We start from the raw sequence: 57,671 nt of genomic DNA, 5'->3' as shown, positions 1-57,671 counted from the left end.
CTTGGCCATATAGATGGCGAAAGTAGGTGGTGTATTGTAAAGAGAGCCATTATCCGCCTGAATGCGGTAATCCAACATGCTAGATAGAACTGGTTCGTCATCCAGCAAGTCTTCTCGGATGATGACAACTGTCACGCCGGCAGGTCCGATATTCTTCTGAGCCCCAGCATAAATCAAACCGAAATCCTCTACTCGGTACTGAGCAGCCAGGATATTAGAAGACATGTCCGCTACAATCGGTACGCCATTGGTCGCTGGCAGATCATAAATAGCCGTTCCTTCAATAGTATTATTGGTTGTCAGATGCACATAAGCCGCCTGCGGATCAATCTCCTTCTCATCAAAAGAAGGAATTTCCGTGTAATTTAAATCCTCTGATGAAGCCAAAAGAATAGGCTCAAATGGAATGAACTTAGACAGCTTGACTGCTTCAGTGTAAGCTTTCTTTCCCCAAGATCCAGCTACTAGGTAGTAGGCCTTGCCGCCTTGGGCTAGATTAAGCGGAATCATACTAAACTGAGTAGAAGCTCCCCCCTGCAGAAAGAGCACGCGGTAATTGTCCGGAATATCCATGAGCTGACGTAGCAAGCTCTCAGCTTCTTTGATAATATCGTCAAATTCCTTGGATCGGTGGGACAGCTCCATCACACTCATGCCACTTTGGGCATAGTCTAAAAACTCAGCCTGAGCTTTTTTCAAGACTTCCTTGGGCAATACTGCCGGTCCAGCAGAAAAATTGTAAATCGTCATATCCTACCTCCAAAATTTATTTTGTATATCATATCACAAAGTTTAGAAAATATCTATTTTATTTCAGAAATCAAGCACTTTTTTAGTCAATTCCCGAACATTGTTGACTTATGGACAAGCAAAACCAACTGTCTAATCTAGATAACAAAAAAATCCTGAGTTTAAGTCAGGATTACTAAGTCTGAAGACGTAGAAAAATTACAGATTTAATTTCTATAGAAAGTATTTAATCAATTTTCATAACTTCCTATATCTTCCTCTTCCAATAAATTCTATCATCCCTTTATCTCTTAGCAATTGTAATTGTTGGCGAATCTTGTCCTTAATATGATGGTTGTTAGGGAAAATAAGTTTTAAACTCTCCTCAAAAGAATACATATCTTCAAGTGTAAACTCTTTCTCCTTGATTTTATCCAAGCATTTGAGAATTTCCAGCAACCATCCCCTAGTAGCAAAAGATTGCTTTCTAAGAAATAAGGTCTCTCTAAATTCTTTATGCACTAGTTCAGGCTCTCTAATCTGACCATTTTTAACTAGAAATATTCTTCCCTTTGACGGCACTTGTGACAAATCGATATTGCAGCCTACCCATCCCGCTCGTCTTGCCGTCGGACCAAGTGGCTTCCTCTTAATTATAGTGTCAACTGTTATAAATTGCTTGGGAAGGACTATAAAATTTTGAACTTCATAAGTTTCCGAATAGGTCAAAAAGAAAAAGTTTGGATTATTATCTGCTTGTACTCTCTCAACCATAGTTGCATAAGCACCGTCATTGATAATAGAAGAAAAATTTCCCTTTTTACTTTTTAGTTCAAATTCTTCTGAACACCTCTGGCAAAAGAAGTCTGCAACAGGGCGATTATTTTCATAGTGTTTCAAAGGACTTTTACCACAATTTGGGCAATAGCTATGACGAGCAACCCAATCTTCTGTCAAAACACGAGCCTTTTGACTGTTGCTTTTATAATTTTTAATTAAAGCTAAGTTAAACTGTAATTGCATAAGAACCTCGAAGTAAGATAAACATCAACAACCTACTATAAAAATTTGACAGCAGGAACCATGATTACACGCATTTTTAAAGTCTTCAACTTTCTCTTAGTTCATGATAAACCGCATAGAGCTCGCTCTTGTTCTTGCCGTATTTCTTGGCTACTTCCTTGATGGCCTGATTTTTTTTGCTGCCGGCTTCAACTAAAAGATCAATTTCAGCTAGGATCTGCTCTTGAGATATGTCTTGAAGAGCATCTTCTTCCGCTCCAGCTACAATCAAGAGACACTCTCCTTTAGGCGGATGTTCAGCCGTATAAGCCAACAAGTCTGAAATCAGCCCTCGCTGATACTCCTCGTGAATCTTAGTCAGCTCGCGCACCAAGACGACTTGGCGGTCACCATAAACCGCCAGCATATTTTCCAGCGTCGCCCGAACCCGATGAGGGGATTCGTAGAAAATCTGAGTCTCAGGATAGGATTTTTTGCTAGTGAAAAATTCCTTCTGCTGGCCAGCCTTTCTAGGCAGAAAGCCATAGAAAATATGCGGTTGGGGAGCCAAGCCGCTGGCAATCAAGGCTGTTATTCCAGCACTAGGACCAGGAATCGGTACTACAGTAATGCCAGCTTCTAGCGCTGCCTGAACCAAATCATGTCCAGGATCAGAAATACTGGGCAGACCAGCATCTGAAACCTGGGCTATATCATTTCCGCTTTGAAGCATGTCCAAGAGAACGGGGATTTTCTCCTTGGCATTGTGCTCGTGAAAACTGATTTGCTTGGTCTCAATCCCAAAATGCTTGAGCAGAAGGCCCGTATTTCTCGTATCTTCAGCCGCAATCCTGTCAACCTCTTTCAGGGTATTGACCATACGGATACTCATATCATCCAGATTACCGATAGGAGTCGCGACCAGATAAAGATTGCCGTAGGCAGTTTCGCCCTTAAAACTTTTTTGAACCTGCATCGCTACTCCCTAAATAACAATTCATCGCAGAACATACACTCCGCGTCATTCTCCCTGCGCTGACCATAGAAATCCGTACAAACATGAAAGCCGTCATAATAAAGCTTACGCAGATTATCCCGGTTTTTCTTGGTCTTGGTTGGAGCTTCTTTCTCCACCTCTCCCAAGCGCTCCCTCAGCTTGTCATTTTCCAGATGCAGAGCAATATTTTCCTCTACCACACTCTTGAGATTTTTCTTGACAGCCTCCACCTCAGCAAGGGTCACTAAAAGCGTCTGTGAAAAATCATCCAAGGCGTCAAATAAGTCTTTTTTATCCATTTTATACTCCTGTGCTGCCTCTTGTTACTTTCCCTTCAAAGTCATATATTCTAAGGCGTTTTGAAAAGATACATTGGCCCGCCACATCTTCCGAGCCAGCAAAAGCTGCTCCAAGGCCTGTCGACCGCTTTCTGTTGCTATCTCTTTATAAAATAACACTTCCAAGAGCTTGAAGATCTGTTCCTGCTTCTCCTTATCATCAGCCAGCTTTGCCAGACATGAAACCTGCAGAAATGCCTGACTGGAGCGAGTCTGAAAATCCTTGACAAAGCGCTCGCATTCGCTGACTAATTCATAAAAGGCATTATTATGAGCCAAGCTAGCCGCTTCTGACTGAGTCTGACTATAAGCAGCTAGTAGCTCCGCTCGACTTTTAATCAAGCCATCCTGTTCCAAACTGTGCTGCAGAGCAGCTGTATTTTTCAAAAAATGATAAACCTGAGTCCGACTTCGAATCGTCGGCAGAATCAGCTGTTCATCAGCAGTCAGAAGAAAGATATAAATCTCACTCTGCGGTTCCTCAATGACTTTGAGCAAGGAATTGGCTGCATTGACGTGCATCCGATCCGCCTCGCAGATAATGAAAACCTGCCGACTGCCTTCTAAACCACTTTGAGAGAAGTTTCGGACCAGCTCCCGAACCCGGTCTGTTTTGATAATGTTATTAACTGGTCGCACCACCGTTACATCAGAAAAATCTTCTTCTGCAATCAAACGGCAAGAACGACAGGACTGACAAGGCCAGACGCCTTGCTTATTCTCACAAAAGAGACTCTGGGACAGGATTTGGGCCATTTCAAAACTGCCAAAAGCTCCGGTAAACAAGTAGGCATGACTAAGCCGCCCCTGTTCCAAAATATGCTGAAACTGCTCAAACAAGCTGGGCTGGCTTTGCTGTAAATCTTTTATCTTCATGACGGATTCCCAAATCGTTCCTGAATGATGGCCAAACTATCAGCCACTACCTTATCTAGTGGTTGACTGGCATCCACCTTGACAAAGCGCTCAGGCTCCTTGTCAAGAATCGCCAAATAGCCCTGGCGAACCCGCTGGTGCAAGTCTAAACCCTCCAGATCAAGCCGATTCACCTCTCGACTCTCGCTCCTAGCAATCCGCGCCAGCCCTTCTTCCACATCAATATCAAAATAGAGGGTCAAATCAGGCTTGAGTCCATCTGTCGCAAACCGATTGAGCCATTCAATGTCTGCTACATCCAGACCCCGTCCGTAGCCCTGATAGGCAACTGAACTATCGATAAAACGGTCCATCAAGACAAGCTTTCCTTGCGTTAAAGCTGGCAAAACCCGCTCAGCCAAGTGCTGACGGCGGCTGGCAATGTACAGCAAGAGCTCAGTTTTAGCATCCATAGCCGTATGACTAGGTTCCAAAATCACTTCGCGAATGGCCTCCGCAATCTGGACGCCGCCCGGCTCCCGCGTCGTAATAAGACCAGTGCCATAATTTTTCAAAAAAGGAAGCAAGGCTTCCAACACACTCGACTTTCCAGCCCCTTCCGGACCTTCCAGCGAAATCAAAATACCATTTTTCATCTTTACTTTTAATCTCTAACTTCTATTTTTTGTTCTTTATAAGAAAATACACATAAGACTTGCCCTAAAGCTTGATATAATCTACTTTTCAGAGTCCGTCCACATTACTGAGCAGCCTAATAAGAGCCGAATTCGTCAGCTCATTATTTTCATCCTACTCTTTTTTATCTATTGTTTATTTTACCAAAAAAAAAGCTAAAAGCCCATCATAAGAAAAGACTTTAAAAATTTTTTCAAAGTGTTTCACAAAGGCTAAATTTTTGGTAAAATATATTCAGAATAAATTTCTGGAAATAGATTTAGGAGGATGTTATGTTTAAATTAAAAAACGTACTGGCCATCATTTTTGGGGCTGGAATTTTTTCTTTTGGGATTCATTATTTGGTCATTCCTTTTCATTTATATGAAGGTGGTGCGACGGGTCTGACCTTGATTGCCTACTATCTGTTCAAAATCCCTGTCTCGACGACCAACCTGATTATTAACATTCCTCTCTTTATTATTGCTTGGAAGCTACTGGGCTCGCGAACCCTCTACCTCAGCATTCTGGGAACCTTCTCCGTGTCTGCTTGGCTCAAGATTTTTGAAATCCTACCTGCCTCCAAACACTTGCAAAACTATTTTCTCTCAGCTCTGGACGGGGATGTTTTACTGGCCTGTCTTGGAACAGGGATTGTTCTGGGGATTGGACTGGGCATCATCTTCAATGCTGGCGGAACGACGGGCGGTACTGACATTGTAGCCCGCATCTTTAATAAATACACTAGCATTTCCATGGGCAAACTCATGCTGACTGTTGATTTTGTAGTCATTACCTTGGTTCTCCTTGTTTTCAAAGACCTACGCATGGTGTCTTATACCCTGATGTTTGTCTTTATCACCTCGCGCGTCATTGACCTGATCGCAGAAGGAGGTTTTGCCGGCAAGGGATTCCTTATCGTTACCAGCAAACCGGCAGAACTGGCTGAAGCTATCAATAACAAGCTGGATCGTGGAGTGACCTTCCTCAAGGGGCAAGGCTTCTATAGCAAGCAGGATCTCCAGATTGTCTACTGTGTTGTTTCCCGTAACGAAATGCAACAAATGAAGAAACTTATTAACCAAGTCGATCCATTTGCCTTTACTACTATTACCGAAGCCCATGAGATTTTGGGTGAAGGCTTCACTTTAGATGCCAACAAACAACCTATTGTACGTTAAAAACCTCATCTAATGATGAGGCTTTTTTATCGCTTATAAAGCTTTTGCAGCAGTATGTGTAATCTCAGCCAGCTCAATCGCATGCTCTTCAAATTTTTTCTTGAGAAGAGCTGTATCTATATTACCAGCTAACTGTACTTCAATGACGACTTTGCCATCCTTGCGTGGGATATTGACGGTATTGGAGATGTTGAGATTTTCTTCCACCAGAAGACGGATTATCTGCTCAAGAACCCCCACCTTATTCTCAGTGACAAAGCGCAGACGGACTCCCTCTTCACCATAGCCAGATACTTCTAAGAAAGCCTTGAAAATATCACGGTCAGTGATAACCCCGTAAAGTTGCTCATTGTCTACGACAGGCAAGATACCAATCTTATTTTTCAGCATCAGATAGGTCGCATCTTCCAGACTGGCAAACTGAGAGATTGTGACCACATCACGAATCATAACATCACCAACTTTTGTTTTGTTGAGAAGATAGTTCATCTCATAAATGGATAGACTCGTTGCCTTAGATGGACTAGCTTCTGCAATCGTTCCTTCTGTCACCAGTCCCACTAATTGGTCATTCTCAATCACTGGCAGACGGTGGAGTTTTTGCTCACGCATCATATCTGCCGCATGAGCAATCGTAGTATTTGGGCTGATATAAACCACCTTACGCGTCATAAAATCTTTAACTGCCATAAAAGTTCCCTCTACTTCCTATCCATAATTCTTATACTTATTATACTTTATTTTGCAGCGGATTTCAAACGCTTCCAAGGTCTTTGCCTAAGTTTTCAAAATTTAGAAAAATCCCGCGATTGGAAAAATTGAAGATAGGAAATGGTCAACTATACTAGCTTAACATCCAAGAGAAGAAAAAAGGTACTGCAGACCTTTTCAAAATGTATCCCAGATATTTTGAAGAAAACTCGCTCTCGCGAATTCCCATCTGCAACCTGAAACAATCCTCTGGACATCTTGACGAAAACCTTGTTTTCTTTATCTGCAACTTAAAAAGGTCCATTGGACCTTTTCTAAATGTTAAGTTACAACTGTAACTTTCTATCAACAACCTAAAAATGTCTCCCAGACATTTTGAAGAAAACTCGCTCTCGCGAATTCTCATCTGCAACCTGAAACAGTCCACCGGGCATCTTGACGAAAACCTTGTTTTCTTTATCTGCAACTTAAAAAGGTCCATTGGACCTTTTCTAAATGTTAAGTTACTATCGTAACTTTCTATCAACAACCTAAAAATGTCTCCCAGACATTTTGAAGAAAATTCGCTCTCGCGAATTCTCATCAGCAACCTGAAACAGTCCACCGGATTGTTTCAGCCACCTAGATATGCTTTGCGGACTTCGTCAGAAGCGAGGAGCTCTTGGCCAGTTCCGGACAAAACGATTTTGCCTGTTTCAAGGACATAACCGCGGTCAGCGATAGAGAGAGCCTTATTTGCATTTTGCTCAATCAAAAGAACTGTTGTCCCTTGCCGCTGGATATCTTGGATAATATCGAAGATTTCCTGGATAAAGATTGGCGCCAAGCCCATAGAAGGCTCATCTAAGAGCAAAAGCTTAGGCGTAGACATCAGAGCCCGTCCCATAGCCAGCATCTGCTGCTCACCACCTGAAAGGGTTGCAGCATCTTGGTTTTTACGCTCTTCCAAGCGTGGGAAACGAGAGAAGACCTTTTTGAGATTGGCTTGATTTTCTTCTCGATTTGTTTTGAGAAAGGCGCCCATTTCCAAATTTTCCAAAACGGTCAAACCTGGAAAGACATGACGGCCTTCTGGTACTTGCGAAAGTCCAGCTGCTACGATTTTTTGAGCAGGAACTTTTTGAATTTCATTGCCTACAAATTCAATTTTACCAGCACTTGGACGAACCAAGCCTGAAATCGTGCGGAGAATGGTCGTTTTTCCAGCGCCATTGGCACCAATCAGGGAAACGACTTCTCCTTCATTTACTTCAAAGCTGACATCACGGACAGCCTGAATCATGCCATAATGGACAGAGAGATTCTCAACTTTAAGCATGGACATTAGGCTTCACCTCCTAGATATGCTTCAATAACGCGTTTGTCATTCTTGATTTCATCAGGTGTTCCGTGCGCAATCAAGCGGCCGTATTCCAGCACATAGATGCGCTCAGTAACTTCCATTACCAGACTCATGTCATGCTCAATCAGCATGATAGTAATGTTAAATTCATTTTTAATCCGTCGAATCAATGCAGTCAGCTCAGCTGTCTCCTGAGGGTTCATTCCCGCAGCCGGTTCATCCAAGAAAAGAATCTTAGGCTCCGTTGCCAAGGCCCGAACAATTTCCAAGCGGCGCTGCTGACCATAAGCTAAGTTCTTAGCCAAGGTTTCTGCTTCCTTGTCCAAGTCAAAAATTTTCAGCAACTCCAAAGCCTTAGCTTTGAGTTCTTCTTCGTTTTTGTAGTAAGCTGGCAGGCGGAGGAAAGAAGCTAACACATGAGCCTTATGATGATTACCAAAGGCAATCAAAACATTATCCAAAACACTAAGGTCCTTAAAGAGCCGGATGTTCTGGAAAGTCCGCCCTAGACCTAAAGAAGCAATCTTGTAAGGTACCTTACCATTGAGCAAATGACCATCTAGTGTCACTGTTCCTTCACTAGGCTCATAAACACCAGTCAAGAGGTTAAAAAGGGTCGTTTTTCCTGCACCATTAGGGCCAATCAGACCAACCAGCTCGCCCTCGTTGAGTTCCAAGGTCACATCGCTGACAGCAGTCAAACCACCAAAGTTTTTAGTTAGATTTTTCACATCAAGAAGTGCCATTATTCTTTGACCTCCTTATTCTTTTTGAAGAGCTTAGACAAGCTGAGCTCCCAAGTTCCTAAAAGTCCGCCAGGACGGAAAATCATGACCAAGATCAAGGCCAAAGAATAGACAATCATCCGAATGCTGGATACATCCTGTAGCAACATATTGAGAACTCCCAATACTACTGCAGCCACAATGGTTCCAGTCATCGATCCTAGACCACCAAAAACGACAATAATCAAGATATTGATAGTGTTGGTAAAGGAATAGTCCTTAGGAACAACTGATCCAACAAAGCCAGCTTGAAGAGAACCAGCAATAGAAGCCGTGATAGCTCCCAAGACAAAGGCTGTCACTTTGATTCTAGTAGTATTAACACCAACAGACTCGGCAGCAATCTCATCCTCTCGGACAGACAGAGTACTGCGACCGATAGGACTGCGCAGGAAATTCAAGGTCAAAATAGTTGTGATAACAACAAAGACATAGACCATCTGCCAAGAAGTAAAGGGCGGAATGGATAGGATACCAGCTGCGCCATTAGTCAAAGTACCGCCATTAATAATCAGAATACGGATAATCTCTGAGACACCAAGAGTTGCAATCGCGAGATAGTCCCCTTTAAGTCGCAGGGTCGGCAAACCAACTACTAAAGCCACAATACCAGCAATGATAGCTCCAGCCAGCATAGCAATGAAGAAAGCTCCATATGTTGGCGATTTAGAGCCAATAATCGCTACAGCGTAGGCACCGATAGCCATAAAGCCAGCATGGCCAAGAGAGAATTGGCCTGAGAATCCGACGATGAGATTAAGCCCCACAGCCAGAATAATATTAATCCCAATCTGCTCTAAGATTTGAATGTAAAACGCATTGAGAACACCGGCACTAACCAATACTGTCATCAGCAAGTAGCCAATTAAGACAAGGCCAAGCCAGAAAATATTTATCTTTAAATTCTTTTTCATACCTTACACCTTCTCTTTCACATTTTTACCGAGGATACCAGCTGGACGGATCAGAAGAATGACAATCAAAATCGCATAGACAATGGCATCACGGAAATCAGATAGTCCAAGCGCTGTCGCAAAAGTTTCCAAAAGACCGATAACAAAGCCACCAAGCGCAGCACCAGGAATAATTCCAATACCACCTAGAACGGCCGCTACAAAGGACTTGATCCCTGGAGTCATCCCCATCAAAGGCTCCAATGAATTATAGTAAAGGGCAATTAGAACACCAGCAGCTCCTGCAAGAGCTGACCCCAAAGCAAAGGTGAAGCTGATTGTTCGATTGACATTGATTCCCATCAGCTGAGCAGCATCACTGTCTACGGACACAGCACGCATAGCCTTACCCATCTTTGTCTTCTGCACGATGAACTGCAGAGCCACCATGAGGAAAATCGAAATTCCCAAAATCAGCAACTGAATATTTGAGATAGAAATCGGTCCTAAGTTAAAGCGTACTGTTTTAATAACCTGCGGGAAGGAACGGGTATTGGCACCGACAAAGAAAATCATGCCATACTCAAGAAGAAAAGAGACCCCAATGGCTGTAATCAAAGCCGCAATCCGAGTCGAATTTCGCAGAGGACGATAGGCTAAAAACTCAATAACCACACCAAGAATCGCTGTCCCAATCATCGCTAAAATAAGAGAAAGGAAGAAATTAAACTTCAGGATATTAATCAAGTAATAACCCATAAAGGCACCAATCATATAGATATCGCCATGGGCAAAGTTAATCAGCTTAATAATCCCATAAACCATGGTATAACCCAAAGCCAGAAGCGCATAAACACTACCCAGGATTAGACCGTTGACTAATTGTTGGAGCATTAGACACCACTCTTTCTATAATAAAATAAGGAATGGGAGAAAAATCAGCAGACTAGGTCGTGATTTTATCATCCCACTCCCAAAATACGAATAATAGTTGATTGAGAAACGAAGAAGAATAGATTATAAAACAATACTCTCTCAAATCCGTAGATTTATAAAGAAATCATCTACTAACTTGCTCAAGCAACTAGAAATAGAAAACAAGTCAAAGACTGGGATAGCCCCAGCCTCGTAACTATTATTCAGCTTTAACTGTTTCTACAGTATCTACTTGACCGTCTTTCAAGCCAATCATCAGAGCTGTTTTCACTGGATTGTGGTCTTTATCAATAGTGATTGAACCAGTCACTCCATCGAAATCTTTAAGCTTAGCCAAGTTGTCTTTGATATCTACAGAAGTTTTAGCACCCTTAGCTGCTTCTGCTGCCATATAAACAGAATCATATGCCAGAGCTGCAAACATAGAAGGCTCTTCTTTGTACTTAGCTTTGTATGCTTCAATAAACTTCTTAGCTTTTTCTGACATTTCACCAGAAGTTGTAAAGCCAGATACATAGTAAACATTTGTAGCTGCAGCTGGAGTTGCTTGCTCAACAAACTTAGCATCACCAAAGCCATCAGGACCAACGATTGTTTGGTCGATACCCAAACCACGCGCTTGATTGACAATTTTACCAGCTTCTGTATAGTAACCTGGAACAACCAGAGCGTCAAATTCTTTGCCCTTAATCTTTGTCAAAGCAGCTTGGAAGTCTGTATCCTTGGATTGGAAAGTTTCTGTTGCTACAATCTCACCCTTGAACTCCTTCTTGAAGGCATCCGCCATTCCTTTAGCGTAGTCACTAGATTGGTCGTAGTAAAGAACGACTTTCTTAGCTTTCAAGTTGTCAGTAACATACTTAGAAATGATTTTACCTTGGTAGCTATCAATAAAGGTTGCACGGTAAAGATAATCTTGCTTGTTGGTCAGGTCATCCTGTGTCGCACTTGGTGTAATGATTGGCACACCTGCTTTAGCAGCATTTGCAGTAGCTGAAGCTGTCGCTCCAGAAGTCGCAGGGCCAATGATTGCATTTACCTTACTTTGGGTAACCAAGCTAGTAGTGATGGTAGATGCTTCAGCAGTTTCTGATTTGTTATCCTTATCAGTAACTTCAATCTTCTTGCCATCTACGCCACCAGCAGCGTTGATTTCATCAACGGCCAACTGAGCACCATGTTGTTCAGCTGTACCGTAGGCTGCTACTTCACCTGATTCTTCAAAGTTAAAACCAAATTTAATCGTATCGCCAATTTCTGTACCAGTTGCTGTTGAGTTGTTATTGGATACTTCTCCACAAGCTGCGAGAAGAGCCGCACTAGCAAAAGCTACTAAGGATAGTGCAAATTTTTTCTTCATTCCGAAATCTCCTTAAGTGATTTGATTGATGATATAGTAAGAATATATCGAATTATCTGACAATTGTCAACCCCTTATAGAAATTTTATCAAATGATAACGTTTTCTTGTTCTCTATACAGGCTTCCAACAAAGTTTTGATCTAGTTCTTTTATGTGAGATATCCGAACTTGCTTAACATAGCGTTCCTTGGGCAGATTCTCCTGTAAGTTCTGGGCGTCCTCTTGATCGACATAGAGATGCAGATAGCGATGCTTCTTAGAATGATAAATAATATCACCGAAGTTAGCCAGCTTTTTGGCATCTCGATTATAGTAAAGATAGACAATCAAGCCCACTCTTTCTTCTCTCTCTATCATAAAACTCCTTTCCGGTCCATGTAGTTCTTAGATGATTATAGCAAAGATAGGGCAAAAAAACTAGCCCTGAAAAGCTTTATGATTAGCTTAAAACACTTAGTGTTGACAGACTAACAAATTTAAAACAGCAAAAAAGGAGCCGCTTTTGGCTCCTCCTCTGTTAGCTCAGATTGCTATTTTCCATGATTTCGTCAATAAAGCCGTATTCCAAGGTTTCCTGAGCACTCATCCAGTAATCGCGTTCCGCATCCTTATGGATTTGCTCAACGGACTTGCCAGAGTTTTCAGCTAAGATTTTTTCCAAGGTATTACGAGTTCTAAGCAAGTGTTCAGCTACAATGGCCATATCCGTTTGCTGAGTGCCGCTTCCAGCTCCGCCCATCGGCTGGTGAATCAGATATTCTGCATTTGGAAGCATGAAGCGTTTGCCCTTAGCACCACTGGAAGCAATGATTGTTCCCATGCTGGCAGCTACACCCATAACAATGGTCTGAACATCAGACTTGATGAAGTTCATAGTATCCACAATAGCCAGACCTGCTGAAACGGAGCCCCCCGGCGTATTTACATAGAGATAAATATCTTTAGTATTGTCCTGTGCATCCAAGAAAAGGAGCTGGGCAATGACTGAATTAGCCATATTGTCCTCTACTGGGCCAGTCAGCATGATAATGCGGTCTTTTAATAGCCGGGAGTAAATATCATAGGAGCGTTCTCCTCGGCTGGTTTGTTCAATAACTACAGGAATCATAGTTTTCTCTCTTTCTCTTTTTAAATTTTTCTATCAAACTATTTTTAAATTTTTCTATCAAACTAGGGGAATAGAATTTCAAATTACGAGACTATTATATCCTTTTGGTCAAAAAAGGTCAAATAGAAACTTTTACTTGGTCCCGAAAAGACGATCTCCTGCATCTCCTAGTCCTGGTACGATATAACCATGATCATTGAGATGATCATCCAGAGCAGCTGTGAAAATATCAACATCTGGATGAGCTTCCTGCAAGGCTTTTACTCCTTCAGGCGCTGAAACCAAGCAGACAAATGTAATATGGCTAGCACCATGTTTCTTCAGAGAATCCACAGCTAAGATAGCAGAACCACCCGTAGCTAGCATTGGATCTACAACAAAAATCTGACGTTGGTCAATATCTTCTGGCAACTTGACCAGATACTCAACCGGCTTCAAAGTTTCTTCATCACGGTACATTCCGATATGCCCAACTTTAGCTGCTGGAACCAAGCTCAGAAGTCCATCCACCATGCCAATACCAGCCCGCAGGATGGGTACAATAGCTAATTTTTTTCCTGCAATCTGCTTTTGGACTGTTTTCGTAATTGGTGTTTCAATTTCTACATCTTCAAGTGGTAAATCGCGCAAAACTTCATATCCCATGAGCATTGCGATTTCATCAACTAATTCACGAAAAGCCTTGGTAGAGGTATCTGTACGACGCAAGATAGACAATTTATGCTGAATTAGTGGATGAGCGATAACTTCAAGTTTTCCCATGATTGGATTTCCTTCTTTCAATTTATTCTTCTTATTATATCAAAAAAAGTGTGAAAAGGCTTGCTATAAGCAAGCCTTTTCAAAGATTTTCTTCATCTTACAGCCATTCTCTATAGCGCTTGATATAAAGGTGTTTAACAAGAGTTACACTAACCATATAAAGCGCAATAATCAAGAAGAGGAAAAGGAAATAAGTGCCATTCAGCGGAGCTGTCTTCAGAAGTGGCGCAAAGAGGCTGTATGGCAAGGAAGTAACAAAGAGAGCTGCTGCCATGGTCGTCACAATAACGGATAAAGCAGGACGGCTTTGCACAAATGGCAGCTTAGGTGAGCGCAGCATGTAGATGACCATGGTCTGGGTCCACATAGACTCAATGAACCAGCCTGTTTGAAAAAGAGTGATAAAGGTTGCCGCTTGCTCAGTACCAGCTTGATAACTACTTCCTGTTATCATAGGAACAATGATAAAGTAAAGGGCCAAGTAAGTCAAAACATCAAAAATGGATGAGATAGGCCCAATCCAAGACATAAAGCGGGTAATAGAGTTAGCAGACCAAATCCGTGGTCTCTTGAGAAATTCACTGTCTACGTTATCAAAGGGCAGAGCGATACAAGACAAGTCATAAACTAGATTGAGGACAATCAGATGAACTGGTGCCATAGGCAGAAAAGGCAGAAAGATACTGGCAAAGAGGAGAGAAAAGATATTCCCAAAATTGGAACTGACTGTCATCTTGATATACTTGGTCATATTGGCATAGACCTTGCGTCCTTCTACCAGACCTTTCTCCAGAACCATAAGGTCCTTGTCCAGCAGAATGACATCTGCTGTTTCCTTGGCAATATCGACAGCTGTATCAACAGAAATACCCACATCTGCTACCTTCATAGAAGGTGCATCATTGATACCATCACCCATGTAGCCAACCTTGTGGCCATTAGCCTTGAGTTGGAGAATGATCCGAGCTTTTTGGTCAGGTGAGAGCTTGGCAAAAACCGTTGTATGCTCCACTGCCTGACTCAATTCTTCATCAGATAAGGCATCCACCTCTACACCTAGTAAGATATTATCTACATCTAACCCAACCTTTTCACAAACTGCCTGGGTCACCTTATCATTATCACCGGTCAAAATCTTAGTAGCAACGCCGTACTCAGCCAAGATTTCAATAGCTGGAGCCGCAGATGACTTAGGTGGATCTAGAAAGGCCAGATAGCCCGTCAAAATCATGTTAGATTCATCCTTGACTTCATAGTCGTAATCTTCTTCTAAGTTTGACTTGTAGCTAACACCAAGCACACGCAGCCCTTGCTCATTGAGTTGAGCCACTTCCGCAAGGATTTCCTGACGAATCTCCTCAGTCAATTCCGTAATGCGTTTCTTGTATTCTACATGGCTAGAGATAGCCAGCATTTCCTCCAAGGCCCCCTTGGTCACCATGCTAATAACATCTTCATCATCCTTGACAATGACACTCATGCGACGGCGTTCAAAGTCAAAGGGCAGTTCATCAATTTTCTTAAAGGTTTGGTCTAGATTACGGACAATCTCATGCTTTTCTGCTTCTTTCTCCGTCCGGTTGATAATGGCCCGATCCATGAGGTTTTTGAGACCTGTTTGATAGTAGGAATTGAGAAAAGCACGACGGAGCACTGCTAAGTCCAAATCTCCATGAATATCCAGCGGGTATTCTAACACAATCTCATCTTGGGTCAGTGTGCCCGTCTTATCCGTACAAAGGATATCAATAGCTCCTAGGTCTTGGATGGCATTCAGCTTCTTAATCACGACCTTTTCCTGAGCCATGATAATAGAACCTTTAGCCAGGCTCGCTGTGATAATCATAGGCAGCATTTCTGGAGTCAGGCCGACTCCAACACTGAGAGCAAAGACACCTGCTTCCAGCCAGTCACCGTCAGTCAGACCGTTTATGAAGAACACGACCGGAACCATGACGAGCATCAGACGAATCAAAAGCCAGGAGATACTATTCATCTCGCGCTCAAAAGAGGTCGGCTCATCATAGGTGTTAAGCGTCTGCTCAATGGCTCCCATCATGGTCTCATCGCCAACCACCAGCACCAGAGCTGTAGCTCTTCCGGAAATAACGTTGGTTCCCATAAAAGCCAGCGACTCTGTTTCTAAAAGGCTATCTAGATTTTGCCCATCCGACTTGGCCAGACAGACCTTTTCTACTGCATCGCTTTCGCCTGTCAGGCCGGACTGCTGAACAAAGAAATCACGCGAATCCAGCAGCAGTACATCTGCAGGAATCATGTCTCCAGCACTAAGTTTGATGATGTCTCCTACAACAAGCTCATCAATCGGCAGTTCCTGCTCTGCTCCTTCACGGATAACCGTAGCCGTGTTGACAATCAACTGAGACAGATTGCTAGCAGCGCGGTCGCTCCGCAATTCCTGAACAAAACGAATGCCTCCAGAAATCAGCACTAGAACAACAATGATGATGGAAGTCGTCGGATCTTCCTCACCAGGCTTAGCCAGCCAAACATTGGTCACTAAGGACACGAGGGCAATCACCAATAAGATGACTGTAAAGGGGTTAATGATAGACTCGTAAATTTTCTTTAGAATAGAGTCTTCCTGACCCTTTGTGATGATATTTTCACCATAAAGGTCACGATTTTCTTCGACCTGCTCTTCTGTCAGGCCACGAAAGGAACTCTTGTAAAATGCCAGAGTTTCTGTTACAGGAAGCTGCAGCGCAGCAACTAATCTTTCTTTTACTGTTTTCATTGGTTTCTCCTTGATGTATGATTGATAAATTTCATACACAGGAACCAATCACTTTATGAGGACAGAACGACACAAATCAGCGATTGGCTGTGTATGTGCGGTTCCGGATAATCGTCAATTTGCATCGCGTGTCTCCTTTCTTAATTTATAAAAACAATTAAAAGTCCCAAGATGCCTGCAAGACGTCAAAAGTGGCATTCATCTTCTGTGTCCAATCTTGCAATTCTGGAAAATTTTCTTTTAAAGAAAATCCAATAACTTCTTCACGTAAATTCCACCAATCTACAAGAGCAACTACTTGGATTGTTGCAATATTTAAAGAGAGCCCTTGCTCAGTAGCCAGTTTCTCTAACAAAGACAAACTCCGTATATTTCTCTCTTCAATTTGCTGATGTCTGTCTTTCCACCAATGTTCTTTTTCATGGAAAAATTTTTCCGCAACAATCGGCATTGTATTTTCCAAAATTCCTTCAGCAATGGACAGTATATTTAAAACATGCCATTTATCCATTCCATTGGGGAAAAGTGAGACTTCCTGACCTAGTTCGTCTAAATATTGAGAAATTAAATCACTACCATATAACCATTCTCCACTGGAAGCTTGAAAAGCAGGAATTCTACCTAAAGGATTATCTTGATTGTGCGGTGAATTTCTATCAAAAGCCACCTGAACTTTCTGAATATCCACTTGCTCCTCTAAATGATGATGTAAAATTGTAACATATACTTTACGCGCAAAAGGACTGGTACTAGAATACCAAAACTTCATCACTATTCCTCCTTCTTTTTTCTTAAGAGGCAGGCCAATCAACTATTTACTCTCTTGAAATATTTTCAACAAAAAAGAATACCCTGCCAATTTCTCAGCAGGGTTGTTTGCATGTCAGGTTATTTGCTTCATTGTTTTAAGCACAGATAAAGCAAGCATTCACCGTTCAAGCTTTAACTCCATAAGGCGATGAAATGAGCTTAGTCTTGACCTTGGCGATCAGGACTGTTAACCAACGAGTAGTGTCTCCACTGCTTTGCGGTAGTCATCCGTATCCTTATGGTAGCCTCACCTACCGATTTTCCACTATTACTATACTCCTCTTTCAAAGGATTGTCAATCATCTTTTCTCGCTTGAGATAAATTTCAAAAATATTTTGATTTATTTTGGCAATACCTCTGCAATACGGGAGCAGATTTCTTCAACCATGGTCTCTGGAGCAGCAACATTTAAGCGGGCATGACCTTTGCCTTCTTGACCAAAATCACTTCCTCTATTCAGGACGACCTTTGCCTCTTCTCGTAGCAGCTGAAAAAGCTGGTCATCTGTCAGGCCATAATCTGAAAAGTCCAGCCAAATCAGATAAGTCCCTTGAGGCTTCATGACCCGCAGACGCGGCGCTTCCTTGGCAAAATAATCAACCACAAAATTCACATTCTTCTCAAGAACTTCCTTGAGCTCCATCAACCAAGACCAACCGTATCGATAGGCTGCTTCTGTCGCTAAAAATCCAAGACCAGGAATTTCATGCTGGTTGTTGGCTAACTGGCGCTTTTTAAACTGATGCCGCAAGCTTGAATTCTCAATCACTGCATAGGAATTTTTGGTCCCAGCAATATTAAAGGTCTTAGTTGCACTGGCTAAAATCAGACTAAAGTCCTTAAAGTCAGGTGAGACAGTATTGAAAGACTGATGTTCATGGCCAAACAGCGTCAAATCTTGATGGATTTCGTCTGAGACCAGGAGGACGCCGTACTTTTGGCAGAGGCGGCCAATTTTCTCTAACACCTCCCGTTCCCAAACTCGACCTCCGGGATTATGAGGATTACACAAAACATAAATCTTGACTTCATTGTCTGCAATGTCCCGCTCTAGCTGCTCAAAGTCAATCTGAAAGAGACCATCCTGCTCTATCAAAGAATTGGTAATAAGCTGACGATTATTGAGCTTGACACTGCGTGCAAAAGGTGGGTAAACAGGAGTGTTGATTAGGACAGCATCCCCTTCCTTGGTAAAGGCTTGGATAGCTGTTGAAATAGCAGGAACAACTCCTTCTATAAATACCAAGGCTTCCCGATCAAAGGTATAGTCGTGCTCATCTCGCTCCCAATCTAGAACAGCATTGATTAGCTCTTCACTAGCATAGGTATAGCCATAGACTAACTGATTAGCATAGTCATGAACAGCTTGCTGGATTTCAGGCAGGACTTCAAAATCCATATCTGCAATCCAAGCTGGCAGGACTTCCTTGTCCTTCTCCGCTTCTTTCCATTTATAAGTATGATGCCCTACACGACAGGGGGCTTTTTCAAAATTATATCTTCCCATATTATTCATTCTCCAAGGCTGCACGTAAATCGTCTACCAAATCTCGACTATCCTCAATTCCAATTGACAGGCGCAGCAAATCATCAGTCAAACCATAAGAATGACGCACTTCCACCGGAATGTCTGCGTGAGTCTGGGTCGTCGGATAGGTAATCAAGCTCTCTACTCCACCCAAACTTTCCGCAAAGGTAAAGACTTTCAGGCTATTTAAGAGATGAGGAATCTTCCCTTCGTCCATAACTTTAAAGGAAATCATACCACCCTTGCCTGGATAGAGAACCTCTTTTACCGCAGGAGATTGCTTCAGAAAAGCGACTACTTCTTGTGCATTCTGAGTAGAACGCTCCATGCGTAAAGCCAATGTCTTGAGACCGCGCAAAAGCAGATAGCTGTCAAAAGGAGACAGGACTGGCCCAGTTGTATTGAGGTTATAGTATAGCTTGTCATAAATAGCAGCATCATTAGTCATGATGGCTCCAGCCAAGACATCATTGTGCCCGCCCAGATACTTGGTTGCAGAGTGCAGAACAATATCAGCTCCATCCTCCAGCGGTCTCTGATAAATAGGACTGTAGAAGGTATTGTCCACAATGACAGCTGCTCCTCGCTCATGAGCTGCTTGGGAAATGCGAGCAATGTCAAACTCTACCATAAGAGGATTGGTCGGTGTCTCGATATAAACAATATCTATATCCTCTGTCAGATTGTTCAGTAGTTCTTCTTCTGTATTAGCATAGGTAAAGGCAAAGCGCCCTTCTGCTTCAGCCTGAGCAAACCAGCGAAAAGAGCCACCATAGAGATCCCGAACAGCCAAAACCTTGCTGCCAACTGGAAAGGCACTAAAGGCCAGCACAATAGCCGACATACCAGAGCTAGTCGCTAGAGCATAATTTGCACTTTCGATAGCAGCCAGAGTCTCTTCCAAGCTAACCCGCGTTGGATTCTTGGTTCGAGTATAGTCATAACCTGTTGACTGACCAAATTCAGGGTGCTGGTAGGTCGTTGAAAAATGCAGGGGTGTTGTCAAAGCACCGGTTGTTTCATCTTTTTTAACCCCAGCCTGAGCCAGTAGTGTATTTAATTTTATGTCCTTACTCATATTAACCTTCCAATCCTTCGCTAATATTTCACCCTCTATTGTAACATCTTTTGAAAACATTTATCTTTTTTCTTTCCAAGAGCTAGCTATAGTTTGAAACTATAATGTTGATGTTTTAGAAAAGCAAAGCTAAAAATTAAAAAGCCTAGTGGCTTTTTAATAGATATGAAAGCGTCGACGCAAACTAGCTGCTTTTGAACCGATAAAGCGATCCATAAGGCGAACTTTGAGCGCCAGACCGCCATAGACAGCAAGACCGATACCGCCAATCAGAGCGATATAGGCAAAGCTGGAAATCCGTCCGCTTGGATGAAGGAAGAGACCGATAAGAAGCTCTGCCACCAAGACAAAGATGGTCATCAGAACCGTCAGAATCACTGACAGGAGGCTCCGCTTAAAGAGGTTCTTAGGATTCAGACCTGTTACCTTGCGAATTTCCTGATACATGAGCAGGATTGGGATAATCAGACCAATCGTCGTCGCAAGAAGAGGTCCATAAGCTTTGAAAATATAAATCAAGGGCACTTGCAGCACCAACTTGACTCCTACTCCATACAGGAAGTAAATAATCGCCTTTCTATTCTGGAAGAGGGCCTGAATCATCGGAGCCAACACCGTATATAGACTGAGGATAATGGTCTGCAGCATAGCAAAGATGAAAAGTCCCAGTGCTAAGCCGTCTGGCTTACCATAGAAAACGGTATACAGAGGTTCCGCTACCAAAACAGCACCAATGGTTGCTGGCAAGATAAAGAAAATCAGCATGCTGAGATTGTCCTGCACCAAGCGGGCAGCCGATCGGAAATCACCTTTGACATAGTTCTCGGTCAAAAGCGGAATCCCGACACCGCCGATAGAGGTAGCCACGGCAATTAAAATCATGGTAATTTTATTAGGATTGGCTGAGAAATAGGCAAACTGAACCAGCAACTCGGATTTGCTGTACTTGCTAATCCAACCCATGACATGGATAAAGGTATTTTGGTCAATAATCTGAAAAAGCTGAATGGCAGATCCTGTGATAATGAAAGGAATGGCTTCTCGGATGGTATCCCAGAGGAGGGCACGGCTATTGATCTCCCCTGCATTGGCAGACTTATGAAGGATAGAAGTCAGCATACCTGTCTTCCAGAGATAGAAGGCTAAGACAGCCATGCTAGCCAACATGCCGATAAAGGCGGCGAAGGTAGACTGGGTAACCGCTTCTACATAGTTGCCAGAACCGATTTTCATGATGAAAAAGGCTGTCAGCAACATCCAGATAACCCGAATGACCTGCTCCGCAATCTGACTGATGGCATAAGGCTTGAGATTGTTAAACCCTTGGAAAAAACCTCGGATAACGCTCATTGATGGGAATATCAAAACAGCCAAAGACAGACTCTGCATGACTGGCACCAAGTCTGAACCACCGCCAGACATAGAAGCGAAAACTGGTGAGAGCAGGTACATAATCACTGAAAAGACAGCTCCCAAAAGCAGCATAAATTTGAGAAACTCTCGGATGAGAGTGAAACTGTGCTCTTCCTTGTCAATGGTATTGTACTTAGCCACCTGCTTGGCTACTGCCACTGGCACGCCGGCTGTCGAAATCAGTAAAAACCAGGCATAGATATTGTAGCCCATAGTAAAAAGGCCGTTGGCCTCGGCGCCGTGCTTGCCCATCCAGATATACCAAGGAATGATATAGATGGCACCCAGAAGACGACTGATAAAATTGCTGGCAGTTAGCCAGGCAGTTCCCCGCAGCATCTGCTGCTGCTGGCTTGTTGTTTCTTGGCTCATAGAAAACCTCTTCTATTTATTCTTCTTTTATTATAAACTTTTCCTTGCCTCTTGTAAAACCCAGCCATAAGGTTTACAATAGATTTATGATTAAAATTGAAACCGTATTAGCTATTTTAAAAGAAGACCATAATTTTCGTGATATTGTCAAAGGCGGAGAATACTTCTTCTCCTACAGCGGCTTGACTTTCGATAGTATCAGCTATGACAGCAGGGAAGCGGATGCCTCTACCCTCTTTTTTGTCAAGGGTGAGGCTTTTAAGAAAGAATTTCTAGAAAAAGCCGTCTCAGCTGGCCTGCGCTTTTATATCAGCGAGACAGACTTTCAAGTGGGCATTCCAGTCCTCTTGGTCAACGATGTCAAACAGGCCATGAGTCTCTTAGCCATGGAATTTTACGGCCATCCTGAGAAAAAGCTCAAACTGCTTGCCTTTACTGGCACCAAAGGCAAGACAACTACAGCTTATTTTGCCTATCAGATCCTTTCTCAAAGCCATCGGCCTGCCCTGCTCTCGACTATGAACACTACTTTGGATGGCGAGACCTTCTTCAAGTCAACTCTGACTACACCAGAGAGTCTGGATCTCATTAAAATGATGGCCCAAGCCTTAGCCAATGGTCGGACTCATCTCATCATGGAAGTTTCCAGTCAGGCTTATCTCAAGAAACGGGTCTATGGCCTAACCTTTAATGTCGGTGTCTTTCTCAATATCAGCCCCGACCATATCGGTCCGATTGAGCATCCGACCTTTGAAGATTACTTCTACAATAAGCGGCTCTTGATGGACCATAGCCGAGCAGTTATCGTGAATAGCGACATGGACCATTTCCAAATCGTGAAAGAGCAAGTCGCTTCTATGGAACACGATTTCTATGGAGCAGGCTCAAGCAATACCATCATAGATTCTCAGGCTTTCAGCTTTGAAGCTGCTGGTAAATTAGCTGGCCACTATGATATCCAGCTCATTGGCCACTTCAATCAAGAAAATGCAGTAGCGGCTGGTCTTGCCTGTCTGCGTCTAGGTGCTAGCCTCGAAGACATCAAAAAAGGGATTGCCGCAACCCGAGTCCCAGGCCGCATGGAAGTTCTGACTCAGAAAAACGGCGCCAAGGTCTTCGTTGACTACGCTCACAATGGTGTTAGCCTAAGCAACCTGCTGTCTGTGGTAGAGGAACACCAAAAGGGTAAGATTATCCTCCTCTTGGGTGCTACCGGCAACAAGGGTGAAAGCCGCCGCAAAGACTTCGGTCTCCTGCTTAATCAGCATCCTGAGCTAACTGTCATCTTAACCGCGGATGACCCCAACTATGAAGATCCTCTAGCCATTGCGGAGGAAATCGCATCCTACATCTCCTATCCAGTGGACAAAATAGCCAACCGAGAAGAAGCAATCAAAAAAGCTCTCAGTCTGACAGACCGAGAGGGAGATGCCGTCATTCTGGCCGGTAAAGGAGCAGATGCTTACCAAATCGTAGAAGGAGAAAAAGTAACTTATCCAGGAGACTATGCTCTTGCTGAAAAGTATTTATAAGAAAAAAGGCGTGGATATCGCCTTTTTATTGTCGTTTTGTAAAAATTACCGCCATTTAATCAGAACGTACATCAAGCTGGAGCCAAACATATCCGCCAAGGCGTGCATGAGAAAGAAAGGCAGGAGGTTCTTGACCTTGTACTTGTAAAGGAAATAGTAAAAGAGACCGTACACCACTCCGATAACCAAGGCCCACAGCATGCCCTGATAGGTGTGGAAAGAAATCCGAATGATAGTAGAGTAGGCCAGCGCCCACCACTTATACTTATCCTTAACAGAGGTCATAAGACCCAGAAAGAAGAATTCTTCATAGAAGCCATTGAGAAGTCCATAGAGGATGGCCATAGGTGTCAGTTCAGCAAATTTCCGGAAGATTTCTAGCACATCTACATAAGACCAGAGGGTTGGATCAAAGTAATTATACTCGCCGCTCAGTGTCGTCACAATGTCACCAAAGAACCCTACTGCTACAAAAATAAGAGGGGTCCAGAGGAGAACCGACCAGCTCAGACGAATAGGAAGCTGCTTAAAGTCAAAGCGCCGAAACAATAGGTAAAGAATGGTCAAGACCAGCATCAGCAGCTGAAAATTGAAATTACTAGAAAAAGCCGCTCCTTCAGTGGCTGTATTGGTCACCGTTTCAGTCGCTCCTGTGCTGGAAGCTGGTGCAAAGCTAGCTAAATAAAGCTCCGTTGAGCGATAAATAAACTGCCCAAACATGAGCAGGGTAATCACTGCAATATCAAACCACCTCAGCTCTTTCAAAGGCTTAGAGGGGCGTAGGTTTGTCAATAATTTCATCATATTTCCTTTCACCACCTGTAAATTTATGTCATCATTTCAGGTTCTTTTTTATATTTCTATCTTAGCATGAAAAGCTTAAATTTTTATTATTTACAAATTTATAAAACTTTTTTATTTTATTTTTATTAAATTGTCAGAAAACTATTTTTTTAGAAAAATTTTTATGGTATAATAAAAGGCGTAATTCTGATAGAAGAATCAGCCAGAAAGGAAGTCTATGTCCACTATCTCTGCAGCAAGTATCCAGGTCGCCTACGATCAAAAGGTTATTATTGACGGACTGGACTGCCAACTCGCCGAGGGAAAGATTACAACTATTATCGGTAGCAATGGCTGCGGTAAATCCACGCTTCTCAAGGCTTTTACCCGTATTTTGCCGACAAAAGCTGGCAGCATAACTCTGGATGGACAGTCCATCGCCCTACTGCCGACCAAGGAGGTGGCGCAAAAGATTGCCTTGCTGCCCCAAACCATGGAGGCGACCGATGGCATCACCGTCTATGATCTGGTCTCTTATGGCCGCTTTCCGCATCAAACTGGCTTGGGGCGGCTCAGTACAGAAGACCGGGAAAAAATCTGCTGGGCTATGGAAGCAACTCAGGTCAGCGAATTTTCGGACTGGCAGGTGGATGATTTGTCTGGAGGTCAGCGTCAGCGCGTCTGGATTGCTATGGCTCTAGCTCAAGATACAGAGACTATTTTTCTGGACGAGCCAACCACCTATCTGGATATGAATCATCAGCTGGAAATCTTGGAGTTGCTGAATGACCTCAACCGACTCAGCGGAAAAACCATTATCATGGTTCTGCATGACATCAACCTAGCTGCCCGCTTTTCCCATCAGCTGATTGCCATGAAAAATGGGTGTATTCAGTACCAAGGAAGTGTTGAGCAGGTCATGACCTCGGATATTCTGAGAGACATTTTTCAGATTGAAGCCCAGATTATTCGGGATCCTATTCAGGATAAGCCGCTCTGCCTCAGCTATCAGCTCGTTAAATAAGTCATGTATTCATAGATAAGTTTCCCATATCTTCTTCATGGATACATCTTCTAAACTTTTTATAGAATTGGAGGAAAAAATGAAAAAGTTTTTATCATTTGCCATCCTTACTGTCACCATCTTCCTTTTAGTTGCCTGCGGCAGCTCATCTAAATCCGAAAACTCTGCCTCTGCAGACAAGGTCGAGCTATCCAGCAAGCCCAAAATTGATGGATTTCACTACTACGGCGATATTCCTAAAAATCCAAAACGCATCGCCAGCCTCTCCTCTACCTACACAGGCTATTTGCTGCAACTAGGTTTCGACCCTGTCACTGTAACATCCTATGATGCTAAAAATCCTGTCCTCAAAGAAAAAGTCAAAAATGCCAAGGTCCTGATGCCAGAAGATTTGGAGTCTATCGCCAAGCAAAAGCCAGACCTTATCGTGGTAGATGCCAGTGACAAAAATATCGATGAACTAAAGAAAATCGCTCCAACTATTGCCATTGATTATGGAAAAAATGACTATTTAGAAATCCTGAATCGCTTTGGCCAAATCTTTGGTAAGGAAAAAGAAGCTGACCAATGGATTGCTGATTGGAAGAGCAAAACAGCTGATATTGGCAAGCAGTTAAAAGAAAAGCTGGGACAAAATGTCACTTTCACCGTTGTCGGACTATATGAAAAGGAAATCTACCTCTTCGGTAACAACTGGGGACGAGGCGGAGAAGTCATCTACAAATCTCTGGGATTTGATGCCCCACAAAAGGTGAAGGATGAAGTATTCCCAAGTGGCTACTTGCAAGTCAGCCAAGAAACGGTGAGTGAGTATATTGGCGATTATGTCTTGGTTGCAGCTGAAGATGATAAAACAGGCAGCGCTCTTTACGAAAGCGATGTTTGGAAATCTATTCCCGCTGTTCAACAGAATCATATCTTAAAAGTGGATGCCAACGCCTTTTATTTCAACGATCCATTGACACTTGAATACGAACTCAAAACTATTCAAGATGGCCTTGAAAAAATGAACTAGGCCATTCCTTGCAGAAACTTAGACTAGTTAAAAACATTGCTAGTAAGCGATATATCTCATGATAGCTATTTGATTTTCGACTATATAAAGGATTCCAGATGATGCTTCATTCACTCTTCACTCAAAAAAATAGGCCAAACATCTTTTGGCTTGTTTTTTTCGCCCTTATTCTCCTGCTGATTAGCGGACTCTATCTCTACCTGCGCTTTGGCATTCCCAGCTACTCCCATCGGCAACTGATAGAAACTCTGAGCCATCCTTTCAAGGAAAGTCCAGCCCAGAACATCATCATAGATCTGCGCTTACCTAGAGGAATTGCAGCTCTGCTAGTCGGAGCTAGCTTGGCCGTTTCAGGAGCCATCATGCAGGGGATAACCCGCAATGCCATTGCTGATCCGGGACTTTTGGGGATCAACTCTGGAGCTGGCCTAGCGCTCATCTGCGGTTATGCCTTTTCTAAGAGTATACACTACAGTAGCATCCTCCTGCTCTCACTTGCAGGAGCCTGTCTAGCCAGTATTCTGGTTTTTAGCCTCTCCTACCATCCTAGAAAAGGTTTTGAGCAACTACGACTCGTCTTATCCGGTGCCATGGTAACAACACTCCTGACTGCCATCGGACAAGGCTTGACCATTTACCTCAACCTGACCAATGCTGTCATCGGTTGGCAGGCTGGAGGGCTTCTAGGAACCAATTGGAAAATGCTGCAAATCATTGCTCCCTTTATCTTATTAGGCCTCTTACTGGCTCAGCTATTTTCTCACCAACTAACCATTCTCAGCCTCAATGAAACAGTAGCCAAGAGCTTAGGCCAGCGAACGACTCAGATAACCCTGTTCTTTCTGAGTATTGTTCTACTGTTATCAGCGGCAGCCGTTGCCCTAGTAGGAAGCCTTGCCCTCGTCGGACTGATTATTCCACACTTTGTCAAAACCATCAGCGGAAAGAATTACCAAAAAATCCTGCCACTGACGATGCTAGCAGGAGCGCTCTTTCTATTGATCTGTGATTTTGCTGCGAGTCATATGGTCGGTCTGCCTCTTAGCTCTATTATCAGTCTCGTTACGCTGCCAGTCTTCCTATGGCTGATGAGAAAGGGGGCCTTCTATGAGAGATAAAAAACGAATTCTTTTGGTTCTAGTAAGCCTCAGCCTCCTGACTTTCCTAATTTTCCTACTGTCTCTATCATCAGGCGATCAGGAATTTAATATCGGTGAAGCTTTTCGATATCTGCTGGGGCAAGGAGATGATGGCAGCACCTTTATCATGGAGCAGATCCGCCTGCCTCGAATTCTGGTCTGCCTTCTAGCAGGAGCTTCGCTAGGGATGAGCGGTGTACTGCTGCAGACCTTTACTCGAAACCCACTTGCCGATTCAGGAACCTTGGGAATCAATGCCGGAGCTGGTGTTATCATTACTCTTGCTATCAGCAAGCTAGAAGTGACTGATCCTTTCTATATCCGCTATCTTCCCTTTATCGCAACCTTTGGCGGTATGCTGACTGTAGCCCTTATTTACCTGATCTCACATCAAAAAGGTCAAGCTATCAGCCCCGTCAAGCTCATTATCGCTGGTGTAACCTTGTCAACCATTCTGTCTTCCAGTATGATTGCCATCACCGGCCGTGTCAATCAGAACAAACTGACCTATGTAGTTAGCTGGCTAGCTGGTAAGATTACGGGTAATAACTGGGAAAGTCTAGCTATTGCTGGCCCCTTCTTGCTTTTATTCTGGTTGCTAACCTATCTGCGCTCCCACAAGCTCAATATCCTCAGCCTAAATGATGAAACAGCTCTTGGTCTGGGGCTTCATCTAAAAAGAGAGCAGCAGATAACCTTGTTATTAGCCAGTGCTCTCGTCGCCTTTAGCCTATCTCTAGCTGGAAATATAGTCTTTATAGGTATGTTGGCTAGCCATATCAGCAAACGCTCCCTACCTAGCGATCATCGCTTACTCTTTCCGGCCGCTATGCTGCTAGGGGCCTTTATCATGACAGGGGCAGATACGATCACAAGAACCTTCCTCATCGGAAGCTCCGTCCCAACAGGCATTTTGATTTCCATTATTGGAGCCCCCTACTTCCTCTACCTTATGTATCAGCAAAAAAAATAATCAGCCGAATAATCGACTGATTGTTTTTTATTTATCCAAGCTGTTTTTGATACCTTCAACGGCACCTTCTACAGCTCCTTTAGCATCTTCAGCAACTTCTTTGGCTTTGGCAACAGTTTTTTCTAAAAAGCCTTCTGCTTCAGTCTTGTTATCGCCTGTAACTTTGCCCACGCCTTCTTTAACAGCGCCTTTAGCTTGATCGAATTTATTTTCTAGTGACATAATTTTGCCTCCATTCTTTTTTACGGTTTCTGATACCGTTTACAGTAGTATAAGTTTTTTCTTTTCAAAGGTCAACTATTCTGCTCATTCTATGAGAAAATCAGTCCAGCTGAAAAATCAATCTCTCCTTATCAAAGCTGGCCTGTAACTCATACTTGCCTGCTTCGTTTTGCCGGATATAGCCCAAGATTACTAGGCTATCGACAAAAATGTCCCGCCGCTTCTGCATGAGCTCATCCTTGCGGACATACTTAAGAAGAAAGGTCGTCATATACTTTAGTGCATACTCGGGATTGACATCGCCCAAGACAGCATAGAGGGGCTTTTGTGCCTCAGACAGGGGATACTGGCGCTGCATCTTGTAAAAATAATTTGCCAAGGTCAGCTTATCCCGCAGAAAATCTGTCTCTTCAAGCAAAACAGCCGCATTGGTCTGATTGGAAAGCTGAGTCTCAAAGCGCAGCTCCAACAGTTCCTGATAGAGGGGACTATCATTACGGATAAAGATTTCCTGATCCAAACACAAGTCCTCCAAACTTTCCACAAGAGGCAGCGATAGGTAATATCGCTTGTTCTCCCGCCGGATGTAGCCAGCTTTGATATACTCTTCTATCGAGCGGTCAATGTTGGCCACGCCCTCAAAGTCTCTCTTAATCTCCCGCAGAATCACTGCCTCATGCTGATCCAAATAATCAATCAGCTCCTGGAAAAAAGGCTGGCGCGTCAAACGGCTGGGATTGATGATTTTAATCATGGAGTTCTCCTTTGTAGATGAGTTTTCTTGACTGAGCCAACTGGCTAGGATTCGTCCCAGGCTGACCTATGGGAACCGCTAAGCCCAAGTCCAGATAATATTCCTGCCAAAAATCAGAAATCAGATTTTTCTCATCGCCAAACTGCATGGGAATCGTATCAAAAATCGGCAAAATCTCTGCAATATACTCCGAACAGTAAAAACCATCGGACTGCGGATAGAAGCTGAAATTGTATGGCTTTCCTAGATGCAATTTGGCTTTTTTAAAGACAACATCTGCATCAATAGCTGGATAGCGATATACGTCATAAACATCCTCATCCTGCAAAAAATCAGACAAATCTTGATTGACAACACCCTTCTCATGGGTTGCATGATAAATCTCACCATTAAAAAAGATGGCCACATGACTGTATGAACCTGTTGCTGCTCGGATTGCAGCAGCAATTTCTGAAGATCCGACTGTAAAAATCAAATCTCCGTCTTGTAAATCTTGAATCTTCATTTCTCTCGCCTATCAAAAAAGGAGCCGAGACCCCTTTTTAAGTATGAGGGGAATAGCCCTCATCTAGTAACTTATTCCCTCAAATGAGCTCTTTAAGCATTAAAACTTTCTGTTAGTTGAGGTACCACTTGCTTCTTACGAGAAACAGCGCCTGCAAGGAAAGCATGGTTGTTTTCAAGAACAAAGTTGAAGGCTGCTTCGACCTTGTCCATATTGCTTCCGATAGCCAAAATTTCTGAGTTTGAGTTGATAATATCTGTAATCATCAAGACAAAGTCAGAATAGCCATTATCAGCGATTGCTTTTTCAATAGCCGCTTCGATTTCTGCTTGACGCTCCAAAACTTCAGCAATATCAACTGTGTTGACCTGTGCCACACGGACATTGTTTCCGTTGAGCTCAAATGTTTTCGCATCGATGTCGATCAATTCTTCTGCAGACTTGCTAGCCAAGTTTGTACCTGCCTTAAGCATTGCCAAACCATACTCTTCCAAGTTGACACCAGCTAGCTCAGCCAATTCTGGTGCAATGACTTTGTCAGTCGGATGAGTTGTTGGTGACTTGAGCAAGAGAGTATCAGAGATCAAACCAGACAGCATCAATCCTGCAATTTCTTTTGGAACTGCTACGCCGTGCTCCTTGAACATACGGTAAACAATAGAGGAAGCAGATCCCACTGGCTCCAAGCGCATGTAAAGTGGACTAGCCGTTTCAAAGTTAGCAACACGGTGGTGGTCCACTACGCCATAAACTTCAACTTCAGCGATATCTGTCACAGACTGCTGGAATTCATTGTGGTCAGTCAAGATAACTTGCTCAGCTCCCTCTGCCTTTGCAGATGTAATCACGCGCGGTGCTGCCACGCCAAAGTAACCCAAAACAAAGGCTGTTTCTTCATTAGGCTCACCCAGAGCAACAACTTCTGTATCCAAGCCATAAGCTTCGCGAGCCAAGTAAGCAAAAGCGTAAGATGAACCGATGGCATCTGAGTCAGGATTTTGGTGACCGAAAACTAAAATTTTAGACATGATAAACCTCTTCTTTTATATAAACTTATTGCATTTATTTTACCACAATTACAGGCATTTCACAAAAGCAGAAGGACATTTTCTTAAGAAAAATGGACTGGTAGCCTACCAGCCCATTAATTCATACTCAAAGTAGATTAGCTATTATGCACCCGATTCATATACTCTGTATAGGATTCAGTCTGCATGAGTTCCTTGGCATTCTTGACCCGATCAGCTGTTGGAGGCTTAACTCCTTCCAGTTTGTAAGGGATACCCAGCTCCCGCCATTTGAATTCTCCCATGGTATGGTAAGGGAGAATTTCAAACTTATCAACATTCTTCAGTGTCTTAACAAACTTACCTAGCTCAATCAGGTCATCATCGCGGTCGGTCAATCCCGGCACCAAGACATGGCGTATCCAGACTGGCTTTCCAATGTCAGACAGGTACTTGGCACAAGCCAAGATATTCTTGTTAGTCTGGCTGGTCACGATTTTGTGCTGTTCTTCGTTAATCTCTTTAATATCCAGTAGGACAAGGTCAGTGACTGCCATAAGCTTGTCAAATTTTTTCAGATAGCGAGGCGTATTTCTGAAGGGGAGGGCACAGGTATCCAAAGTACAGTGGATGCCCAGTTCCTTAGCCTTGGTAAAGAGGGCAATTAGAAAATCAATCTGCAGCAAGGCTTCTCCTCCGCTGACAGTGATGCCGCCTTTGTTGCCCCAGAAGCCCTTATAACGGAGAGCCTCTTGCAAGACATCATCCACTGTCCGCAGCTGAGATTTGTTGGTCTCCATCTCCCATGTGTCCGGATTATGGCAGTACTGGCAGCGCATATGGCAGCCCTGCAAAAAAACAATAAAACGGATACCCGGTCCATCAACAGCTCCAAAACTTTCGGTGGAGTGGATCATGCCCGTTACCTTTCCATAATCAACTGCTTCTTCAATTTTCTCTTCAACCATCGCACAACCTCTTAACTCTGAAAACGTTTTATAACTAACTACATTATAACATGATTAAAGCAAAAATAGACTTAATTTGCCTATTTTTTAGAAAACAAACTGTTTTTCAGTTTCATTTTCAGTGTTTTACAACAGATGAAATTTTAGGGCGAAAGCGGTAACAGACTTGCTCTTAGATGCTGGCAAATAAAAAATCAGGGTAGGTTCTTTAGTCCACACTGATTTCACTTTTTAAATTGATTTTAGTTAATTTCTGCTTCTCTTTTTGAGAGTAAAAGCAAACATTAGCAAGGCCAATCCCAAGACTGCCCAGCCACTGTTATTTTGGCCGGTCTGCGGGAGTCCCTTCTTCTTGCTGCCAACTGTCTGACCTTGTCTAGTTTGATTGGACGATGGAGGATTGGTCTGAGACGGAGCTCCTTGCTCTGCTGCTACAGAAGATTGTCCAGTTGATTGAGACGGTTGGGAACTGTCAGATGTTGAAGCTGCAACATCCTTAGAAAAGTCCAGCTGCACCACTACCGGATCATGGTCTGATGCTCTGCCATGTTCCTCCATGAAAGAGGCATTGATATGGACAGGCGCAAAGACTGCCTTGCCTGCCAGGTTCTTCGAAATAAAAATATTGTCCAAGCTTTGGTTGCTGCCGCGGTAGAAATAGGAATAACGGTCAGCCGCATCATGCTCCTGCATAAGATTAATCAGTTCATTACCCGCCAGTGCTTTAGCCGTTTCGGAAAATTCAAAATCGTTAAAATCACCAGTCAGCACAAACTTAAGGTTAGGATTTTGTCTCAGTCCTTCCTGAACAAAGCTATTTAAAATTTTAGCCTGCTCAATTCGGGCTGCCTGCGTATGCTGAACTGCTGGCTGAGCAGAGCCATAAACGGCATCATCCCCAATCTTGGACTTCAAATGATTGACAATAACGACGATATTCTGGCCCTTAAATTCAAACTCCGCTGCCAAGGATTTACGAACCTTGGTAAAGGCTGGATTTGTTGGAGCAATCCGGGCAGGATTCTTAACCAAATGGCCACCGGAAAAGCTAGCTGCTTCGTCACTCGTACCGGCTTCTTTTTCGACTAACTTCACCCGATTTGGATCGTAAAGAAAGGCCACGCGGATATTAGAGCCAGGCTTGCCGCCATCTTGACCGTCAAGTGGTGCAACTTCAGTGTACTTGTAAGTTTTTCCGCCCAGTTCTTTGATACGAGCCGCTAGTTTCTCGCCGCTTTTGACACCGCTGGTCGTTCCGTCATTGACACTGCCATTCTCATCTTGAACCTCGATGAGCGTGATGATATCTGGACTGTGGATTTCATTGATAAAGGAATTAGCGATTCTAGTCACTTTTTCCTCAGGTGTTTCACCTTTTTTAGCATTAGCAGAAAAATTCTCGATATTGTAGGAAGCAATAGTCAGCTTGTCTTCGCTTGGATAGATAGGAGAGACCTGTCTCTGCAAGCCACCGTCCACCAAATCAGGCAGCTGAGTCGGCTCCAACTTGTAAATCTTCCCACGATAGGTCACGACTCCGACCACATCACCATTGAAATAATCCTTGGCCTTGGCAATGAATTTATTGCCAACATAGACTGGAATGGTTGCTGTATTTTGAGCGTTTGGACGAAGATTGAGACCTCCGATATTGTTTAATGGTTGGGCTTGGTAGCCTTCAGGTAAGAGATAAATGTCTCCACGGTACTGCGGGCCTAAAACGCGTGGCCTCTTCACCGTCGTCAACATTCCTTCCAAACTTTCCCAGTAGTCCAACGCTTCACTTTGAGGCTGATAATTATTAATATCGTTATCGACCGTATCCTGAGGCATATTAGCCACGATGTCAACTGGATCAGGTAAGTCAGTTTTCCCTTCCTTGGTCACCTTGGAAGCCATCAGCATGGTAACTGTCAAACTACCACTGGGCTTGTTGAAAGTTTGTCCCTGACGAACGCTGAGATCTTCCATGTAGCCTTCTTTGACGCGTCCTTCAAGACTAAGTTTGTCTCCGACATCGACTTTTTCTTTAGAAACAACATAAAGAGCATCAGAAGTCCTGCTATTTCCATCAGGAGTCACGTCTTGAACATAAAAACCATAGCGGTCTGTTTTCGTCACAACTACATTGGAAACTTGGACTTCCTTGTCCTCATAGGGAGAGGTTTGTGATTCTCCCTGAATGGTTCCCACATTGGGCACAGCTTCTGGTCCGCTAGCAGCAACTTGTGCTGCAGCAGGAACTTGGCCTTCCTTTTCCACTGCCTCTGTAGAAGCTGCCTTTGGCTCTCCTGATTCTGCTGATGCACTCTCTGCTTGACTGGCAACCGACGCATCACTTACAGGTGGATTCTCTGTAAGAGCTGCCGCATCTGAAGTCGACGAACTTACTGCTTCTTCTGCTCCGACCAGTTGGACAGAAAAAAGCAGGGACAGAAAAGCAGCTAGCAAGACCACTGTAGGAAAGAGCTGCCTGTAAGAAACTTGTTTTTTCATGAATTTCTCCTTTTCTGTATAAATGTATATTATCCTATTTAATTTTTATTATAAAGAAAAGAATCAAATTTTGCAAAGGCTTTCTTAAAATTCTGTATTAGTTTCTCTTACTTCAGAAAAATACTTGCCTAGACTGGCCCAACACAGAAAAAAAGAATCTGGAAACATTTCCAGATTCTTTCGAGACTTTAGTTTTCTCCCACTAAGATAGCCAAGGTTTCGTATGGCTGCAGGGTCATCACATGGTCAATCTGAGTCTTGCCGTAATTGGATAGGAGAACCTGACCATTTTGATAATCCGGCAGGATGTCCACCGTAATCGGGTCAGCATAGAAGTTGTTAAGTACTAAAAGTTTTTGCCCTTGCCACTCCCTCTCAAAGGCATAGACCTGGGGACTGTCTTCATAGGCTGGCTGATAGCTGCCTTCTGCGATGATAGGCAGTTCCTTACGCAGGGCAATCAATTTCTGATAAAAGGTAAAGATTGGTCCCTTGATTTCATTTTCCACATTGATAAGAGGATAGGATTTGCCCGCCTTCAGCCATGGAGTTCCTGTTGTAAAACCTGCATTGACTGAATCATCCCATTGTATTGGTGTCCGAGAATTATCACGAGATTTAGCCTTGATAATCCTGAAGGCTGCTTCTGGCGATTGCCCTTCGGCAAGCAGAGCCTGGTAAGCATTGAGAGACTCGACATCAACATAGTCTTCCATGGAGTCGTAGTCAGGATCCACCATGCCAATCTCCTCACCCATGTAGATATAAGGCGTCCCGCGCGACAGATGAATACTGGCTGCCAGCATGGTCGCTCCTTCATTGCGGAAATTCTCTACATCGACGAAGCGGTTGAGAGCTCGCGGCTGATCATGGTTGTTCCAAAAGAGGGCTGACCAGCCATCATGATCGCTCATTTCCTTACCCCAAGTGTGGAAGAGGCATTTTAACTCTTCAAAGTCAAAGGCCTTAAGCGTCCATTTCTGTCCATCTTCATAGTCCACCTTGAGATGATGGAAATTAAAGGCCATAGATAGCTCCTGCCGGTCTGGTGCGGTGTAAAGAATGCAATTTTCAATCGTCGTAGCGCTCATTTCGCCAACCGTCATAAAGGAATCGTCCTGCCCAAAGGTCGCTTCATTCATCATACGCAGATAGTCATGCACGATTGGCTTATCAGTATAGGCTGGCTTGCCATCCTGCTCTGGACAGTCCGTCAGTACCTCATCTTTTCCGATGACGTTGATGACATCAAAGCGGAAGCCCTTGACTCCTTTGTCTCGCCAAAAATTCACCACTTTAAAGAGCTCTTGACGAACATTGGGGTTGCGCCAGTTAAGATCTGCTTGAGTGATGTCATAAAGATGTAGATAATATTTGCCCGTATCGCCAAATGGAGCCCAGGCACTGCCGCCAAACTTGGACAGCCAGTCCGTTGGCTCATCCCGCAGGATAAAGAAGTCCTGATAGTAGGAATCCCCAGCCAGTGCCTTTTGGAACCACTCATGTTCAATCGAGCAATGGTTAAGAACCATGTCTAGCATAAAGTCAATACCATGCTGCTGACCAACCTTGACCATCTCTTCAAAGTCTGCCATATCTCCAAAGATAGGATCTACCGCAGTGTAATCAGAAATATCGTAACCATTGTCCCGCTGCGGACTCGGATAGAAAGGATTGAGCCAGATCATGTCCACTCCCAGCTCTTTCAAGTAGGGAAGTTTTTCAATAATCCCGCGAAAATCTCCTACTCCGTTCCCCGTCGTGTCTTTAAAAGATTTTGGATAAATTTGGTAGACAACCTTTGTTTTATCAAGTGTCATATTTTCTCCTTTTTTGAGAAAAGGGACAGATTTTAAAGCACCGTCCCTTTCTATAAGTCATTTCATTTTTCTTTAAAGTGGCTTAACGTTCATCAACTGACTGCCTCGCTCAACTACCCGAGGAAGTTGTTCAATCACCTCCACCTGATACTTATCTGAGTTCGTAATGATGACTGGTGTTTCCGTTACATAGCCCGCTTTCTTGATCATGTCTATATCAAAGGAAATGAGCTTGTCGCCAACCTTAACCTTATCTCCCTGAGACACATAGCCTTCAAAGCCTTTACCCTCCAGATTAACAGTGTCCATTCCGATATGCATCAGGATTTCAACCCCTTCATCTGACAGGATACCGATTGCATGCTTGGTTGGGAAGAAGACTGTTACTCTACCATTAACTGGTGAAACCAACTCACCTTGGCTAGGAACAATGACAACTCCACGCCCCATCAAACCTTGTGCAAAGACAGGATCTGTTGCTTGACTCAATTCTTTGACTTCTCCTGCCAGCGGACTAGTAATCGTTACAGGAGCTGATGAATCAGCTGCTTTCACCTCTGGAGATGACTCAGCTTTGGATGGCCCGGCAAATTCTGCCTCTTCCTGAGCTGCAAACTCTGCCTGCAATTCTGGATCTTCCTCTGCCTTCGTTAAGAAGCCTGTCTTGTGGAAGAAGAAAGTCAGGAACATTGGTACAAGGATTGCTACAAGCATAACTCCAGCAAATGGAATCATATATTTTGCTTGGATAGAAAGGATACCTGGTAAACCACCAATACCAATAGCATTTGCCGTTATATTAAAGGTTACAGAAAGCAGACCCGCAACAGACGAACCAATCATTCCCGCAACAAATGGATAAACGTACTTAACATTGACCCCGAAGAGAGCAGGCTCAGTAACACCAAGGTAAGCTGAAATGGTTGCAGGCAGGGAAATTTGCGCTTCCCGCTCATCATGGCGTTTCATAAGGTAATAAGCAAATACAGCTGAGCCTTGAGCGATATTGGACAGAGCAATCATTGGCCAAAGACCAGTACCACCGGCATCAGCTACCAACTGAGTATCAATCGCATTGGTCATATGGTGAAGACCTGTGATAACAAATGGTGCATAAAGAGCACCAAATACTGCGCCAAAGAGCCATTTAACTGGACCGGTTAAACCTGCAAGAACAACTGATGAAAGCCCCTGACCGATTGTCCAACCGATAGGACCCAAGACAGTATGAGCCAGAATCAGAGCTGGAATCAATGATAAGAATGGTACAAAAATCATAGACACTACTTCTGGAATATGTTTACGCCAAAAGATTTCCAGATAAGATAGAGATAAACCTGCTAAAAGGGCTGGAATAACCTGAGCTTGGTAACCAACACGATTGACAGTGAAGAAACCGAAATCCCAAACCCAGTCCTTAGCGATTTCAGCTGCGGATGTTGATGCTACTGAATAAGCATTAAGCAATTGTGGTGACACCAAACAGATTCCCAAGACAATCCCAAGAATTTGGCTAGTTCCCATTTTACGAGAAACAGACCAAGTGATTCCAACTGGCAGGAATTGGAAAATTGCTTCTCCTGGAAGCCACAAGAAATGGTTGATGCCAGACCAGAATTTGGATACCTCTGTGATTGTTTTCCCATCCAACATAGACCAATGAACGCCTTCAAGGACATTGCGGAAGCCAAGGATTAACCCTCCGACAATCAAAGCTGGAATGATAGGGGTAAAAATTTCTGCCAGAGTGGCCATAACCCGCTGAAGGGGATTTTGCTTGCTCTTGGCAGCAGACTTGGCTGCTTCTTTTGATACTCCCTCAATACCTGATACAGCAGTGAAGTCATTGTAAAAGATTGGCACATCATTTCCAATGATGACTTGGAATTGCCCAGCATTTGTAAAAGTTCCCTTGACCACTGGGATTGCCTCAATGGCCTTGACATTGGCCTTTTTATCATCGCCAAGTACAAAGCGCATCCGAGTTGCACAGTGGCTAACTGCTGTAACATTCTCTTTGCCGCCGATTGCATCTAGCAGATCTTTGGCTTCCTTCTCAAATTTTCCCATTTGACTACTGGCTGAATGAGAATCCAGCACTCTCCTTATATTTTTTTATGAGTTAGTTTTTCAACACATCTCTACAAATTATTGTAATCGATTTCAAAGATGTAGGCAAGTTGTTTGTTGAAAAAAGCCTTTATTTTTGATAAAATTTTCTAGGTTGTATGCAAAAAAGAAAACAAGTGGAGTTTATGATGAAGAAATACAAACAATTGTTCAAACAGATTGAGAAAGATATTTTGGAAGAACGTTATGCAGTCGGAGACTTCTTGCCCAGCGAACATCAGCTGACAGAAGACTATCAGGTCAGCCGCGACACGGTGCGCAAGGCTCTGGCCCTGCTGCAGGAAGAAGGATTGATTGAAAAAGTCCGCGGACAAGGTTCCAAAGTCATCAAGCATGAACAGTTTGACTTTCCTGTGTCTAAGCTGACCAGCTATCAAGAAGTAGTCAAGCAGAATAATATGCAGTCCAAAACCAATGTTGTCAGCTTGGAAAAGATTAACGTAGATCAGAAACTATCCGACATCACTGGCTTCCCTCCCTATAGACTGGTTTGGCGAATCGTCCGTCAGCGTGTTGTAGACCAAATCGCCTCTGTATTAGATATTGACTATTTAGACAAGGGTATCGTCCCCTACTTGACAAGGGAAATCGCTGAGCAGTCCATTTATGCTTATTTGGAAAATGATTTAAAGCTTAACATTGCCTATGCCAAAAAGGAATTTACCATTGACCACGCCAATGACCGAGACAAGATTCTCATGGACCTCGGCAAGGACCAGCAAGTCGTCTCTGTCAAATCCCAGGTCTATCTGGCAGACGGCCGCCAGTTTCAATATACCGAGAGCCGTCACAAGCTGGACAAATTTCGCTTTGTGGATTTTGCTAAGCGCCAGAAAGAATAACCTTGAGTTCCCCATCCAGACCACAAAACCACCCCTGCCTTCCAGCTGGCAGAGGTGGTTTCTTTTATGAGTAGTCTAAGGCTGCTTTGTTTTGGAGCGACAAAGAGCCTCAAAATTCTTTTTACTTGTTTTAGGAGATTTATATGAAAAAATTAGTTAAGGGCTTCTGCTGCTTTTTAAACGTTACTTATTCTTATTACTTCCTTTCTTACTTTTGCGCCTGTGAGAATGTCAATACTTGCTTATCATATAGGGTAACTTTAGATGTCATTGGACTGTCCTCATTTCTATTTTGATGCTATTAGTATAATCCCAGAAACTTAAGACAGACTTATAAAAAACTTGAAGGAAACTTAAAAGACTGAGGTTATTTCTCAGCCTTTTCTGCTTCTTCAATAATGTCAGAAATTTCAACCTTAACCTTCGTAACACGGCCATTTTTAACCTTGTCATTGGTCAAAATGAGTAGCTTATTTTGACTTTCGACTTCGTAGCTAATGCGTTCTTTCGGGTCTGGAATAGTCCCCACACAAGTCAAGTAATAGCCAGCAATCGTATCCACATCGTCGCTTTCGATTTCAACTTCAAAATATTCATTAAAGTCATTGAGGGTCATGGTTCCTAATACGATGTAGGTATTCTCGCCGATTTCATGGACTTCGATTTCAGCCTTGTCAGTCTCATCGTCGATCTCACCGACAATCTCCTCCAAGAGGTCTTCCAGTGTGACCAAACCAGCCATACCACCATACTCATCCAAGAGAATCGCCATTTGATTTTGCGTGTTACGCAGCTCCTTGAGCAAATCATCGACAAACATGGTTTCCGGTACAAAGAGAGGCTCCTGCAGAATCTTGCGCAGAACGATATTGTCAAAACCATTGATGAATCCTTCATTGAGCAGTCGCTTGGTATGAATCAGACCGATGACATTGTCCTTATCCCCATCATAGACAGGAATCCGCGAGAAGCTCTGTTTGAGAATGCTTTCGATGATTTCCTTGGTATCGTCCTGAATGTCCACCATAAAGGCATCCGTCCGCGGCACCATCAGTTCACGCGCCATCAGCTCATCCAGGGAGAAAATCCCCTGCAGCATCTCAATCTCGTCCGCATCCAAGGTCTCTTCGCTCTTAGTTAGCATATACTCAATCTCATCCCGGGTCATCTTTTCGTCTGCATCATCAAACTTCATCGGCGTTATTCGGCTCAGCAGGTTGGTTGAAGCTGACAGCAACCAAACGAAGGGACTAACAATCTTGCCAAGAAAAATAATAACCGGAGCAGCCCGCACAGCTAGATTGTCTTTCAGGTTCATGGCAATACGCTTAGGATAAAGCTCGCCCAAAACAATGGAAATATAGGTCAGCAGCACCAGAGCCAAGAAAGTCCCGATAGCACGCGCAGTTTCAGAATTTCCCATCCAAGAAGAGAACAATTTTCCCAAATTATCCGCAAAGCTGGCCCCAGACAGGATATTGATAACCGTAATCCCAACCTGAATAGTTGATAAGAAGTTATTGGGGCTTTCCAAGACAGCTAAGAGCCGGATATACTTGAGGTCGCCCTCTTCAGCCTTTTGCTCCACACGCGCCCGATTGAGCGATACCATTGCCATCTCAGCAGCTGAGAAAAAGGCATTTAACAAAGTCAATATAAACAGTAGTAAGGCTTGCCATAACATATTCTGACTGCCAGGGTCTTCCATTGATTCTTTCTCCTCGAAATGTATAAGTAAATCTGATTATATCATATTTTTAAATTTAGTGCACAGGAAATGAAAATAAGACGGAAGGTCTTCCTTCCGTCTTATTTTCTGGTCTTGAGGCCCTAGAATCAATCGATTCCCAAACTCATCCTTATTTATTAATAATCCCAAACTCTTCGTTCTTCTTCTGTTGCTGGGCTTCCTTGTGATTGTCATAGAGGTTAGCCAAGAACTTGGCGATTTCTTTGAGGATAGAATAGGTCGGGATTGCCACAATCATCCCCAGCACGCCATAGATATTGCTGGATAAGAGCAAGAGCACCATGATGGTAATAGGATGGACCTTCATCACACCACCAACGATACGGGGATAGAGGATATTGCCATCGACCTGCTGGATAATCAGCATGTAAATCAAGGCCGCCACCATCTTCTGAGGATCGGTAAAAGCATACGTAATGACCATGGGAATCAAGCCGATACTCGGTCCTACATAAGGAATCAGGTTAGCCAGACTGGAAAAAATAGCAAAGACCAAAGCGTACTTGAGTCCAATGACACTATAGCCAATATAGGCCAGAGCACCGATAATCAGGGCATCGATTGAAATTCCACTGATATAGCGGGCAACAGTAGCATTGAGATTGGTCAGCAAGCTGGAGATATTGAGCTTATCGCGCTTGAGGACTGTCCGCTCCAGCATGGGCAAAAGCTTATGGCCATCCATGAGGAAGTAAACCAAGAAAATCGGCGTCATAATCAAAATCATCAGCGTGTTGACAACTGCTGACAGAACGCTGCCCAGACTGTTGGTTACACTGTTGAGAATATTCTGCAGAATATCCACATAAGACAGATTGAGCTGCTGAATGGTGGACTGGATATTCAGATTCCGAAAGAGCGGATTTTTAGATAATTGATTAACAAAACTTTGAATTTCCCAATAAAGGCCTTGTGTGGAATTAATCAAGCTGCTCAGCTGATTAATCAAAATTGGCAAGAGATAAATAACGCCCAAAGCAATCAAGCCAAACAGAAGGCTGAGTGTAATCAGAATCCCAATCATTCGGTTGATTTTGAGCTTATCCTGGAGAAATTTTACCAGTGGATTCGTAATATAGTAAAGAAATCCTCCCACAAGAAAGGGAATCAAGATGGTATTCACAACGCTAACAATCGGGGTTATCATATCCCCCATCTGGCGCCAGATAAAGAAAATAATCGTTAGCAAAAGGACCTCACTGGTCCAAAACATCAGCTTACTTTTATGAAACATTTGACTCCTCCTATCAGTTATTTTACCATAAATTTTGTTATAATAAAGGAGATTTAACGAAAGAAAGAGTAAAAATGGAAAAGATTATCAAACTGGAAAATGTGAGCTTGGCTAAACAAGGCCGAACCATCTTAAAAGATCTCAACTGGCAGGTAAAAAAAGGGGAGCATTGGGCCATCCTCGGTCTCAACGGTTCTGGAAAGTCTACTCTCCTGCGCTTGCTCATGGCTGAGCATTGGAAGACTAAGGGCAAGGTGACGGTTCTCGGTACGGAATTTGGTGCCGGCGACATTCCTCAGCTGCGAACTAGGATTGGAGTAGTTGGCTCCTTCATTGCTGAACGCCTGCCCAGCCGTCTCACATCTGAAGAAATCGTCCTGACAGGCAAGTATAAAAGCAGTATTCTCTACGCTCCTTACGGGCAAACTGAGCTGAACCAAGCTAGGGAAATGCTGGCTTCCATTGGCGGGCAAGAATTGATTGGCCGAAGCTACATCAGTCTGTCTCAAGGGGAAAAGCAGCTCTTGCTGATTGCGCGCAGTCTCATGGAAAAACCAGAACTGCTTATCTTAGACGAAGCGACCAGCGGTCTGGATCTCTTTGCCCGCGAGCGCCTGCTGGATCAGATTGGTAAGATTACACAGATGGACCAAGCTCCAACCATCCTCTATGTCACCCACCATGTAGAGGAAATCACTGCTGCTATGGATCATGTCCTGCTCCTAAAAGAAGGAGAAATCATAGCCCAAGGTCCTAAAGAAGACATTCTTCAAAAAGAGGTCATGAATCAATTTTATCCCCAGCCAGTCGAGCTGATTGAGCTGGGAGAAGACCGCTATTTCGTCAAGGTGGAGGGCAGGTCCTCATGAAGCAATTTTCTAATACCATCTTCAACCTAGGCTACTTCCTGATTCTGACCATGACTGCGATTGCCTTGCTTTTCCTGTCAGGGCAGATTCTGCTGTCCCATACTTACATACCTTTGAGAATTTCTGAAGGAGTCCAATTCGTCAGTAATCCTTGGTATTTCTACCCTATTCTCCTGCTCTTTCTCCTCAGCCTCTTTTTAATCCGGCCTCTGTTGGAAAAGGTTCAGACCAAGCATCTTTTTTGGTTTCTGTCCCTCATCTTTATAGCAGCAGCGATTTTTCTGATAACGGCCTACGATGGCCGCATCCGAGCTGACGCCAAGCACGTTTTCAATGCAGCCCTAGCCTTTAACCGAGGAGATTACAGCTCGCTGACAACCGTCGGAAGCTACATGTATCGTAATCCCCATCAGCTAGGACTGATGACTCTGGAGCGACTTTATACTTTTATTTCTCCGACGACTCAATTTGCCTTTAGCATGAATGTCGGCTGGACTTTACTCAGTCATTTCTTGATTTATAAGATTACAGCTCTCCTCAATGCCAGAGAAATGATCCAGAAATACACGATTCTGCTGACCTTTCTCTTTCTACCACAACTCTTTTTCATCCTCTTTGTCTACGGTACCATTCCCGGGCTCTTCTTCTGTCTGCTCAGTCTCTATGCTTTTATCAAGCTGGATCAGAAAGGAAATTTACTCTATGCCTTGCTGGGAGCGGCCAGTATTAGTCTGGCCTGCCTCCTGCGCAACAACTACATCATCTTTGCCATCATGCTGATTGGAGTCTGCTTCCTGTCCATCTTTTATAAATGGTCTTGGAAGAAACCCTTAGCCATCATCCTGATTTTAGCCGGTATCGTCCTTTCAAACAAGGGTCTGACGGCCTACTATGAGCAGCTGATTGGGGGCAAGATTGGTGTCGGTACCCCAAAAATCGCCTACATCACTATGGGCCTGCGGGATGATCCCAATCGGCAGACCTTGGGAGGCTGGTACGATGCCTACAATACCAAGATTCTCAAGCGCAACAAATACGATGAAAAATTGGCTACAGAAATGGCCACTCGGGATTTGAAGGACATTTTGATTCACTTCAGTAAGCATCCGGCTTATGCGCTGAAATTCTTCTACGAAAAGGTCAAGTCGACCTGGACTGAGCCAACTTTTCAGTCTATTTGGACTGGACCTCAGATTGAGCGCCAACAATACATGAAACCAACTATCCTACGCAGCATTTATGAGGAAAGAAAAGGTTATCAGATTGTTAATTTCCTGCTCTTGACCCTGCTAGCCAGCATCTATCTGCTCTCCTGTTTCTTTATCCTGCATAAATTTTTCGTCGCCGAGGAAAAGCTGACGCCTTTTGACCTCTATCCCTTCATCTTTCTATTAGGGGGCGGCCTCTTCCACTTCTTCTGGGAAACCAAGAGCCAGTATGTCTATATCTATGTCCTCCTTCTCATCCCTTCCGCCGCTCAATCCTTAGTCGACCTGAGCGATTGGTGGAAGAACAAAGGAAAAGGTGAGCCAAAAGACCAACTTGAGAAAGACCTATAAAACTTGAACACTTGACAAGAATTCCTTATAATTTTATAGGAATATTAAGTGAAACAAAGTTGAATTTGTAACTGAAATATTTTGTATTTTACGAAAGGAGAATAGTGATTTATGTTTTCAATATTAGGTGCAGTATTATTTGGAGTTATAGCAATTATGACAGTTCTTGTTGCTTGCGGTCTGCCTTTGGGCGAATATACAATGGGTGGACAACATAAAATCTTACCTAAGAAATTTAGACTTGCGGCAGTCATTTCGGTAGCTATCCAAATTTTTGCCATGATCATTATTTTGCAAGCTGGAGGTTTACTTCCCTTGTGGCTGTCTTTTAAGGTGACTAAATTTATTTGTTTCTTCTTTGCCGCTTACCTATCCTTGAATACGATTATGAACATGATTTCAAAAAGTAAGAAAGAAAAATATGTTATGACTCCTCTTTCACTTATAGCTGCAATATGTTTTTGGATAACAGCATTTCAGATGTAGTATGTGAGCGAGGATCATCTACAGTGAGTCAAATTGGAGTTTGTAGAGGTGAGAAAAATGCAATGGCAACATATTCAACTTAAATCTAAATAATATAAAATTATGAGGAGATTATAAGATGAACAATTATATAAAATTAAATGAAGATAGATGGAATAATGTACAAAATGATTATACTGAGCCATTGACACATGAAGAATTAGAAGAAGTTAGAAATAATCCAATTTCTGTTGCATTAACTGTTGGGAAAAAAGTTCCGAAAGAATGGTTTGAAAAAGCCAACGGAAAAAAGATATTAGGTTTAGCTTGTGGTGGTGGACAGCAGGGTCCAATTTTTGCTATAAAAGGTTATGATGTAACCATAATGGATTTTTCTAAATCACAATTACAAAGAGATAAGATGGTTGCTAAAAGAGAAGGCTTAAAAATCAACACAGTTCAAGGCGATATGACAAAACCATTTCCATTTGAAAATGAAACTTTTGATATTATTTTTAATCCGGTTTCAAATGTATATATAGAAGATTTAGAAAACATGTATAAAGAAGCCTCTCGAGTATTGAAAAAGAGTGGACTGTTAATGGTCGGATTTATGAACCCTTGGATATACATGTACGATGCTGACATTGTATGGGACAAACCCGATGAAGAATTACTTTTAAAGTTTTCAATACCTTTTAATTCAAAAGAGCTTGAAGAGGAAGGCAAAATAACCATAAATCCAGAATATGGATATGAATTTAGCCATACCTTAGAAACTCAGATTAGAGGACAACTTAAAAATGGTCTCGCTATGATAGATTTTTATGAATCATGTGATAAAAGACATAGATTATCACGTTATGGAAATGACTATATAGCTACACTCTGCATTAAACTATAATATTATAGAAAACACTTAAGGAGAATAGCCCATTTTATTTTCCTTAAGGCTTAAAATCTAAAAATCCCAGTTTGTCTAATTGAATCAAAGAATGTTTAAAACAGTAAATCAAAAAGTTTTACTGTTTTTTGCTCATTTTTCCAAAATAAAAGAGTCAGTAATTTTTGAATCAAGAAAATCGCAATAACTGGAATAAAGCAACCCTAACAGGCATTTTGAAGAGGCAAGAGTATTGATGCGATGTAGTCAAAGTCAAAACCGAAATTCTATATTAAATGGAAAGAGCTAAAAGTGTTAGAAATTGTTTAGAGACACTAGTAAAAGAAAATAGAGGACTAACACAGGTTAAGAAGCAAGAGCTAGGGCTCTAACATTAAGTAAATATATGATATAATAGTAAAAATGTTTAGGGAAGCGAATTAGAATATACAGAGCAAAGGGGATGACAAATGTTGAAGCAGAAAACAAAGACGAGTGCAGTTATATTAGCACTGTTAGCAGCTGGATTTTATGCAATTAACACGCCATTTTCAAAAGTTCTTTTGAATAATGTTACACCAACTTTTATTGCCGCTTTTCTTTATCTTGGTGCTGGTCTTGGCGTTGGAATAATGTATTTATTTCACATAAAAAAAGAGAAAAAATCAGAGAGACTTACAAAGCAGGATTTACCTTATACAATCGGAATGATTGGATTAGATATAGCCGCCCCTATATTTTTAATGATAGGTATAAAAATGGGAACAGCATCTAATGCGTCACTCCTTGGTAATTTTGAAATTGTGGCAACTGCGTTAATGGCGTTACTGTTTTTCAAGGAGAAGGTATCAAGAAAGCTGTGGATTGCCATTGGATTTATTACGCTATCTAGTATTGTTTTGTCATTTGAGGGAAGTGATAGTTTCCAGTTTTCTATAGGTTCTTTTTTTGTGATACTAGCAACCTGTTGCTGGGGACTTGAGAATAACTGTACAAGAAAGATGTCAGATAAAAGCACATATGAGATTGTTTTGCTAAAAGGCATTTTTTCTGGCGGAGGTTCATTTACTATTGCATTGGTACTTGGCGAAAAGATTCCAGAAATGAAATACATTGCCGAAGTTATGCTATTAGGATTTGTAGCATACGGATTAAGTATTTTTCTTTATATAAGAGCGCAAAGAGACTTAGGTGCAGCTAAGACAAGTTCTTTTTATGCTGTAGCACCGTTTGTGGGATCATTTTTAGCCTTTGCAGTAAATGGAGAAAAATTGGCTCTAGAATATTTTATAGGGCTGGCTCTGATGTTTCTAGGAACGGTATTTGTAGTATATGACACTATGGTAAAGCATCATCTTCATGAGCATACGCATACGATTGTTCATACACATAACGGCGTGACTCATGCTCATGTAATCACTCATGAACATGAGCATAAGCACTTCGGAAATGAGGAGAGACATAATCACAAGCACAAAGATTATATAAATAGTCAGGAGCATAAATTGGCTCATGCGAATGGATTATAAATCCTAGTTTGTCTAATTAAATCGAAGAATGTTTAAAACAGTAAATCACAAAGGTTTACTGCTTTTTTGCTTATTTTGAGAAGTCATAACCACCCGTGAAAACAGGTAACTTGTACACCGGCTATATGCAATTTCCCTCCAGCGACGTCTAAAGAAGTTCGCTGAACATTGCTCGGGGCAATGCTATGTTCGTTTGACTAATGCCCGTAAAAACAGGCTTTTATCTTATTCTAAAACTGCCATCTGAGAACGGTTTGACACTTAACTTATCAAAGACAAGGTCATTTTTTCCCAATCACGTATATTAGAAACTATCTTTTCATTTAGGCCAACGATATTCACATAGTCCCCTCTCCCCCAAAACTTTCGATTGTCATAATATAACCCCTCTTGTTTTTCAATCTGAACAGGAGGGGTTGTTTTGAATGGAAATGAATAAGACTTAGTTTTGTGTTATTAGCATTTTCATCACTTCATTTTAATCGTAATCAGCATACCTCCACCAAGCTATTGTTGCGATAAGACCTAGAATACTTACCCCAAATAAACTGACAATGCTCCCAAAATTCAATAGTGCTTTTCCTGCAATACCACTTGCGAGTGCAGGAATTGCCCATGGAATGTATTTCCCAAAGTTAAGAGCAGAACCAAGCTGAGAAAAAATAATAGTAAAAATGATAAATGCCAATGGTGACAAATATCCCCGGCCTAAACAAGCAAAAAGAGCTACTGGAGTAGAGAGTATGATTGTAAGAGTAGTACAAAAACCAAAAGTAAGTACACCTTTGAAAATCACCGTTAAGCTACCGCCTTCAAGTCCAATCAGATTGCCAGCTAATAATCCCAATAAAAGTGCAAAAATTGATAGAATATAGCTCCATAGAGCGATAACGATAAACTTGGATAATACGATTGTATCTCTTCTTATCGGGAGTGCTAATAGGTCAATCATCGTTTTATCAGAATATTCTCTACCAAAAACCCAAGATGCTGTAAATCCAAAAATGAGCAATCCCCCAACAGAAATGACTTGTGATATGGTCATTAAGTATGACGACCAATCTGTTATCCTCATCATTTCCATTTTTGCAGAAATCAAACCAAGATTTTTGAAATTCTCTGGATATTTCATCATAGTTGCAAACAAGCCAACAATAAAAGGAACTAAACAGATAGAACAAGCAGTTACGATGGAAAGTTTTGATTTTATTAACTTTCTCCATTCAATTAAAATACAGGAACTAAGCTTTTTCATTCGAGATTCCTCCATTATGGTCATTCAGTATTCTTAAGAAATAATGCTCTAAATCTTCTTTTTCAACAATCAGTGATTTAGGTGGATAACCTGCATTGACTAGCAATGTAGCAACATCATCCGGGCATTCCACAGATTTTGTATCAATTAGTTCTAAGAAATTGATATTATTTTCTGTGTCTGATTGAATGTTTACATGATAGCCCTGGTTAGATAATACTTCTTTCATAGCCTTATTATTAGAACCACTTACTAGTAACTTCTTTTCTAAGTACTGCTCTAATTCATTGCTTTCAACTTCTCTTATAAGTCTGCCCTCATGTATAATGACTATCCTAGTAGCAATTTTAGATATTTCCTCTAGATTATGACTTGAAATAAGAACAGTTGTACCTAGATGATTCGCCAATTCCTTTAACAGTTCTCTCACTTCAATAACTCCAAAAGGATCTAATCCATTTGTCGGCTCATCAAGAATTAGAATTTTAGGTTTATGAATAATCGCTTTTGCAATTCCTAAACGCGCAACATTTCCTAAAGAAAGATGCTTCTCCTGTTTATGTTCATATTGCTTTAGTTTTAATTTTTCAATTACCCAGTCAATATTATCTTTATTAACCCCTCTTAATTTACCAACGATTTCTAAATTTTCTCTCACCGTTAAATCCGGATAAGAATAAGGCGTCTCAATAATATAACCTATTTCGTTTCGAAGTTCTAAATTATTCAGATCTAACTTTTTTCCTTGAATATAGCATTCTCCTGATGTAGATTTTATCAATCCTAGCATCATTCTCATCGTCGTTGTTTTCCCTGCACCATTCAGTCCTAAAAACCCTACTATTTCACCAGGTTTTATTGATAGATTCAAGTTGTTGACAACATTTTTTGTTCCATATCTTTTAGAAAGGTTTGCGGTTCTAATTGCTTCTTTCACCATTACCTATCCTCCTTAGTAATTTGCTCAACAATTCCTTGTATGACTAACTTCAATGTAGTATCAAATTGTTCTTCACCGATTTCCTCGATGTGTAATATAGTCATAGCAATCGTTCTAAATAAAGCAGAGACGATTTCTACCGATACATTTTCTCTAATATTGATTCGGGATACAATTTTTTTTACCATCCTATCATCTATCAGATGATGATTTGTTATCGCCTCTTTCGGCAATTTTCTTATGAGTAATTCCATTTCATGATTTTTAAATATGGTATACATAAATGAATAGCGAAAATCTTGATAAAAATCATAAAGTAACTGTACAAGACGATTTGTATCTATCTTGACTTCCATACCTAATTGTTCTGTCAGGTGATTCATAACATCTATTTGATATTCTTCTAAGACCGCAAAAAATAACATTTCCTTTGAAGAATAAAAATTATAAAAAGAACCTTTGGAGATATCCACCATTGCTGCCATTTGGTCAACTGTGGTTTTCTTAACCCCATATCTTTGAAGACATTCCTTTGCAACTTTATGTAATTTCTTTCTAATAACTTCTTTTTCTTCGCTAGTAAAAGCAGTAGCCATAACTTCCTCCTAAAAACACTGTGACGTTTTTGTTTTTACAGTTATAGATTATCATATAAACTGAAAAATGTCAAAAGTCTTATATCTTCTATGTAAGAAAATATAAGACTTTAAATTTACACACACCTTAATTCTTTTCTTTTAGACCTAATTATTCGATTTTAACGATTTAAAAAATAAGGATACAGTACTGAAAGCTCCTATTATCTGGCTTTTCTCTCTGTATCCTTATTATATCTCAAGTTCCTTCTCTCAATTTCTCAATCATGACCAGAAAAGGCGGTTGGTTAATCTGATTGATGGTCTTGTAGAGGGCAACGGTGAAGTCCTGCTGGGGCAGTTGACTAACGAAGTCTAGCACCGCATCTTTTTCAACTTCGCCACCTTCATGCCCATAGTAAATCATGATAGCTGCACGGCCGCCTTTTTCTAAGCCTCGGCAGACCTTTTCCAAAGCTTCCAGCGTCGTATCAGGTCGAGTAATGACAGACTTGTCCGCCGAAGGCAGGTAGCCAAGATTAAAAATAGCTGCCTTGAAATGGTCCGTGTATTGGTCCATAGTCTCATGCCCAGACAAGATTAGCTGAGCATTGTCCAAGCCTGCTTCTGCCAAGCGCTGGCGGGTCTTTTCCACAGCCTGCTCCTGAATGTCAAAAGCATAGACTTGCTTGGCCAACTTAGCTAGAAAGAGGCTATCGTGCCCATTCCCCATAGTAGCATCCACCACGATATCTTCCTTGGTCACCACTTCTGCCAAAAAGGCATGGGCCATCTGTAAGGGTCTTAACATACGAATCTCTGCTCCTTTGCTTTACAGCCTTGCTTGCTGCCACGACGACGCATTTCTGCCTCAATGGCATTGAGAACTTCCCATTTATTGAGGCTCCACATAGGGCCAATCAACATATCTCGCGGAGCATCGCCTGTGATACGATGGATGACGATATGCTCAGGGATAATCTCCAGCTGGTCGCAGATGATGGAGACATACTCCTCCTGACTGAGCAGCTGCAGTCGCCCCTCATGATAATCCCGCTGCATGCGGGTATTGGTCATCAAGTGAAGCAAGTGAAGCTTGATTCCCTGAATGTCATTGTCCGTCACGCAACGGCGGACATTCTCTAGCATCATCTCATGAGTCTCACCCGGCAGGCCGTTAATCAAGTGAGAGACAATCTCCGCCTTGGGAGCCAGCTTTCGGACTCGCTGGACCGTCTCCACATAGAGCTCATAAGAATGGGCACGATTGATGAGGTCCGAGGTCTCCTCATAGGTAGTCTGAAGGCCCAGCTCTACGGTCACATGCATACGCTCGGACAAGTCAGCCAAGTAGGCGATGGTCTCATCAGGCAAACAGTCCGGCCGAGTTCCGATATTAAGTCCAACGACACCTGGCTCGTTAATGGCTTGCTCATAGCGCTCACGAATCACTTCAAGCTTCTCATGTGTATTGGTGAAGTTCTGGAAATAGACCAGATACTTACGAACATCTGGCCACTTGCGGTGCATGAAGTCAATTTCCTTGTAAAACTGCTCGCGAATGGGCGCATCCGGCGCCACAATGGCATCACCAGAACCCGAAACGGTACAGAACGTACAGCCTCCATGCGCTACCGTACCATCCCGATTGGGACAGTCAAAGCCCGCATCAATGGGTACCTTAAAAGTCTTCTCTCCAAAAAGTTTTCGATAATAATCATTCAAAGAATTGTAAGATTTCATACCTTTCATTCTACCACAAAAAAGAGTTTAGAAACAAAAATTCCCTCTTTCACAAAGAAAGAAGGAAATCACCAATTCCACAAATAGACTTTCAAATCCACACAGCCATTGGCCTTCAAGTCTACTCCCTCTGCCCAAAGCAAGTGTTTCTGGTCTTCCCAGCCTGGTGCGAGGCGTCCTGCCGCATTGACTACCCGATGGCAAGGATGCTTGCCGCCATAAAGCTCAGACTGACTGAGAATCTTTCCCACCAAGCGAGCATTTTTTGGCCGTCCAATCAAACGAGCAATCTGACCATAGGTCGCCACGCGCCCAGAGGGAATGCTATCAACAAGAGCTAAAACTGACTGTATAAGTTCTTGATTCAAAACGGAAATGACCCTCCTTCTTACAAAGTGGATCAGAAAGGCCAGAACACTATCCTTCGTTTTAGAAGCTATATTATAAAGCCTCTTTCATTGATGATGTACTCATATCATTTCCGAGCAACTTCCATTCCACTTATAGATATAAAGCTTTCTTACCCTCCAGTTCATGGCAAGATCGTTCCTAAGATAGAAGCAATCGAAACTTACTTCTACAGCTTTATTGATTAGCTAACCCTCTAAAAACTTCCAATAATGAAAGTTTAAGAGGTTATAAGTTTTTATAAATTCCATTCTACCACAAAATCCAGCAGTGACTCGAAAAATCCCTTCTTCCATAAAGAAAAAGGGATATAATTATACTCAAATAATATATATAAAACAAAATATAATCAATCTACAGATTTTAATGCTTCTAACATATTTATGTTTTTTAAACAAAAATTTACTACAGAACCTAGAATAGATAAAATTAAATTATCTCTTTATAGACAATACAGCGTCTCTCTTATCTATTTTGTAATTCATATTATTATTAGCGACAATCTCGCTGTCTCCTGATTTATATCGTTTAAAAGAATTACACATCTCTATATAGGTCATTTTATGCCTCCATAATTTTTCTTAATTTAGTCATCATAAATTTTAGCCAAAACATTATAATCACAAGTATCAAAAAATCTGAAATAAAATAAGAGGACCATAGGCCAGTTATTCCAAACAAAATTGGTAAAAATAACGCTAAAGGTATTTGAAAAATGATCTGTCTCAGAATAACTAAAAAAGTAGATATCCGCGAGAAAGAAATATATTGAAAATAGTTAGTTCCGATATTGATGATTCCTTGTACAGGTAACGAAATCATAACAAGTCTTAAGGCTGTACTAGAAAACTTTATAAATTTCGGATCGCTTGAGTTAAAAAGTGTAGCTATTTGCACTGCAAAAATTTGAATTACAAGGAACAAGCACAGAGAAAAAATTGTGCTGATTATTAGTGAAAGACTAAGTGATTGCTTTATTCTACTATAATTTTTTGCACCATAATTAAAACTAATTACAGGCTGAACTCCATTTGTAATAGCATTCATCAAAGAAATAATATAGCGATAGATTGAAGAAGTTATAGATAAAGCAGCAAGACCATAAGTACCAGCATAATCAAAAGCAACCCTATTATATAATATCAGTAATATCACAGATATGACAGTTGTGAGAAAGAATGGCAGCCCCATTGCAATAATTTTATTGATAAGTTTTTTATCAATAAATAATAAGCTCTTCAAATCCATTTTTAAATCGTTAGATTTTCCATTGTACTCTCTGAATGTCAAGATAAGTGCAGCAAGATTAGCCAGAACTGTAGATAAAGCTGATCCAAAAAAACCAGTATGAAGTACAAGAATTAGAACTGCACCAGTCCCTGCATTCACAAGAAATGAAATTGCATTGATATGTAAAACTTCTTTAATCTTACCTTGAGCCCGCAAACAGTACAAAAGAGTGTGTGAGACAAAATATATAGGCGCTCCAATAAGAAATGTAAGGCAAAATTCCTTAACATAATGATACAGTTCTTGTGGTGCCCCAAAAATAATCAATAAGCCTTCTAAGGAAAACCACAAAAGTATCGACTGTAGAATTGATAAAATTAAAGAAACTTGGATAGAGGAATCTAAAATTAATCGGGCATTTTTGTAATCCTTTTTGCCAAGTGAGATTGTCAACAAGGATGCTGTTCCTTCACTCGCTAGAGCTGAAAAAGCATAGACCAAGGCATATATCATAAATGTATATGTATTAGCAGAATTCCCCTCAAGCCCTAAGGTCTGTCCAATGAATATGCCATCAACTAAATTATAAGATCCACTTACTATTGCTGTAACTAATGAGGGAATAATTAGTTGAACTAACAGTTTTTTTACAGATATATTTTCTAATTTATTCATGACTATGTCTCATTTGTTCAAAGCTTTTTCTATTCCTAAAGATTCTTCCAGTCATATACCCTTTTAGACAACATTTCCCATTTTGATAAAGGGCATAGACACAATATAAATTACATAATAACATTTTCATTATACTGCTTCCAGTACCAAAAATTTACAAAATGTAGCCAAAATATCTCGCTTTTACAGAATAATCAAAAGCAATTTAGAAAATTTTTTTACAAACTGTAATTTTTTTGTTAGTATTGAATCTAATGAATTATACTTAGACTAAAATAATTTTTTAATAATAACAATAGAAGTACTAGGCTACATATTGACTGACAAGGAGAATAACGGCAATGACCAAAGATACGCGAGAAAATATTATAACTGCTTTCTTTCGACTTTCTGAAAAATATCCTGATAAATCTAACTTTTCTTTTTCTGAGATTGCAGAAGAAGCAGGCATAGCGAGACAAACAATCTATAAAAATCATTTCAACTCTCCTAACGAAATAATTGAAGCTATTCATCATGACATTGACGAACGAATAATGTCAAAAATGCTAGATTTTGTACCAGGTTCAAATGGATCCGATAATGCTCTTTTTATTGATTTCCTTGCTTCTGAAATAATACCATTAATTTATGAGAATAGAATCTGGCTAAAATATCTTTATTCAACTGCAGCTGATCCTAATTGGGAACCTTTTTTAAAGAAACAATATAAGACTTGGATTAGCCAAAACATTCAACTGTCTAGTAAAATGGGTTTATCTAAAGAGTTTACTGAAGAATTACTTGTTAATTATACTCTATCAATTATAAAGTCATGGATTACACAAGCAATTCCAGAATCTCCTGAAGTCTTTTCTAAAAAATTCAAATTACTTTGCAAGCTATCTATTCAAGATATTATGCAAAATGCTTAAAACTAAAAAAACACCAAATGAACTACTTACCATGTCCATTTGGTGTTTTTCAATAATTCAATTATAACTCATTTTTTTAACGGCCAGTGTATGATAACTGTAAAGCCAAAACTAAGTTTGAATTCTAAAACTCAAGAATTATGCCATAAATGATTTTTCAACTCTGTTCCTATTGATTATTCTTATCAAAGTAAACGCTATTTCTGCTTTCCCTTGAAACGCCATTGAAAGCGTAATTTATCATAAAAGGGAAATTCGATATTGAGAATGGCAAAGCCCATCAAGGCTCCTCCGATTACATCTGTCGGATAGTGCACGCCCAGATAGACTCTGGAGGCCATAACAGTGAAAATATAGAGCAGGAGGAAAGCTTGTACCAAGCGTTTTATTTTTTGGTTTTGAATTCGTTGCTGGACAATGATAATCAAGGTCCCAACAACAACGGCTGTCGCCATGGCATGCCCGCTCGGAAAAGAGTAACCACCCTCTTTGACCAAATGCGAAAGACTGGGCCGGCTTCTTTGGTAAACGAGTTTAATCAGCTTAATCAAAATCCCATGTAAGACCAGATTTCCCGCCAGCAAGGCAGCTTCCAGCTTCCATTTTTTGTAAAGGAAAAAAAGGACAAGAGCCGAAACCCAGATGATAATTCCCACTGGATCAATCACACTGGTTACAAGTTTGAAAAAAGTCGTCAAAGCTGCAGGCAAGTCTCCCCGCAACCAGGTCTGAATCGGGGTGTCAAAGCTGGTCAGCTGCTCAGGATAAAACTTGACCATGTAGCCTAGCATGACGAAAAGTAAAAGGGCGAAAGAGCCCTTTGTTAGATAAGATTGTTTATTTTTCATAGCGTTTTAGGACGGGCTGTAAGAGTTTGTATATTAGCCAAAAGACGAGAGCCCAGATTACTCCTTCTAATAGGTTAAAAGGGACAATCATAGTCAGCAGATACTTGGAAAGACCAAATGCCTTATTAATATCAAAACCAGCAAACCTCGCATAGAGAGGCACAGCATAAATGACATTTAGAATGATCATAGTAATCGTTAGACCAAGTGTTGCTGCTAAGGAAGCCTTCACATAGCTAGATAAGCTATTTCTTTTTTTCCACAAGAGGGAAAAAGCACAAACAAAGACAGCTACCGCTAGTATATTCATGGGTAGACCGATTAGAGTGCCTACGCCATTATTATTCAAAGCTAGCTTTAAGACAGAGCGAATCAAGAGCACTGCTAGAGAGCTTTTTAAATCCAAGACTACCAAAGCCAGTAAAATCGGAATAATTGAAAAATCCAACTTTAGAAACTCGGTTATCAAGGGAATCTCATAAAGCATGAGTAGAAATGATAGTGCAGATAAAACTGCTACAATCGCCAACTTACGAGTATTTGTCATCACAGGTTCCTCCAATTTATAAAAATTAGAGAAGCCGGAAAGGCCACTGAAAAAAGGCTTGTCAGCTAATGATTATTTAGTATAAGGCTCAGCCCTTAAATAAAGATTAAACGGCAAGAATGCTTCACTGCCTCTCGTCTTCTCCCATCCAGACTATACTGTCGGTTGTGGAATCTCACCACATCAGCTTGCGCTCGCGGACTTGATTTGGCATTGAGAAAAAACATTTCCAAGCCAAAAATTACCGCCGGTCGGGAATCTCACCCTGCCCTGAAGACATCATTATCATAACAAAAAAAGCCTGCCAGAGCAAGCAATTTGATTGATGTAATTAAAAATGTTTCAACAGCAGTATTCTATCAATCAGGAAAATTAACTGCTTAGATACATTCATTCCGCTACTTCAGCTTGTCCGCTTCATACTCGTGTACCAAATCTAAGCCAGCAAAATTCTGCTGGCGCAGGGCTTCATAAACAATCATACAGACTGTGTTTGAAACATTGAGGCTGCGAACATGCTGGTCGTTCATGGGAATACGCAAAGCCTTTTCTGGATGGCAACGCATAAATTCCTCTGGTAGTCCCTTGTCCTCACGACCAAACATAAAATAGTGCGAACCTTCTGCTGCAAAATTTTCCTCAGAATAGACCTTCTCTGCAAACTTAGAAATCAGATAAAGACGGCCATCCATCTGCTCCATAAAATCGTCTAAACTCTCATAATAGGTGATGTCCAGCTTATCCCAATAGTCCAGCCCAGCCCGCTTCATCTTGCGATCATCAATGGGAAAACCCATGGGCTTGATGATGTGAAGCGGTGAATTAGTCGCGGCGCAAGTACGGGCAATATTGCCGGTATTCTGCGGAATCTGAGGCTCAAAAAGAACAATATGATTTTTCATAATAAGAATATTTTTCCTAGTATTTTTCTTTAGATAAAAAAATAGCCACACTGCCCGGAGTCAAGCTCAGCAAACAGCGTGGTTAAGGCTTCATTAACTTACATCACAACAGGTTTGAGGTAAACCAATGAAGGTACTCATTTAGTATAACACTTTCAGCCTACAAGTCAATAAAAAATGCTCAAAAAATTGTACTTTTTTTAAAAATATCACAGGAAGATACCATTTTGGTAAAAAAATATTCGGAATTCTATAAATAAGCAAGCTATTCTGTATTTTATAGATGAAATTTAAATGAAAAAAGAGTATGATAGATACATACTTTGGAGGAATCTAAACTTATGAAAATTATTGTTGTCGGCGGCGGGAAGGTCGGAACGGCCCTCTGTCGCTCCTTAGTGGCTGAAAAACATGATGTTATCTTGATTGAGCAGGATGAGGCTGTTCTCAACCAGATTACCAAGCGCTATGACATTATTGGTATTGCTGGCAATGGAGCT

General features: G+C 41.8%; 54 protein-coding genes, 1 pseudogene and 2 riboswitches (2 of these 57 cut by a window edge). Of the genes and pseudogenes, 14 read left to right on the top strand and 41 right to left on the bottom strand.

Annotated features, from left to right (window positions below; genetic code table 11):
- The 6 genes from serC to tmk form a co-directional block, all read right to left on the bottom strand.
- Positions 1 to 750, bottom strand: partial view of a 3-phosphoserine/phosphohydroxythreonine transaminase gene (serC, locus tag FKX92_RS00580; protein ID WP_149565204.1) — the 5' portion only. The gene continues 342 nt to the left of window position 1, outside the view; only the first 750 of its 1,092 coding nucleotides appear in the window; its start codon is at positions 748 to 750; its stop codon lies off the left edge, out of view.
- Between the two features lie 237 nt (positions 751 to 987).
- Entirely contained in the window at positions 988 to 1,752 is a 765-nt protein-coding gene (locus tag FKX92_RS00575) for a DpnI domain-containing protein (protein WP_149565203.1), read from the bottom strand.
- 85 nt (positions 1,753 to 1,837) lie between these two features.
- Positions 1,838 to 2,707, bottom strand: a complete 870-nt coding sequence (rsmI, locus tag FKX92_RS00570) for a 16S rRNA (cytidine(1402)-2'-O)-methyltransferase (protein WP_149565202.1) — start codon at positions 2,705 to 2,707, stop codon at positions 1,838 to 1,840.
- A gap of 2 nt (positions 2,708 to 2,709) precedes the next feature.
- Positions 2,710 to 3,027 (bottom strand): DNA replication initiation control protein YabA, encoded by a 318-nt coding sequence (yabA, locus tag FKX92_RS00565; RefSeq protein WP_002894690.1) that lies wholly within the window; start codon positions 3,025 to 3,027, stop codon positions 2,710 to 2,712.
- Between the two features lie 24 nt (positions 3,028 to 3,051).
- Complete coding sequence (locus FKX92_RS00560) at positions 3,052 to 3,942, bottom strand: DNA polymerase III subunit delta' (RefSeq protein WP_149565201.1); 891 nt, start codon at positions 3,940 to 3,942, stop codon at positions 3,052 to 3,054.
- A complete protein-coding gene (gene tmk / locus FKX92_RS00555; protein WP_149565200.1) occupies positions 3,939 to 4,577 on the bottom strand; it encodes a dTMP kinase in 639 nt (212 codons plus the stop codon). The genes FKX92_RS00560 and tmk overlap by 4 nt, the downstream gene beginning before the upstream one ends.
- Before the next feature lie 312 nt (positions 4,578 to 4,889).
- Here tmk and FKX92_RS00545 point away from each other — a divergent pair, with 312 nt between their 5' ends.
- Positions 4,890 to 5,777: a YitT family protein gene (locus tag FKX92_RS00545; RefSeq protein WP_060976684.1), complete on the top strand. Its 888-nt coding sequence runs from the start codon at positions 4,890 to 4,892 to the stop codon at positions 5,775 to 5,777.
- A 33-nt stretch (positions 5,778 to 5,810) separates the two neighbouring features.
- On the opposite strand, the gene FKX92_RS00540 is transcribed toward FKX92_RS00545, so the two are convergent.
- The 14 genes and pseudogenes from FKX92_RS00540 to FKX92_RS00470 form a co-directional block, all read right to left on the bottom strand.
- Positions 5,811 to 6,467 carry a CBS domain-containing protein gene (locus FKX92_RS00540; protein ID WP_002894682.1) on the bottom strand — a complete coding sequence of 219 codons (657 nt, stop codon included), beginning with the start codon at positions 6,465 to 6,467 and terminating at the stop codon, positions 5,811 to 5,813.
- A 634-nt stretch (positions 6,468 to 7,101) separates the two neighbouring features.
- Positions 7,102 to 7,812 carry an ABC transporter ATP-binding protein gene (locus tag FKX92_RS00535; RefSeq protein WP_002894681.1) on the bottom strand — a complete coding sequence of 237 codons (711 nt, stop codon included), beginning with the start codon at positions 7,810 to 7,812 and terminating at the stop codon, positions 7,102 to 7,104.
- Entirely contained in the window at positions 7,812 to 8,576 is a 765-nt protein-coding gene (locus FKX92_RS00530) for an ABC transporter ATP-binding protein (RefSeq protein WP_002913262.1), read from the bottom strand. The genes FKX92_RS00535 and FKX92_RS00530 overlap by 1 nt, the downstream gene beginning before the upstream one ends.
- Positions 8,576 to 9,529 carry a branched-chain amino acid ABC transporter permease gene (locus FKX92_RS00525; RefSeq protein ID WP_002914606.1) on the bottom strand — a complete coding sequence of 318 codons (954 nt, stop codon included), beginning with the start codon at positions 9,527 to 9,529 and terminating at the stop codon, positions 8,576 to 8,578. The genes FKX92_RS00530 and FKX92_RS00525 overlap by 1 nt, the downstream gene beginning before the upstream one ends.
- 3 nt (positions 9,530 to 9,532) lie before the next feature.
- Positions 9,533 to 10,402 (bottom strand): branched-chain amino acid ABC transporter permease, encoded by an 870-nt coding sequence (locus tag FKX92_RS00520; protein ID WP_002897070.1) that lies wholly within the window; start codon positions 10,400 to 10,402, stop codon positions 9,533 to 9,535.
- A 241-nt stretch (positions 10,403 to 10,643) separates the two neighbouring features.
- Positions 10,644 to 11,804: an ABC transporter substrate-binding protein gene (locus tag FKX92_RS00515; RefSeq protein ID WP_002894677.1), complete on the bottom strand. Its 1,161-nt coding sequence runs from the start codon at positions 11,802 to 11,804 to the stop codon at positions 10,644 to 10,646.
- An 88-nt stretch (positions 11,805 to 11,892) separates the two neighbouring features.
- A complete protein-coding gene (locus FKX92_RS00510; RefSeq protein WP_149565199.1) occupies positions 11,893 to 12,162 on the bottom strand; it encodes a YlbG family protein in 270 nt (89 codons plus the stop codon).
- 160 nt (positions 12,163 to 12,322) lie between these two features.
- Positions 12,323 to 12,922 (bottom strand): annotated as a pseudogene (locus tag FKX92_RS00505) (ATP-dependent Clp protease proteolytic subunit); the annotation flags it as partial.
- A gap of 123 nt (positions 12,923 to 13,045) precedes the next feature.
- Positions 13,046 to 13,675, bottom strand: coding sequence for a uracil phosphoribosyltransferase (gene upp / locus FKX92_RS00500; RefSeq protein WP_149565198.1), 630 nt, complete (start codon positions 13,673 to 13,675; stop codon positions 13,046 to 13,048).
- 97 nt (positions 13,676 to 13,772) lie between these two features.
- Positions 13,773 to 16,433: a magnesium-translocating P-type ATPase gene (gene mgtA / locus FKX92_RS00490; RefSeq protein WP_149565197.1), complete on the bottom strand. Its 2,661-nt coding sequence runs from the start codon at positions 16,431 to 16,433 to the stop codon at positions 13,773 to 13,775.
- A gap of 157 nt (positions 16,434 to 16,590) precedes the next feature.
- Positions 16,591 to 17,202, bottom strand: a complete 612-nt coding sequence (locus FKX92_RS00485) for a glutathione S-transferase family protein (RefSeq protein WP_032912400.1) — start codon at positions 17,200 to 17,202, stop codon at positions 16,591 to 16,593.
- 150 nt (positions 17,203 to 17,352) lie between these two features.
- Positions 17,353 to 17,509, bottom strand: a riboswitch (M-box (ykoK) riboswitch).
- Positions 17,510 to 17,584: 75 nt separating this feature from the next.
- Positions 17,585 to 18,751, bottom strand: coding sequence for a MalY/PatB family protein (locus FKX92_RS00480; RefSeq protein ID WP_149565196.1), 1,167 nt, complete (start codon positions 18,749 to 18,751; stop codon positions 17,585 to 17,587).
- A gap of 1 nt (position 18,752) precedes the next feature.
- Entirely contained in the window at positions 18,753 to 19,910 is a 1,158-nt protein-coding gene (locus FKX92_RS00475; protein WP_125351232.1) for a cystathionine gamma-synthase, read from the bottom strand.
- 96 nt (positions 19,911 to 20,006) lie between these two features.
- Complete coding sequence (locus tag FKX92_RS00470) at positions 20,007 to 21,635, bottom strand: putative polysaccharide biosynthesis protein (RefSeq protein ID WP_149565195.1); 1,629 nt, start codon at positions 21,633 to 21,635, stop codon at positions 20,007 to 20,009.
- A gap of 86 nt (positions 21,636 to 21,721) precedes the next feature.
- On the opposite strand from FKX92_RS00470, the gene FKX92_RS00465 reads away from it, so the two are divergent.
- Positions 21,722 to 23,167, top strand: coding sequence for a UDP-N-acetylmuramoyl-L-alanyl-D-glutamate--L-lysine ligase (locus FKX92_RS00465; protein ID WP_149565194.1), 1,446 nt, complete (start codon positions 21,722 to 21,724; stop codon positions 23,165 to 23,167).
- Positions 23,168 to 23,212: 45 nt separating this feature from the next.
- Here FKX92_RS00465 and FKX92_RS00460 read toward each other — a convergent pair whose 3' ends face one another.
- Positions 23,213 to 23,968: a CPBP family intramembrane glutamic endopeptidase gene (locus FKX92_RS00460; RefSeq protein ID WP_223105382.1), complete on the bottom strand. Its 756-nt coding sequence runs from the start codon at positions 23,966 to 23,968 to the stop codon at positions 23,213 to 23,215.
- 220 nt (positions 23,969 to 24,188) lie between these two features.
- On the opposite strand from FKX92_RS00460, the gene FKX92_RS00455 reads away from it, so the two are divergent.
- The 4 genes from FKX92_RS00455 to FKX92_RS00440 all read left to right on the top strand — a co-directional run bounded on the left by FKX92_RS00455 (position 24,189) and on the right by FKX92_RS00440 (position 28,101).
- Entirely contained in the window at positions 24,189 to 24,974 is a 786-nt protein-coding gene (locus tag FKX92_RS00455; protein ID WP_002894661.1) for an ABC transporter ATP-binding protein, read from the top strand.
- A gap of 79 nt (positions 24,975 to 25,053) precedes the next feature.
- Positions 25,054 to 25,989 carry an iron-hydroxamate ABC transporter substrate-binding protein gene (locus FKX92_RS00450; RefSeq protein WP_032914065.1) on the top strand — a complete coding sequence of 312 codons (936 nt, stop codon included), beginning with the start codon at positions 25,054 to 25,056 and terminating at the stop codon, positions 25,987 to 25,989.
- A 98-nt stretch (positions 25,990 to 26,087) separates the two neighbouring features.
- The gene (locus tag FKX92_RS00445) at positions 26,088 to 27,107 is read left to right on the top strand and encodes a FecCD family ABC transporter permease (protein WP_149565192.1); all 1,020 of its coding nucleotides are present in this window, start codon (positions 26,088 to 26,090) and stop codon (positions 27,105 to 27,107) included.
- A complete protein-coding gene (locus FKX92_RS00440; RefSeq protein ID WP_149565191.1) occupies positions 27,097 to 28,101 on the top strand; it encodes a FecCD family ABC transporter permease in 1,005 nt (334 codons plus the stop codon). The genes FKX92_RS00445 and FKX92_RS00440 overlap by 11 nt, the downstream gene beginning before the upstream one ends.
- Positions 28,102 to 28,128: 27 nt before the next feature.
- Here the strand turns inward: FKX92_RS00440 and FKX92_RS00435 are convergent, their stop codons facing one another.
- From FKX92_RS00435 to treP, 8 genes are all read right to left on the bottom strand, one after another.
- Complete coding sequence (locus FKX92_RS00435; protein ID WP_149565190.1) at positions 28,129 to 28,323, bottom strand: CsbD family protein; 195 nt, start codon at positions 28,321 to 28,323, stop codon at positions 28,129 to 28,131.
- A 100-nt stretch (positions 28,324 to 28,423) separates the two neighbouring features.
- Positions 28,424 to 29,077, bottom strand: coding sequence for a DUF1803 domain-containing protein (locus FKX92_RS00430; RefSeq protein ID WP_149565189.1), 654 nt, complete (start codon positions 29,075 to 29,077; stop codon positions 28,424 to 28,426).
- On the bottom strand, positions 29,070 to 29,582 hold the full coding sequence (locus tag FKX92_RS00425; protein WP_125356690.1) for a YiiX/YebB-like N1pC/P60 family cysteine hydrolase: 513 nt from the start codon (positions 29,580 to 29,582) through the stop codon (positions 29,070 to 29,072). Before FKX92_RS00425 ends, FKX92_RS00430 begins: the two co-directional genes overlap by 8 nt.
- Positions 29,583 to 29,674: 92 nt before the next feature.
- On the bottom strand, positions 29,675 to 30,610 hold the full coding sequence (locus FKX92_RS00420) for a manganese-dependent inorganic pyrophosphatase (protein ID WP_149565188.1): 936 nt from the start codon (positions 30,608 to 30,610) through the stop codon (positions 29,675 to 29,677).
- 137 nt (positions 30,611 to 30,747) lie between these two features.
- Positions 30,748 to 31,557: a pyruvate formate-lyase-activating protein gene (gene pflA, locus FKX92_RS00415; protein WP_149565187.1), complete on the bottom strand. Its 810-nt coding sequence runs from the start codon at positions 31,555 to 31,557 to the stop codon at positions 30,748 to 30,750.
- A gap of 246 nt (positions 31,558 to 31,803) precedes the next feature.
- Complete coding sequence (locus FKX92_RS00410) at positions 31,804 to 34,053, bottom strand: endonuclease/exonuclease/phosphatase family protein (RefSeq protein ID WP_002934230.1); 2,250 nt, start codon at positions 34,051 to 34,053, stop codon at positions 31,804 to 31,806.
- Between the two features lie 188 nt (positions 34,054 to 34,241).
- Entirely contained in the window at positions 34,242 to 35,873 is a 1,632-nt protein-coding gene (gene treC / locus FKX92_RS00405) for an alpha,alpha-phosphotrehalase (RefSeq protein ID WP_149565186.1), read from the bottom strand.
- 72 nt (positions 35,874 to 35,945) lie between these two features.
- Positions 35,946 to 37,943 (bottom strand): PTS system trehalose-specific EIIBC component, encoded by a 1,998-nt coding sequence (treP, locus tag FKX92_RS00400; protein ID WP_187759347.1) that lies wholly within the window; start codon positions 37,941 to 37,943, stop codon positions 35,946 to 35,948.
- A 188-nt stretch (positions 37,944 to 38,131) separates the two neighbouring features.
- Here treP and treR point away from each other — a divergent pair, with 188 nt between their 5' ends.
- Positions 38,132 to 38,845 (top strand): trehalose operon repressor, encoded by a 714-nt coding sequence (gene treR / locus FKX92_RS00395; RefSeq protein ID WP_187759384.1) that lies wholly within the window; start codon positions 38,132 to 38,134, stop codon positions 38,843 to 38,845.
- 367 nt (positions 38,846 to 39,212) lie between these two features.
- Here treR and FKX92_RS00390 read toward each other — a convergent pair whose 3' ends face one another.
- Both FKX92_RS00390 and FKX92_RS00385 read right to left on the bottom strand, forming a co-directional pair.
- On the bottom strand, positions 39,213 to 40,553 hold the full coding sequence (locus FKX92_RS00390) for a hemolysin family protein (protein WP_149565183.1): 1,341 nt from the start codon (positions 40,551 to 40,553) through the stop codon (positions 39,213 to 39,215).
- A 151-nt stretch (positions 40,554 to 40,704) separates the two neighbouring features.
- Complete coding sequence (locus FKX92_RS00385; RefSeq protein WP_002894636.1) at positions 40,705 to 41,829, bottom strand: AI-2E family transporter; 1,125 nt, start codon at positions 41,827 to 41,829, stop codon at positions 40,705 to 40,707.
- Positions 41,830 to 41,903: 74 nt separating this feature from the next.
- Between FKX92_RS00385 and FKX92_RS00380 the strand changes: the two genes are divergently transcribed.
- The 5 genes from FKX92_RS00380 (at position 41,904) to FKX92_RS00360 (ending at position 47,134) form a co-directional block, all read left to right on the top strand.
- Positions 41,904 to 42,698 carry an ABC transporter ATP-binding protein gene (locus FKX92_RS00380; protein WP_048773009.1) on the top strand — a complete coding sequence of 265 codons (795 nt, stop codon included), beginning with the start codon at positions 41,904 to 41,906 and terminating at the stop codon, positions 42,696 to 42,698.
- Positions 42,695 to 44,257 carry an ArnT family glycosyltransferase gene (locus FKX92_RS00375; RefSeq protein WP_002909122.1) on the top strand — a complete coding sequence of 521 codons (1,563 nt, stop codon included), beginning with the start codon at positions 42,695 to 42,697 and terminating at the stop codon, positions 44,255 to 44,257. The genes FKX92_RS00380 and FKX92_RS00375 overlap by 4 nt, the downstream gene beginning before the upstream one ends.
- A 111-nt stretch (positions 44,258 to 44,368) precedes the next feature.
- Complete coding sequence (locus FKX92_RS00370; protein WP_049544226.1) at positions 44,369 to 44,743, top strand: hypothetical protein; 375 nt, start codon at positions 44,369 to 44,371, stop codon at positions 44,741 to 44,743.
- Positions 44,744 to 44,861: 118 nt separating this feature from the next.
- Entirely contained in the window at positions 44,862 to 45,626 is a 765-nt protein-coding gene (locus FKX92_RS00365; RefSeq protein WP_149565182.1) for a class I SAM-dependent methyltransferase, read from the top strand.
- A gap of 449 nt (positions 45,627 to 46,075) precedes the next feature.
- Positions 46,076 to 47,134, top strand: coding sequence for a DMT family transporter (locus FKX92_RS00360; RefSeq protein ID WP_049544432.1), 1,059 nt, complete (start codon positions 46,076 to 46,078; stop codon positions 47,132 to 47,134).
- Between the two features lie 478 nt (positions 47,135 to 47,612).
- Here FKX92_RS00360 and FKX92_RS00355 read toward each other — a convergent pair whose 3' ends face one another.
- From FKX92_RS00355 to FKX92_RS00320, 7 genes are all read right to left on the bottom strand, one after another.
- Positions 47,613 to 48,389, bottom strand: coding sequence for an ABC transporter permease (locus tag FKX92_RS00355; RefSeq protein ID WP_002909118.1), 777 nt, complete (start codon positions 48,387 to 48,389; stop codon positions 47,613 to 47,615).
- Positions 48,376 to 49,329 (bottom strand): ABC transporter ATP-binding protein, encoded by a 954-nt coding sequence (locus FKX92_RS00350; RefSeq protein ID WP_149565181.1) that lies wholly within the window; start codon positions 49,327 to 49,329, stop codon positions 48,376 to 48,378. Before FKX92_RS00350 ends, FKX92_RS00355 begins: the two co-directional genes overlap by 14 nt.
- Complete coding sequence (locus FKX92_RS00345; RefSeq protein WP_125351246.1) at positions 49,329 to 49,925, bottom strand: TetR/AcrR family transcriptional regulator; 597 nt, start codon at positions 49,923 to 49,925, stop codon at positions 49,329 to 49,331. Before FKX92_RS00345 ends, FKX92_RS00350 begins: the two co-directional genes overlap by 1 nt.
- 238 nt (positions 49,926 to 50,163) lie before the next feature.
- Positions 50,164 to 50,715, bottom strand: a complete 552-nt coding sequence (locus FKX92_RS00340; RefSeq protein WP_149565180.1) for a tRNA (mnm(5)s(2)U34)-methyltransferase — start codon at positions 50,713 to 50,715, stop codon at positions 50,164 to 50,166.
- The gene (locus FKX92_RS00335) at positions 50,709 to 51,656 is read right to left on the bottom strand and encodes a TIGR01212 family radical SAM protein (RefSeq protein WP_002905125.1); all 948 of its coding nucleotides are present in this window, start codon (positions 51,654 to 51,656) and stop codon (positions 50,709 to 50,711) included. The genes FKX92_RS00340 and FKX92_RS00335 overlap by 7 nt, the downstream gene beginning before the upstream one ends.
- A gap of 59 nt (positions 51,657 to 51,715) precedes the next feature.
- The gene (locus tag FKX92_RS00330; protein WP_187759346.1) at positions 51,716 to 52,015 is read right to left on the bottom strand and encodes an MGMT family protein; all 300 of its coding nucleotides are present in this window, start codon (positions 52,013 to 52,015) and stop codon (positions 51,716 to 51,718) included.
- 601 nt (positions 52,016 to 52,616) lie between these two features.
- On the bottom strand, positions 52,617 to 53,960 hold the full coding sequence (locus tag FKX92_RS00320) for an MATE family efflux transporter (RefSeq protein ID WP_061589181.1): 1,344 nt from the start codon (positions 53,958 to 53,960) through the stop codon (positions 52,617 to 52,619).
- Positions 53,961 to 54,301: 341 nt separating this feature from the next.
- Between FKX92_RS00320 and FKX92_RS00315 the strand changes: the two genes are divergently transcribed.
- Positions 54,302 to 54,874 (top strand): TetR/AcrR family transcriptional regulator, encoded by a 573-nt coding sequence (locus FKX92_RS00315; RefSeq protein WP_149565178.1) that lies wholly within the window; start codon positions 54,302 to 54,304, stop codon positions 54,872 to 54,874.
- A 197-nt stretch (positions 54,875 to 55,071) separates the two neighbouring features.
- On the opposite strand, the gene FKX92_RS00310 is transcribed toward FKX92_RS00315, so the two are convergent.
- The 3 genes from FKX92_RS00310 to FKX92_RS00300 form a co-directional block, all read right to left on the bottom strand.
- Complete coding sequence (locus FKX92_RS00310) at positions 55,072 to 55,722, bottom strand: phosphatase PAP2 family protein (protein ID WP_149565177.1); 651 nt, start codon at positions 55,720 to 55,722, stop codon at positions 55,072 to 55,074.
- Positions 55,712 to 56,269, bottom strand: a complete 558-nt coding sequence (locus FKX92_RS00305) for an ECF transporter S component (RefSeq protein ID WP_002923560.1) — start codon at positions 56,267 to 56,269, stop codon at positions 55,712 to 55,714. The genes FKX92_RS00310 and FKX92_RS00305 overlap by 11 nt, the downstream gene beginning before the upstream one ends.
- A gap of 132 nt (positions 56,270 to 56,401) precedes the next feature.
- Positions 56,402 to 56,551: riboswitch (FMN riboswitch) on the bottom strand.
- A gap of 116 nt (positions 56,552 to 56,667) precedes the next feature.
- On the bottom strand, positions 56,668 to 57,171 hold the full coding sequence (locus tag FKX92_RS00300) for a tRNA (cytidine(34)-2'-O)-methyltransferase (protein WP_185681473.1): 504 nt from the start codon (positions 57,169 to 57,171) through the stop codon (positions 56,668 to 56,670).
- Positions 57,172 to 57,512: 341 nt separating this feature from the next.
- Here FKX92_RS00300 and trkA point away from each other — a divergent pair, with 341 nt between their 5' ends.
- Positions 57,513 to 57,671 carry the start of a Trk system potassium transporter TrkA gene (trkA, locus tag FKX92_RS00295; RefSeq protein WP_149565176.1) on the top strand. 1,191 nt of this gene lie beyond the right edge of the window, so the window shows 159 of its 1,350 coding nt (coding positions 1-159); its start codon is at positions 57,513 to 57,515; its stop codon lies off the right edge, out of view.

This window comes from Streptococcus sanguinis, from assembly GCF_008329445.1.
Taxonomy (GTDB): Bacteria; Bacillota; Bacilli; order Lactobacillales; family Streptococcaceae; genus Streptococcus; species Streptococcus sanguinis_O.
This window is presented reverse-complemented; position numbering and strand designations above follow the sequence as displayed.

Bases quoted from the DNA above. Each gene is read 5' to 3' on its own strand.
- FKX92_RS00575 (WP_149565203.1), bottom strand. From the start codon at position 1,752: ATGCAATTACAGTTTAACTTAGCTTTAATTAAAAATTATAAAAGCAAC.
- rsmI (WP_149565202.1), bottom strand. From the start codon at position 2,707: ATGCAGGTTCAAAAAAGTTTTAAGGGCGAAACTGCCTACGGCAATCTT.
- yabA (WP_002894690.1), bottom strand. From the start codon at position 3,027: ATGGATAAAAAAGACTTATTTGACGCCTTGGATGATTTTTCACAGACG.
- FKX92_RS00560 (WP_149565201.1), bottom strand. From the start codon at position 3,942: ATGAAGATAAAAGATTTACAGCAAAGCCAGCCCAGCTTGTTTGAGCAG.
- tmk (WP_149565200.1), bottom strand. From the start codon at position 4,577: ATGAAAAATGGTATTTTGATTTCGCTGGAAGGTCCGGAAGGGGCTGGA.
- FKX92_RS00545 (WP_060976684.1), top strand. From the start codon at position 4,890: ATGTTTAAATTAAAAAACGTACTGGCCATCATTTTTGGGGCTGGAATT.
- FKX92_RS00540 (WP_002894682.1), bottom strand. From the start codon at position 6,467: ATGGCAGTTAAAGATTTTATGACGCGTAAGGTGGTTTATATCAGCCCA.
- FKX92_RS00535 (WP_002894681.1), bottom strand. From the start codon at position 7,812: ATGTCCATGCTTAAAGTTGAGAATCTCTCTGTCCATTATGGCATGATT.
- FKX92_RS00530 (WP_002913262.1), bottom strand. From the start codon at position 8,576: ATGGCACTTCTTGATGTGAAAAATCTAACTAAAAACTTTGGTGGTTTG.
- FKX92_RS00525 (WP_002914606.1), bottom strand. From the start codon at position 9,529: ATGAAAAAGAATTTAAAGATAAATATTTTCTGGCTTGGCCTTGTCTTA.
- FKX92_RS00520 (WP_002897070.1), bottom strand. From the start codon at position 10,402: ATGCTCCAACAATTAGTCAACGGTCTAATCCTGGGTAGTGTTTATGCG.
- FKX92_RS00515 (WP_002894677.1), bottom strand. From the start codon at position 11,804: ATGAAGAAAAAATTTGCACTATCCTTAGTAGCTTTTGCTAGTGCGGCT.
- FKX92_RS00510 (WP_149565199.1), bottom strand. From the start codon at position 12,162: ATGATAGAGAGAGAAGAAAGAGTGGGCTTGATTGTCTATCTTTACTAT.
- upp (WP_149565198.1), bottom strand. From the start codon at position 13,675: ATGGGAAAACTTGAAGTTATCGCTCATCCACTAATTCAGCATAAATTG.
- mgtA (WP_149565197.1), bottom strand. From the start codon at position 16,433: ATGAAAACAGTAAAAGAAAGATTAGTTGCTGCGCTGCAGCTTCCTGTA.
- FKX92_RS00485 (WP_032912400.1), bottom strand. From the start codon at position 17,202: ATGAAGTTTTGGTATTCTAGTACCAGTCCTTTTGCGCGTAAAGTATAT.
- FKX92_RS00480 (WP_149565196.1), bottom strand. From the start codon at position 18,751: ATGGGAAGATATAATTTTGAAAAAGCCCCCTGTCGTGTAGGGCATCAT.
- FKX92_RS00475 (WP_125351232.1), bottom strand. From the start codon at position 19,910: ATGTTTTCAAAAGATGTTACAATAGAGGGTGAAATATTAGCGAAGGAT.
- FKX92_RS00470 (WP_149565195.1), bottom strand. From the start codon at position 21,635: ATGAGCCAAGAAACAACAAGCCAGCAGCAGCAGATGCTGCGGGGAACT.
- FKX92_RS00465 (WP_149565194.1), top strand. From the start codon at position 21,722: ATGATTAAAATTGAAACCGTATTAGCTATTTTAAAAGAAGACCATAAT.
- FKX92_RS00460 (WP_223105382.1), bottom strand. From the start codon at position 23,968: ATGAAATTATTGACAAACCTACGCCCCTCTAAGCCTTTGAAAGAGCTG.
- FKX92_RS00455 (WP_002894661.1), top strand. From the start codon at position 24,189: ATGTCCACTATCTCTGCAGCAAGTATCCAGGTCGCCTACGATCAAAAG.
- FKX92_RS00450 (WP_032914065.1), top strand. From the start codon at position 25,054: ATGAAAAAGTTTTTATCATTTGCCATCCTTACTGTCACCATCTTCCTT.
- FKX92_RS00445 (WP_149565192.1), top strand. From the start codon at position 26,088: ATGATGCTTCATTCACTCTTCACTCAAAAAAATAGGCCAAACATCTTT.
- FKX92_RS00440 (WP_149565191.1), top strand. From the start codon at position 27,097: ATGAGAGATAAAAAACGAATTCTTTTGGTTCTAGTAAGCCTCAGCCTC.
- FKX92_RS00435 (WP_149565190.1), bottom strand. From the start codon at position 28,323: ATGTCACTAGAAAATAAATTCGATCAAGCTAAAGGCGCTGTTAAAGAA.
- FKX92_RS00430 (WP_149565189.1), bottom strand. From the start codon at position 29,077: ATGATTAAAATCATCAATCCCAGCCGTTTGACGCGCCAGCCTTTTTTC.
- FKX92_RS00425 (WP_125356690.1), bottom strand. From the start codon at position 29,582: ATGAAGATTCAAGATTTACAAGACGGAGATTTGATTTTTACAGTCGGA.
- FKX92_RS00420 (WP_149565188.1), bottom strand. From the start codon at position 30,610: ATGTCTAAAATTTTAGTTTTCGGTCACCAAAATCCTGACTCAGATGCC.
- pflA (WP_149565187.1), bottom strand. From the start codon at position 31,557: ATGGTTGAAGAGAAAATTGAAGAAGCAGTTGATTATGGAAAGGTAACG.
- FKX92_RS00410 (WP_002934230.1), bottom strand. From the start codon at position 34,053: ATGAAAAAACAAGTTTCTTACAGGCAGCTCTTTCCTACAGTGGTCTTG.
- treC (WP_149565186.1), bottom strand. From the start codon at position 35,873: ATGACACTTGATAAAACAAAGGTTGTCTACCAAATTTATCCAAAATCT.
- treP (WP_187759347.1), bottom strand. From the start codon at position 37,943: ATGGGAAAATTTGAGAAGGAAGCCAAAGATCTGCTAGATGCAATCGGC.
- treR (WP_187759384.1), top strand. From the start codon at position 38,132: ATGAAGAAATACAAACAATTGTTCAAACAGATTGAGAAAGATATTTTG.
- FKX92_RS00390 (WP_149565183.1), bottom strand. From the start codon at position 40,553: ATGGAAGACCCTGGCAGTCAGAATATGTTATGGCAAGCCTTACTACTG.
- FKX92_RS00385 (WP_002894636.1), bottom strand. From the start codon at position 41,829: ATGTTTCATAAAAGTAAGCTGATGTTTTGGACCAGTGAGGTCCTTTTG.
- FKX92_RS00380 (WP_048773009.1), top strand. From the start codon at position 41,904: ATGGAAAAGATTATCAAACTGGAAAATGTGAGCTTGGCTAAACAAGGC.
- FKX92_RS00375 (WP_002909122.1), top strand. From the start codon at position 42,695: ATGAAGCAATTTTCTAATACCATCTTCAACCTAGGCTACTTCCTGATT.
- FKX92_RS00370 (WP_049544226.1), top strand. From the start codon at position 44,369: ATGTTTTCAATATTAGGTGCAGTATTATTTGGAGTTATAGCAATTATG.
- FKX92_RS00365 (WP_149565182.1), top strand. From the start codon at position 44,862: ATGAACAATTATATAAAATTAAATGAAGATAGATGGAATAATGTACAA.
- FKX92_RS00360 (WP_049544432.1), top strand. From the start codon at position 46,076: ATGTTGAAGCAGAAAACAAAGACGAGTGCAGTTATATTAGCACTGTTA.
- FKX92_RS00355 (WP_002909118.1), bottom strand. From the start codon at position 48,389: ATGAAAAAGCTTAGTTCCTGTATTTTAATTGAATGGAGAAAGTTAATA.
- FKX92_RS00350 (WP_149565181.1), bottom strand. From the start codon at position 49,329: ATGGTGAAAGAAGCAATTAGAACCGCAAACCTTTCTAAAAGATATGGA.
- FKX92_RS00345 (WP_125351246.1), bottom strand. From the start codon at position 49,925: ATGGCTACTGCTTTTACTAGCGAAGAAAAAGAAGTTATTAGAAAGAAA.
- FKX92_RS00340 (WP_149565180.1), bottom strand. From the start codon at position 50,715: ATGTTAAGACCCTTACAGATGGCCCATGCCTTTTTGGCAGAAGTGGTG.
- FKX92_RS00335 (WP_002905125.1), bottom strand. From the start codon at position 51,656: ATGAAAGGTATGAAATCTTACAATTCTTTGAATGATTATTATCGAAAA.
- FKX92_RS00320 (WP_061589181.1), bottom strand. From the start codon at position 53,960: ATGAATAAATTAGAAAATATATCTGTAAAAAAACTGTTAGTTCAACTA.
- FKX92_RS00315 (WP_149565178.1), top strand. From the start codon at position 54,302: ATGACCAAAGATACGCGAGAAAATATTATAACTGCTTTCTTTCGACTT.
- FKX92_RS00310 (WP_149565177.1), bottom strand. From the start codon at position 55,722: ATGAAAAATAAACAATCTTATCTAACAAAGGGCTCTTTCGCCCTTTTA.
- FKX92_RS00305 (WP_002923560.1), bottom strand. From the start codon at position 56,269: ATGACAAATACTCGTAAGTTGGCGATTGTAGCAGTTTTATCTGCACTA.
- FKX92_RS00300 (WP_185681473.1), bottom strand. From the start codon at position 57,171: ATGAAAAATCATATTGTTCTTTTTGAGCCTCAGATTCCGCAGAATACC.